Origin of the sequence: Sphingobium fuliginis (genome assembly GCF_004152845.1) — a bacterium.
Classification (GTDB): domain Bacteria; phylum Pseudomonadota; class Alphaproteobacteria; order Sphingomonadales; family Sphingomonadaceae; genus Sphingobium; species Sphingobium fuliginis.
Map to the genome: position 1 here is coordinate 1 of NZ_SEON01000010.1, position 56,262 is coordinate 56,262.

At 65.1% G+C, this 56,262-nt stretch carries 51 protein-coding genes (1 of these 51 only partly in view); 21 read left to right on the plus strand and 30 right to left on the minus strand.

The genetic code is table 11. The annotated features are described in order from the left end of the window. Together EWH10_RS21915 and EWH10_RS19445 are read left to right on the plus strand one after the other, a co-directional pair. On the plus strand, positions 1 to 305 hold a 305-nt coding region (locus EWH10_RS21915), incomplete at its 5' end, for a hypothetical protein (RefSeq protein WP_207212593.1). Positions 306 to 348: 43 nt separating this feature from the next. Next, the gene (locus tag EWH10_RS19445; protein WP_170825580.1) at positions 349 to 1,836 is read left to right on the plus strand and encodes a lipopolysaccharide biosynthesis protein; all 1,488 of its coding nucleotides are present in this window, start codon (positions 349 to 351) and stop codon (positions 1,834 to 1,836) included. 6 nt (positions 1,837 to 1,842) lie between these two features. On the opposite strand, the gene EWH10_RS19450 is transcribed toward EWH10_RS19445, so the two are convergent. Continuing rightward, positions 1,843 to 2,271 (minus strand): CBS domain-containing protein, encoded by a 429-nt coding sequence (locus EWH10_RS19450; protein ID WP_044660616.1) that lies wholly within the window; start codon positions 2,269 to 2,271, stop codon positions 1,843 to 1,845. A gap of 74 nt (positions 2,272 to 2,345) precedes the next feature. Between EWH10_RS19450 and EWH10_RS19455 the strand changes: the two genes are divergently transcribed. Both EWH10_RS19455 and EWH10_RS19460 read left to right on the plus strand, forming a co-directional pair. Next, the gene (locus tag EWH10_RS19455; RefSeq protein WP_044660615.1) at positions 2,346 to 2,645 is read left to right on the plus strand and encodes a hypothetical protein; all 300 of its coding nucleotides are present in this window, start codon (positions 2,346 to 2,348) and stop codon (positions 2,643 to 2,645) included. Continuing rightward, a complete protein-coding gene (locus EWH10_RS19460; protein ID WP_025550743.1) occupies positions 2,638 to 3,015 on the plus strand; it encodes an acyl-CoA thioesterase in 378 nt (125 codons plus the stop codon). Before EWH10_RS19455 ends, EWH10_RS19460 begins: the two co-directional genes overlap by 8 nt. A 101-nt stretch (positions 3,016 to 3,116) precedes the next feature. On the opposite strand, the gene EWH10_RS19465 is transcribed toward EWH10_RS19460, so the two are convergent. The 4 genes from EWH10_RS19465 to hisS all read right to left on the minus strand — a co-directional run bounded on the left by EWH10_RS19465 (position 3,117) and on the right by hisS (position 7,538). Then, complete coding sequence (locus tag EWH10_RS19465; protein ID WP_044660614.1) at positions 3,117 to 3,920, minus strand: DUF4167 domain-containing protein; 804 nt, start codon at positions 3,918 to 3,920, stop codon at positions 3,117 to 3,119. Between the two features lie 318 nt (positions 3,921 to 4,238). Then, positions 4,239 to 5,066, minus strand: coding sequence for a peptide chain release factor N(5)-glutamine methyltransferase (prmC, locus tag EWH10_RS19470; protein ID WP_044660613.1), 828 nt, complete (start codon positions 5,064 to 5,066; stop codon positions 4,239 to 4,241). A 118-nt stretch (positions 5,067 to 5,184) separates the two neighbouring features. Beyond that, positions 5,185 to 6,276: a peptide chain release factor 1 gene (gene prfA, locus EWH10_RS19475; protein ID WP_044660612.1), complete on the minus strand. Its 1,092-nt coding sequence runs from the start codon at positions 6,274 to 6,276 to the stop codon at positions 5,185 to 5,187. Beyond that, complete coding sequence (gene hisS / locus EWH10_RS19480; RefSeq protein WP_044660611.1) at positions 6,276 to 7,538, minus strand: histidine--tRNA ligase; 1,263 nt, start codon at positions 7,536 to 7,538, stop codon at positions 6,276 to 6,278. Before hisS ends, prfA begins: the two co-directional genes overlap by 1 nt. 152 nt (positions 7,539 to 7,690) lie before the next feature. On the opposite strand from hisS, the gene EWH10_RS19485 reads away from it, so the two are divergent. Both EWH10_RS19485 and ppa read left to right on the plus strand, forming a co-directional pair. Then, on the plus strand, positions 7,691 to 9,610 hold the full coding sequence (locus EWH10_RS19485) for a M61 family metallopeptidase (RefSeq protein WP_044662861.1): 1,920 nt from the start codon (positions 7,691 to 7,693) through the stop codon (positions 9,608 to 9,610). A 43-nt stretch (positions 9,611 to 9,653) separates the two neighbouring features. Beyond that, a complete protein-coding gene (gene ppa, locus EWH10_RS19490) occupies positions 9,654 to 10,196 on the plus strand; it encodes an inorganic diphosphatase (protein ID WP_025550754.1) in 543 nt (180 codons plus the stop codon). Positions 10,197 to 10,375: 179 nt separating this feature from the next. On the opposite strand, the gene EWH10_RS19495 is transcribed toward ppa, so the two are convergent. After that, positions 10,376 to 12,787, minus strand: a complete 2,412-nt coding sequence (locus tag EWH10_RS19495) for a ligase-associated DNA damage response DEXH box helicase (RefSeq protein WP_044660610.1) — start codon at positions 12,785 to 12,787, stop codon at positions 10,376 to 10,378. Positions 12,788 to 13,010: 223 nt separating this feature from the next. On the opposite strand from EWH10_RS19495, the gene EWH10_RS19500 reads away from it, so the two are divergent. Then, entirely contained in the window at positions 13,011 to 14,336 is a 1,326-nt protein-coding gene (locus EWH10_RS19500) for a cystathionine gamma-synthase family protein (RefSeq protein WP_044660609.1), read from the plus strand. Next, positions 14,333 to 15,265, plus strand: a complete 933-nt coding sequence (locus EWH10_RS19505; RefSeq protein ID WP_065846199.1) for a 2-hydroxyacid dehydrogenase — start codon at positions 14,333 to 14,335, stop codon at positions 15,263 to 15,265. The genes EWH10_RS19500 and EWH10_RS19505 overlap by 4 nt, the downstream gene beginning before the upstream one ends. A 57-nt stretch (positions 15,266 to 15,322) precedes the next feature. On the opposite strand, the gene EWH10_RS19510 is transcribed toward EWH10_RS19505, so the two are convergent. Then, positions 15,323 to 15,997 (minus strand): HAD family hydrolase, encoded by a 675-nt coding sequence (locus EWH10_RS19510; protein ID WP_025550761.1) that lies wholly within the window; start codon positions 15,995 to 15,997, stop codon positions 15,323 to 15,325. Between the two features lie 99 nt (positions 15,998 to 16,096). Between EWH10_RS19510 and EWH10_RS19515 the strand changes: the two genes are divergently transcribed. The 4 genes from EWH10_RS19515 to EWH10_RS19530 are packed head-to-tail and all read left to right on the plus strand — an operon-like array spanning position 16,097 to position 19,642. Continuing rightward, complete coding sequence (locus EWH10_RS19515) at positions 16,097 to 17,206, plus strand: ABC transporter permease (protein ID WP_044662860.1); 1,110 nt, start codon at positions 16,097 to 16,099, stop codon at positions 17,204 to 17,206. Beyond that, positions 17,206 to 18,054 (plus strand): ABC transporter ATP-binding protein, encoded by an 849-nt coding sequence (locus EWH10_RS19520; RefSeq protein WP_065846198.1) that lies wholly within the window; start codon positions 17,206 to 17,208, stop codon positions 18,052 to 18,054. Before EWH10_RS19515 ends, EWH10_RS19520 begins: the two co-directional genes overlap by 1 nt. Positions 18,055 to 18,057: 3 nt before the next feature. After that, positions 18,058 to 19,020, plus strand: a complete 963-nt coding sequence (locus tag EWH10_RS19525; RefSeq protein ID WP_044660606.1) for an MlaD family protein — start codon at positions 18,058 to 18,060, stop codon at positions 19,018 to 19,020. Between the two features lie 7 nt (positions 19,021 to 19,027). Continuing rightward, the gene (locus EWH10_RS19530; protein ID WP_083198959.1) at positions 19,028 to 19,642 is read left to right on the plus strand and encodes an ABC-type transport auxiliary lipoprotein family protein; all 615 of its coding nucleotides are present in this window, start codon (positions 19,028 to 19,030) and stop codon (positions 19,640 to 19,642) included. A 63-nt stretch (positions 19,643 to 19,705) separates the two neighbouring features. Here EWH10_RS19530 and pepN read toward each other — a convergent pair whose 3' ends face one another. From pepN to EWH10_RS19565, 7 genes are all read right to left on the minus strand, one after another. Continuing rightward, positions 19,706 to 22,303, minus strand: coding sequence for an aminopeptidase N (gene pepN, locus EWH10_RS19535; RefSeq protein ID WP_130030175.1), 2,598 nt, complete (start codon positions 22,301 to 22,303; stop codon positions 19,706 to 19,708). Between the two features lie 83 nt (positions 22,304 to 22,386). Further along, positions 22,387 to 23,289, minus strand: coding sequence for a ParB/RepB/Spo0J family partition protein (locus EWH10_RS19540; protein WP_170825582.1), 903 nt, complete (start codon positions 23,287 to 23,289; stop codon positions 22,387 to 22,389). A gap of 14 nt (positions 23,290 to 23,303) precedes the next feature. Next, a complete protein-coding gene (locus EWH10_RS19545) occupies positions 23,304 to 24,086 on the minus strand; it encodes a ParA family protein (RefSeq protein WP_025551164.1) in 783 nt (260 codons plus the stop codon). Further along, on the minus strand, positions 24,083 to 24,724 hold the full coding sequence (gene rsmG, locus EWH10_RS19550; protein ID WP_044660602.1) for a 16S rRNA (guanine(527)-N(7))-methyltransferase RsmG: 642 nt from the start codon (positions 24,722 to 24,724) through the stop codon (positions 24,083 to 24,085). The genes EWH10_RS19545 and rsmG overlap by 4 nt, the downstream gene beginning before the upstream one ends. Continuing rightward, positions 24,721 to 26,571, minus strand: a complete 1,851-nt coding sequence (mnmG, locus tag EWH10_RS19555; protein ID WP_065846197.1) for a tRNA uridine-5-carboxymethylaminomethyl(34) synthesis enzyme MnmG — start codon at positions 26,569 to 26,571, stop codon at positions 24,721 to 24,723. The genes rsmG and mnmG overlap by 4 nt, the downstream gene beginning before the upstream one ends. A 59-nt stretch (positions 26,572 to 26,630) precedes the next feature. Next, entirely contained in the window at positions 26,631 to 27,914 is a 1,284-nt protein-coding gene (gene mnmE / locus EWH10_RS19560; RefSeq protein ID WP_065846196.1) for a tRNA uridine-5-carboxymethylaminomethyl(34) synthesis GTPase MnmE, read from the minus strand. A gap of 21 nt (positions 27,915 to 27,935) precedes the next feature. Next, on the minus strand, positions 27,936 to 28,196 hold the full coding sequence (locus tag EWH10_RS19565) for a DUF6489 family protein (protein ID WP_025551156.1): 261 nt from the start codon (positions 28,194 to 28,196) through the stop codon (positions 27,936 to 27,938). A 158-nt stretch (positions 28,197 to 28,354) separates the two neighbouring features. Between EWH10_RS19565 and EWH10_RS19570 the strand changes: the two genes are divergently transcribed. The 3 genes from EWH10_RS19570 (at position 28,355) to EWH10_RS19580 (ending at position 31,200) form a co-directional block, all read left to right on the plus strand. Continuing rightward, positions 28,355 to 29,053 carry a dienelactone hydrolase family protein gene (locus EWH10_RS19570; RefSeq protein WP_044660599.1) on the plus strand — a complete coding sequence of 233 codons (699 nt, stop codon included), beginning with the start codon at positions 28,355 to 28,357 and terminating at the stop codon, positions 29,051 to 29,053. A gap of 15 nt (positions 29,054 to 29,068) precedes the next feature. Continuing rightward, entirely contained in the window at positions 29,069 to 30,037 is a 969-nt protein-coding gene (locus tag EWH10_RS19575) for a quinone oxidoreductase family protein (protein WP_197565235.1), read from the plus strand. A 143-nt stretch (positions 30,038 to 30,180) separates the two neighbouring features. After that, positions 30,181 to 31,200, plus strand: coding sequence for a phytanoyl-CoA dioxygenase family protein (locus EWH10_RS19580; RefSeq protein ID WP_170825581.1), 1,020 nt, complete (start codon positions 30,181 to 30,183; stop codon positions 31,198 to 31,200). A gap of 126 nt (positions 31,201 to 31,326) precedes the next feature. Here EWH10_RS19580 and EWH10_RS19585 read toward each other — a convergent pair whose 3' ends face one another. Together EWH10_RS19585 and rho are read right to left on the minus strand one after the other, a co-directional pair. Continuing rightward, positions 31,327 to 32,046: a YjbE family putative metal transport protein gene (locus tag EWH10_RS19585; RefSeq protein ID WP_025551148.1), complete on the minus strand. Its 720-nt coding sequence runs from the start codon at positions 32,044 to 32,046 to the stop codon at positions 31,327 to 31,329. A gap of 134 nt (positions 32,047 to 32,180) precedes the next feature. Next, the gene (gene rho / locus EWH10_RS19590; protein WP_007689303.1) at positions 32,181 to 33,437 is read right to left on the minus strand and encodes a transcription termination factor Rho; all 1,257 of its coding nucleotides are present in this window, start codon (positions 33,435 to 33,437) and stop codon (positions 32,181 to 32,183) included. Positions 33,438 to 33,693: 256 nt separating this feature from the next. Between rho and EWH10_RS19595 the strand changes: the two genes are divergently transcribed. After that, positions 33,694 to 34,650, plus strand: coding sequence for an aspartyl protease family protein (locus EWH10_RS19595; RefSeq protein WP_025551146.1), 957 nt, complete (start codon positions 33,694 to 33,696; stop codon positions 34,648 to 34,650). 212 nt (positions 34,651 to 34,862) lie between these two features. On the opposite strand, the gene EWH10_RS19600 is transcribed toward EWH10_RS19595, so the two are convergent. The 6 genes from EWH10_RS19600 to EWH10_RS19625 all read right to left on the minus strand — a co-directional run bounded on the left by EWH10_RS19600 (position 34,863) and on the right by EWH10_RS19625 (position 42,348). Next, the gene (locus EWH10_RS19600; protein ID WP_044660597.1) at positions 34,863 to 36,938 is read right to left on the minus strand and encodes a transglycosylase domain-containing protein; all 2,076 of its coding nucleotides are present in this window, start codon (positions 36,936 to 36,938) and stop codon (positions 34,863 to 34,865) included. A gap of 156 nt (positions 36,939 to 37,094) precedes the next feature. Beyond that, positions 37,095 to 37,499, minus strand: a complete 405-nt coding sequence (msrB, locus tag EWH10_RS19605) for a peptide-methionine (R)-S-oxide reductase MsrB (RefSeq protein WP_044662858.1) — start codon at positions 37,497 to 37,499, stop codon at positions 37,095 to 37,097. A gap of 98 nt (positions 37,500 to 37,597) precedes the next feature. Then, complete coding sequence (gene holA, locus EWH10_RS19610; RefSeq protein ID WP_044660596.1) at positions 37,598 to 38,623, minus strand: DNA polymerase III subunit delta; 1,026 nt, start codon at positions 38,621 to 38,623, stop codon at positions 37,598 to 37,600. Beyond that, on the minus strand, positions 38,620 to 39,114 hold the full coding sequence (lptE, locus tag EWH10_RS19615) for an LPS assembly lipoprotein LptE (RefSeq protein WP_025551884.1): 495 nt from the start codon (positions 39,112 to 39,114) through the stop codon (positions 38,620 to 38,622). The genes holA and lptE overlap by 4 nt, the downstream gene beginning before the upstream one ends. Positions 39,115 to 39,213: 99 nt before the next feature. Further along, positions 39,214 to 41,784, minus strand: coding sequence for a leucine--tRNA ligase (leuS, locus tag EWH10_RS19620; protein ID WP_044660595.1), 2,571 nt, complete (start codon positions 41,782 to 41,784; stop codon positions 39,214 to 39,216). Positions 41,785 to 41,898: 114 nt separating this feature from the next. Further along, complete coding sequence (locus EWH10_RS19625; RefSeq protein ID WP_025160613.1) at positions 41,899 to 42,348, minus strand: DUF3576 domain-containing protein; 450 nt, start codon at positions 42,346 to 42,348, stop codon at positions 41,899 to 41,901. Positions 42,349 to 42,577: 229 nt separating this feature from the next. Here EWH10_RS19625 and EWH10_RS19630 point away from each other — a divergent pair, with 229 nt between their 5' ends. Next, positions 42,578 to 43,309 (plus strand): hypothetical protein, encoded by a 732-nt coding sequence (locus tag EWH10_RS19630; RefSeq protein ID WP_025551889.1) that lies wholly within the window; start codon positions 42,578 to 42,580, stop codon positions 43,307 to 43,309. A gap of 328 nt (positions 43,310 to 43,637) precedes the next feature. Here the strand turns inward: EWH10_RS19630 and EWH10_RS19635 are convergent, their stop codons facing one another. The 3 genes from EWH10_RS19635 to gyrB are packed head-to-tail and all read right to left on the minus strand — an operon-like array spanning position 43,638 to position 47,228. Then, positions 43,638 to 44,144, minus strand: coding sequence for a COG3650 family protein (locus tag EWH10_RS19635; protein WP_044662857.1), 507 nt, complete (start codon positions 44,142 to 44,144; stop codon positions 43,638 to 43,640). A gap of 8 nt (positions 44,145 to 44,152) precedes the next feature. After that, positions 44,153 to 44,716: a DNA-3-methyladenine glycosylase I gene (locus EWH10_RS19640; protein WP_044660594.1), complete on the minus strand. Its 564-nt coding sequence runs from the start codon at positions 44,714 to 44,716 to the stop codon at positions 44,153 to 44,155. Between the two features lie 4 nt (positions 44,717 to 44,720). Continuing rightward, positions 44,721 to 47,228, minus strand: coding sequence for a DNA topoisomerase (ATP-hydrolyzing) subunit B (gyrB, locus tag EWH10_RS19645; RefSeq protein ID WP_044660593.1), 2,508 nt, complete (start codon positions 47,226 to 47,228; stop codon positions 44,721 to 44,723). Between the two features lie 86 nt (positions 47,229 to 47,314). Between gyrB and EWH10_RS19650 the strand changes: the two genes are divergently transcribed. Then, positions 47,315 to 47,797 carry a hypothetical protein gene (locus tag EWH10_RS19650; RefSeq protein WP_025549637.1) on the plus strand — a complete coding sequence of 161 codons (483 nt, stop codon included), beginning with the start codon at positions 47,315 to 47,317 and terminating at the stop codon, positions 47,795 to 47,797. Positions 47,798 to 47,944: 147 nt separating this feature from the next. Here EWH10_RS19650 and EWH10_RS19655 read toward each other — a convergent pair whose 3' ends face one another. Beyond that, positions 47,945 to 48,451 carry a DUF1993 domain-containing protein gene (locus tag EWH10_RS19655; protein WP_065846195.1) on the minus strand — a complete coding sequence of 169 codons (507 nt, stop codon included), beginning with the start codon at positions 48,449 to 48,451 and terminating at the stop codon, positions 47,945 to 47,947. 120 nt (positions 48,452 to 48,571) lie between these two features. Next, entirely contained in the window at positions 48,572 to 49,174 is a 603-nt protein-coding gene (gene yczE / locus EWH10_RS19660) for a membrane protein YczE (protein ID WP_065846194.1), read from the minus strand. An 89-nt stretch (positions 49,175 to 49,263) separates the two neighbouring features. Between yczE and yczR the strand changes: the two genes are divergently transcribed. Beyond that, positions 49,264 to 50,727: a MocR-like transcription factor YczR gene (yczR, locus tag EWH10_RS19665; protein ID WP_044662856.1), complete on the plus strand. Its 1,464-nt coding sequence runs from the start codon at positions 49,264 to 49,266 to the stop codon at positions 50,725 to 50,727. Between the two features lie 122 nt (positions 50,728 to 50,849). On the opposite strand, the gene EWH10_RS19670 is transcribed toward yczR, so the two are convergent. Next, positions 50,850 to 51,413, minus strand: a complete 564-nt coding sequence (locus tag EWH10_RS19670; protein WP_044660591.1) for a thiamine phosphate synthase — start codon at positions 51,411 to 51,413, stop codon at positions 50,850 to 50,852. Positions 51,414 to 51,430: 17 nt separating this feature from the next. On the opposite strand from EWH10_RS19670, the gene EWH10_RS19675 reads away from it, so the two are divergent. Next, entirely contained in the window at positions 51,431 to 52,177 is a 747-nt protein-coding gene (locus EWH10_RS19675; protein ID WP_044660590.1) for a YggS family pyridoxal phosphate-dependent enzyme, read from the plus strand. On the opposite strand, the gene EWH10_RS19680 is transcribed toward EWH10_RS19675, so the two are convergent. Both EWH10_RS19680 and pdeM read right to left on the minus strand, forming a co-directional pair. Beyond that, positions 52,155 to 54,920 carry a TonB-dependent receptor gene (locus EWH10_RS19680; RefSeq protein ID WP_044660589.1) on the minus strand — a complete coding sequence of 922 codons (2,766 nt, stop codon included), beginning with the start codon at positions 54,918 to 54,920 and terminating at the stop codon, positions 52,155 to 52,157. The genes EWH10_RS19675 and EWH10_RS19680 overlap by 23 nt on opposite strands. A 188-nt stretch (positions 54,921 to 55,108) precedes the next feature. Continuing rightward, entirely contained in the window at positions 55,109 to 55,768 is a 660-nt protein-coding gene (gene pdeM / locus EWH10_RS19685) for a ligase-associated DNA damage response endonuclease PdeM (protein WP_025549630.1), read from the minus strand. A gap of 65 nt (positions 55,769 to 55,833) precedes the next feature. Between pdeM and trhO the strand changes: the two genes are divergently transcribed. Further along, a protein-coding gene (gene trhO, locus EWH10_RS19690; protein ID WP_443096434.1) for an oxygen-dependent tRNA uridine(34) hydroxylase TrhO crosses the window boundary here: on the plus strand, positions 55,834 to 56,262 show its 5' portion. The gene runs 408 nt beyond the window's last position; the window shows 429 of its 837 coding nt (coding positions 1–429); the start codon lies at positions 55,834 to 55,836; its stop codon lies beyond the right edge, outside the window.

Genomic DNA, 56,262 nt, shown 5'->3' on the forward strand with positions numbered 1-56,262 from the left:
ACATTGTGAGGATGGCTAATTTAACCGAGTATCCTGCGCCTAGAAGCCACAAGAACCCGGAGCCGCCGCCCACATGTCCCTTCATCAATCAACAATGTCAAAGAGCCGACAACCATACCGGACAGCTGTCCTACCCCGTTCCTTGCGTTCCGGGAGACCAGCGTCCGTTCCTGTTGGCGACCGTCGTTTCCGCCGTCCCTGTGGGGCAGCGCCGCGTCGGTGAAGGGGCATATATGGAGGGCTTCCCGAACCGTCAAACCCTTTTTGCAATTTTATTTCAGAATTTTTTGGGACTTGCCGGATAGAAGGACCCCGCGGCCATGAACGGTCCGGAAAACAGGAATGAAGATGGGTTTGCAGGACGCCGACGCAAGCGACGCCGGTTTTGGCTCGAAGATAAGAAGCGCGATCCTCTGGCGGTCGGGCAGCCAGATCGTGGCGCAGATGCTGAGTTGGGTCGTGACATTGGCCGTGATTCGAATGCTCGATCCCGCCGATTACGGTCTGTTCGCAATGACGCAGGTGATCCTGAACTTCGCGACCTTCCTCAACGGCTATGGGCTGGTGAGCGCGCTGGTGCAGTCCGAAACCGTCGAGACGCACAAATTGCGGCAGGCCTTCGGCATCATGCTGTTGCTGAACGGCGGACTTGCCCTGGCCCAGCTTGCGGTCGCTCCGCTGGCAGCTGCCTATTATGAGCAGCCCATGGTTGCGGATCTGCTGCGGGTGCAGGCGCTGCTCTATCTGTCGACGCCCTTCATCTCGATTCCCGAGGCGATCATGGGCCGGGCGATGGATTTCCGGCGGCCCGCGCTGGTCAACCTGATCGCGGCCATCGCGTCGGCGGCGGTGGCGCTGACCGGGGCGCTGTCGGGCTGGGGCGTCTGGACATTGGTGTTCGCGCCGATTGCGGGATTCTGGGTCAAGGGCATAGGCTATGTGCTGGCGACCGGGTTCATGCCGATTCCCAGCTTCGATTTCCGCGGGACCGGAGCGATGGTGGCCTATGGCGCGTCGCTGCTGGGGGGGCAGCTTTTCTGGATCGTGCAGAGTCAGGCCGACATCTTCATCGGCGGGCGGGTGCTGGAACCGCATCAACTGGGCCTTTATGCCGAAGCGCTGTTCCTGACGCAGATCTTCGTCAGCAAATTCATCCCGCCGCTCAACGACGTGGCCTTTCCTGCCTATGCGCGGATGCAGAAGGACCCGTCGCGAATCGCATGGTCCTTCTGCAAGGCGGTGCGGCTGCTGCTGCTGATTAGCTGCCCGGTCTATCTGGGCATGGCGGCGACGGCGGGGCCTTTGGTCGAGACGCTGTTCGGCGCGAAGTGGCGGGACATGGCGCCTTTCGTCGCGATTCTGGCGCTCGCCATGCCGTTCATGACGTTGCAGGTGATGTTCGCGCCGGTCAGCAATGCGCTGGGCCGGCCGGGGACGACGGCGCGGGTGTCGGCGGTGGGCGCGGTGCTGATGCCGGCGGCCTTCTTCATCGGGATTCGATTCGGGGCGATGGGGCTGGCCTGGGCATGGTTGTGCGCTTTCCCGATTCTGACGCTGATCACCGCCCAGCTGGCGGGCGCGCCGATGGGGTTGCGGCTGATCGACCTGATGCGGGCGACCGCACCGGGGCTTGGCTGCTCGCTGTTGATGGCTGCGGCGGTGATGGCGGTCGACCGGTTGCTGCCGCCCCTCGCCGCACCAATCCGGCTGGGGATATTGGTGCCGGCAGGCGGGCTTGCCTTTCTGGCCGCCCTGATGCTGTGCGCGCGGGGGACGCTGATGGAGCTGGTCGCGCTGGTCGTTCGGCGGGCCCCGCCGGTCGAGGCGCCCGCCTGAAACGGGTCAGGCGGTCTGGATATAGTCGCGCAGGGCGGCCGCTTCCGATTCGATCGAATCGATGCGGAACTTCACCAGATCGCCTATCGACACCAGCCCGACCAGCGCGCCGTCGACCACGACGGGCAGATGCCGGATGCGCCGCTTCGTCATTAGCGACAGGCAGTGGATGACGGGCGTCCGCTCGTCCGTGGTGATCGCCGGAGCCGTCATGATCTCCCCCACCGGACGCTCCAGAACCCCTGCCCCCTCCTGCGCCACGCGATAGACCAGGTCGCGTTCGGAGAAGATGCCGACCACCTTGCCGTCATCCACCACCGGGACGCAGCCGATCCGCCGCTCGGCCAGCAATTGCACCACCGACAGGACCGTGTCGCCCGATTGCACCTGGACGACATCCTGTCCCTTGCGTTGCAGAATCGCCGCGATCGTCATGGTCCGTCTCCCTGCCTGCCGGCTAAATGCCTCAGTCCCTTGATGATCCCACTTTCACACTCCAAAGGAAAGGGATGACGCACAGACAAGGACTTGATGACCCGCAGGTCGCGCAGGTCGCATGGCGGCGGTTCCGCCGCATCATGGGATGGATGGCGCTGGGCGGCGCATTGTGCGTCGGGGCGGCGCTGCTCTTCCTGCACTGGTGGGCGGGCCCCATGCCGATCCATATGGTCATCGCCACCATATTGGGCGTCTGGTTGACGTTCATGTTGGGGACGGGTCTGATGGCGCTGGCATTTCTGTCGAGCGGAACGGGACATGACGAACAGGTCATCGACCGGATGAAGGATGAGGTTTCCAGTGATGACTGACGAAAAGGGCGAAGTGGTGTTGCGCGTGGTGCCGCACATAACGGACATCAACGCCAATGGGCATATTTTCGGCGGCTGGGTGTTGAGCCAGATGGACATTGCCGGCGGCATCATCGCCGCCCGGATCGCCCGGGGCGCCGTAGCGACCGTCGCGATAGAGGGCATGACGTTCATTGCCCCGATCCTGCTGGGCGACATCGTGTCGGTCTATGCCCATGAGGAAAGGCGGGGACGGACATCGGTCGCCATCCGGATCGATGTCGTCGCGACGCGGGGACCGCAGGAGACGAAGGTTGAACTGACCAGCGGACTGTTCACCTTCGTCGCTTTGGATGAAAATCACCGGCCGCGTCCGCTGCCCACTGCCTGATCCCGTCAAGGCCGCGCCGGAAGCATGAAAAAGGGGACAGCGCAGCGGCACTGTCCCCTTTTCTTGACGCTCGTCCCCACCCATCCGGGCGGAACCGGCGCCTATTCGGCGGCTTCAGCAGCAGGCCGGGCCCGGCGGGTGCGCTTGCGCGGGGCTTCAGCGGCAGGTTCCGCATCATTGTCGGCGCGCGCGATCGAGGGCGGCAGCACCGCCAAGTCCAGACCGCCCTGGCCTTCCTCCTGCGCGGCCGCCGCCTTGCGCGGACGTCCGCGACGGGCGCGGGGAGCCTCAGCCTCGGGCTGCGATTCCGGAGCGGCCTGCGCGGGGGCCGACGGCTGAGGCGCGGTTTCGGGCTGCCGCTGTTCCACGGCTTCCTCGATGGCCACTTCCTCTACCGGCGAGCGTTCCCGACGCCGTTCGTTACGATCGTTGCGGTCGTTCCGGTCATTGCGATCGCGCCGATTGCGGTCGTTCCGGCCTTCGCGATAATCGCGCTGCTCGTCCCGACGGCGATCGAAGTCCTGCCCGCGGTCGCTCGCCTGATCGGCGCGCCCGTCCTCGCCCGCTTCGTCCCCGGCATCGAAATCGTCGAAATTCTCGTCGAAGCTTTCGTCGCGCGGGCGGAAGCGTTGCTGCTGCTCCTCCTGACGGGCGCGATTGTCGGCCAGCACGCGGAAATAATGGTCGGCAAACTGCAGATAATATTCCGCATTCACCCGATCGCCCGCCATCTGGGCATCGCGCGCCATATTCTTGTATTTTTCAAGAAGCTGGGCCGCATTGCCGCGCGCGCGGCTGTCGATCCGGTTGCCATTGTCACCGCCGCCCCGATTGCCACCGTTGGGCCGGCCATTATTGTTGTTCCGGCCGCGATTCCGGCGACCGGCCTGCCTGTTGTTGATCAAGAGCTGATCCTTGCGTTCACTTTGCCATCATTCACGGAAAAACACTGTTCAGTCGCCATCCTTCAGCACGGCCTGACCATCAGGCCGGATAAGGCTCCGCCAGGCAGGGGCCGAGCGATCGGCCTATGCCCTTGACCTGCCAGAGGCGCCTGCGCAGCAGCGCCGTCGTGACTTTGAAGGAGCGGGAAAACGGCCTTTTCTTGTCGCGGCCCCACAGGGCAGATCCTCAGGATAGTGCCGTCCCTAAGCTCCATGTAGTGGCTTCCCGGCCATAAACCAAGCAATTTTAGCTTGTGCCGGCGCAAATCCTTCGCCGGGTCAGACGGATGGAGCCAGGGTTGCGATCAGGCAGCGGTCATGACCGGCGAGATCGTGGCGGACCGCGACGCTAAGTCCTTGATCGGCAAGCAGGGTGGAGACGCTGAGCCGTTGGTCGTAGCCGATCTCGATGGCGGCCATCCCGTCCGGCGCCAGCAGCCGGGGCAGCATCGGCGCGATCCGGCGATAGTCGTCCAGCCCGTCCGCGCCTGCGAAAAGGGCGCTTTCGGGCTCATGGAGGACGTCGCCCGCCAACGCAACGTCGCGGGCGATATAGGGTGGATTGATCAGGATCAGGTCGAAGGAGCCGTCCATTCCCTCCGCCCAGTCGCCCATCCGGAAATCGGCGCGTTCGCTGAGATCCAGCCGATCGGCATTGCCCCGGGCGACCGCCAGCGCCGCCGGGGAAATATCGACGCCCACCCCGCTTGCCTGCGGCCATTGGCTGAGCGCCGCGAGCAGCAGCGCGCCGGAACCGGTGCCGAGGTCGAGGATGCGGGCGGGACTCCGCACGCCGAAATGGTCGAGAGCCGCCTCGATCAGCGTTTCGCTGTCAGGACGGGGAATGAGGACATCTGGCGTGACGCGCAGGCTGATCGTCCAGAAATCGCGCGCGCCGGTGATATAGGCGATGGGTTCGCCGGTCAGGCGGCGTTGGAGCAGCGTTTCGAAGCCGGGCGGGACGCTGAGGTCGCGCTGGCGCATCAGCAGCTCGTTGCGGTCGATCTCCAGCGCGTGGGCCAGGAGCAGTTCGGCGTCGAGGCGCGGGGTGGCGCTGATGAGGGCGAGGCGCTCGGTTGCCTGACGCAAGGCTGGAGCGACCCCCATATTTGTCATTCCCGCGAAAGCGGGAACCCATCTCCAGACGCTGCACCAAGTCGCAACTTATGGGAGATGGATTCCCGCCTACGCGGGAATGACGGATGGTGCTGAGAGGGCGACGGCATCACGCCACGCCGTCCAGTTGGGCGAGGCGGGCGGCTTCGTCCTCCGCCACCAGCGCGTCGATGACTTCGGACAGGCCCGGCCCTTCCAATATTTCCGGCAGGCGGTGCAGGGTCAGGTTGATGCGATGGTCCGTCACCCGCCCTTGCGGGAAATTATAGGTGCGGATGCGTTCGGACCGATCGCCGGAGCCCACCATCGCCTTGCGCGCACCGGCCTGTTCGCTCTGGGCGCGCTCGCGTTCCATCTCATACAGGCGGGCGCGCAGCACCTGCATCGCCTTGGCCTTGTTCTTATGCTGGGATCGCTCGTCCTGCTGCGTCACCACGATGCCGGAGGGCAAGTGGGTGATGCGCACGGCGGAATCGGTGGTGTTGACGTGCTGGCCGCCCGCGCCGGACGCCCGGTAGATGTCGATCTTGAGGTCGCTGTCCGCGATCTGGACGTCGACCTCCTCCGGTTCCGGCAGCACCGCGACGGTGGCGGCGGAGGTGTGGATGCGTCCTCCGCTTTCCGTGACCGGAACGCGCTGGACACGGTGGACGCCGCTTTCGAACTTCAGCTTGGCGAAGACGCCGGTGCCGGTGACGCTGGCGACGACCTCCTTATAACCCCCGACTTCGGAGGCGTTGGCGGAAATGAGTTCCATCTTCCAGCCCTGCGCGTCGGCATAGCGCTGGTACATGCGGAACAGGTCGCCCGCGAACAGCGCGGCTTCGTCGCCGCCGGTGCCTGCGCGGATTTCCAGCATGGCCGGGCGGGCATCGGCGGCATCCTTCGGCAGCAATTGCAGCGCGAGGGCGCGTTCGGCGTCAGGCAACCGACTCTTGATCAGTTGCATCTCTTCCTGCGCCATTTCGCGCATCAGCGGATCGGAATCCGCATCCTCGCCGCCCGCCATATATTCCAGCGCGCTCAGTTCCTGGCGCAAGCGGCGGACCTCATGGGCGGCCTTCGCCACCGGCTCGATCTCCGCATATTCCTTGGACAGCCGCACGAACTCCTCCGGCGCGAGGTCGGCACGCGTCATCGACGCCTGCACCTCGTCCCGGCGCGCCTCGATCTGCGCGATGCGTTCGGCGGAGATATGCATCAGCGCGTTGCCAGTTTCCCGATCAGCGCATCTAGGGCGACGGCTTCCTGTTCGCCCGTGCCGAGATTGCGGACGGCCGCCTCGCCCCGCGCCAGTTCGTCGTCCCCTAGGATCACCGCCCAGGCCGCGCCCGAAGCATTGGCCCGCTGCATCCGCTTCTTCATGTTGCCGCGATAGCCCATGTCGCAGGCAATGCCCGCGCGGCGCAGGTCGGCGATGATGCCGGTGGCCCTGACTTCGGCGGCTTCGCCCATGGGTATGACGGCGACGGTCGGGCCGGCAATCTCCGGCATATCCACCAGCATCGCCAGCCGCTCGATCCCCGCCGCCCAGCCGACCGCCGGAGTCGAGGGGCCGCCGAGATTCTCGATCAGCCCGTCATAGCGCCCCCCGCCCAGCACCGTGCCCTGCGCGCCGAGCCGGTCGGTGATGAACTCGAACGCCGTGTGGCGGTAATAATCGAGGCCGCGCACCAGCCGGGCGTTGCGCTCCCACGCCACACCCGCCGCGTCGAGGCCCGCCGTCACCTTTTCGAAGAAGCTGCGCGCTTCATCGGTCAGATAGGCGTCGATGTCCGGCGCGCTGTCCGCCACCGGACGGTCGCGTGGGTCCTTGCTGTCGAGGATGCGCAGCGGATTGCGGTGCAGGCGATCAAGGCTCTCTTCCGAAAGCTGATCCCGATGCGCCTCGAAATGCGCGATCAGCGCGGCGCGCCACGCTTCGCGGCTCGGGCCGTCGCCCAGCGTGTTGAGGTTGAGCGTCACGCCTTCCGATACGCCCAGTTCCCGCAGCAACTGGTCGGCCAGCACCAGCAGTTCCACGTCCGCGCCCGGCTCGCCCGCGCCGATGACCTCGGCGTCGAGTTGGTGGAACTGGCGGAAGCGGCCCTTTTGCGGACGCTCGTAGCGGAACAGTGGGCCGTGGGTCGCGACCTTCAGCGGCGCATATTGCTGCCAACCCTCGGTGATATAGGCGCGGGAAATGCCCGCGGTGAATTCCGGGCGCAGGGTGATGCTGTCGCCGCCGCGATCCTCGAACGTGTACATTTCCTTGGAAACGACGTCCGTGCTTTCGCCCAGCGAGCGGGCGAACACCGCCGTCGATTCGAACACCGGCACTTCCACCCGCTGGAATCCGTAGAGCCTGCGCACCCGGTCGAAGGTCGCGACCACATGGGCGAAACGTTCCTGAAACGCTTCGCTCGTGCCGCCCAGCATGTCCTGCGTGCCGCGCACCGGGCGCGGGGTTTCGATCTTCGCCATGGGGGAGCGCCTTTAACGATAAAGACGGCTCAAGGAAACGCGCTTTTTTGTCGTAAAATATGCCAAGAAGAGTTGGGGGTGGACGAGAGCGGAATGGCTCGCCATGCTGTTGTTATACGGTCGTTCGACCGCACGCTTTTTCGGAGATGTTCATGATCCGCAGCCTTGCTGCCGCCCTTTTCCTTTCCACGGCGATCGCAACCCCGCTGATCGCGCAGGATGCGATCCGCTCCAAACCTACGGCGCTGCCGGTCGACTATGCCGCGCCGGCGCCCAAGGATGCGCCCTATCCCGGCGGCACGATCAGGCTGGAGGTCGACGCCACCGATACGGTGCAGCGCATCTTCCGGGTGAAGGAAACCATCCCCGTCGCCGCCGCCGGGCCGATGACGCTGCTGATGCCGCAATGGCTGCCGGGCAACCATGCGCCGCGCGGACAGATCGAGAAGCTGACCGGCCTCAGCTTCACGGCCGACGGCAAGCCGCTGGCGTGGAAGCGCGATCCGCTCAACGTCTATGGCTTTGTGATCGACGTGCCGCAGGGGACGAAACAGGTCGTCGCATCCTTTCAGTTCCTGTCCGCCACCCAGCCCAATCAGGGCCGCGTCGTCGTCACGCCCAAGATGCTCAATATCCAGTGGGAGTCGGTGTCGCTCTATCCGGCAGGCTATTATACGCGGCAGATTCCGATCCAGGCGACCGTCACCTATCCCGACGGCTGGCAGGCCGCGACAGCCTTGCGGGGCAAGAAGACCGGATCGACCGTCGCCTATGAGACGATCGACTATGAAGCCTTGCAGGATTCGCCGGTGTTCGCGGGCCTTCATTTCAAGCCCGTGGACCTCGGCCATAATGTGACGCTCAACATCGTCGCGGACGATGCCGACGAACTGGACGCCAAACCCGACCAGATCGCCAGGCACAAGAAGCTGGTCGATGAAGCGGGCGCGCTGTTCGGCACCTATCATTTCGACCATTATGACTTCCTGTTCGCCATTACCGACGAGATGGGCGGCATCGGGCTGGAGCATCACCGGTCGTCGGAGAATCAGGTCGAGCCGGGCTATTTCAAGAAATGGGGCGACGGCGATGCGCTGCTGGACCGCAACCTCTTGCCGCATGAATTCACCCATAGCTGGGACGGCAAGTTCCGCCGTCCGGACCTGCTGTGGACACCCGATTTCAACGTGCCGATGCAGGACAATCTGCTGTGGGTCTATGAAGGGCAGACGCAGTTCTGGGGCTATGTGCTGGGGGCGCGGTCCGGGCTGTTCTCCAAGCAGGAAACGCTGGACGCCTATGCCCATATCGCGGCCAAGCTGGATACGGCGCGGGGCCGCGAGTGGCGCCCGATGGAGGACACCACCCATGATCCCATCATCTCCGCCCGCCGTCCCAAGGGCTGGTCGAGCTGGCAGCGGTCGGAGGATTATTACAATGAAGGCCTGATGATCTGGCTGGAAGCGGATGCGATCATCCGCCAGCAGACCAGGGGCGCCAAGGGCCTGGACGATTTCGCCAGGGCCTTTTTCGGCATCAATCCGGGCGATTGGGGACAGGTCGTCTATAATCGCGGCGACGTCATCAAGACGCTCAACGCAGTCGCGCCCTATGACTGGGCGGGCTTCTTCCAGAAATATGTCGACAGCACGACCAGGGAGACACCCAAGGGCGGCTTCACGCTGGGCGGCTACAGGCTGGTCTATGGCGACACGCCGGGGGCCATCACCAAGGCGGCCGAAGGATCGGGCAAGTTCACCGACCAGAGCTTCGGCATCGGCATGATCGTCAAGAATGACGGCGAGATCAGCAACGTCGTCTGGGACAGTCCGGCCTTCAAGGCTGGCCTGGCGACCGGATCGAAGATCCTCGCGATCAATGGCGATGAATATTCGGGCGATGTGTTCAAGGCGGCGATCAAGTCCGGAAAGCCGCTCCAGATCATAGTGAAGCAGGACAAATATTATCGCACTTTGACCCTCGCATATTCCGGCGGCCTGCGCTATCCGCGCCTCGAAAAGACAGGAGAGGGTGAAGGCAGCCTGGACCGGCTGCTGAAACCGAAAACATAATCACCCGTAGCGCCAACGCGTATCGAAAAAGGCTTGAAGTCCCATGAATATCGAACTGATCCCGGTGGGCGACGATCCGCCCAACAGCCTGAATGTCATCATCGAGGTTCCGGTCGGTGGCGAGCCCGTCAAATATGAGTTCGACAAGGCGTCGGGCGCGCTGTTCGTGGACCGCATCCTGCATACGCCGATGCGCTATCCGGCCAATTACGGCTTTGTGCCGCACACGCTGTCGCCCGATGGCGATCCGCTGGACGCGCTGGTCATCGCCCGCTCGCCCTTCATTCCCGGCGCCGTGGTCGCGGCCCGCCCGATCGCCGTGCTGAATCTGGAGGATGAAGCGGGCGGCGACGAAAAGCTGGTCTGCGTGCCGGCGGATTCGGTCTTCCCCTATTATTCGAACGTTGGTGAGAAGGACGACCTGCCCGGCATCGTCATGGAGCAGATCGAGCATTTCTTCACCCACTATAAGGATCTGGAAAAGAAGAAGTGGGTGCGCATCGGCACCTGGGGCGGCGCGGAAGACGCCAAGCGCATCACCCTGGAAGCGATCGAACGCTACAAGGCTGAGAAGCAGGCCGCCTGAAGCGCTGCGAAATACTGAACGAAAGAGGGGCCGCGTAGCTTATCTGCGCGGCCCCTCTTCATTTTGTCTGATCGATGAAGCGCCGCGCGTTGGAATCGGTGAAGATGGCCGTCCGCTGCGCCACTCCCCAAAGACAGAGGCGATGAATGCCGTAATGACCGGCTGCCTCCACCACCCATTCAATCCGGGCGCATGGCTTCCGCAACCAGGGCTTCGGCCTCGATGAGCAGGGCATCCTCCACCTCATGCTGGGCGACCTGCTCGCGTCCGATGAGGATCAGCACGGGGACGGCGAGCGGGCTCACCCGGTCGAGATCGACATGCAGCATGGTGGCCGAGGCGCGGTCGATCAGGTCGCCCAACCGTCCCACGTCGGTCATCCGTGCGCGGGCGTCGGCCCAGGCCGCCTTCAGCAGCAGATGATCGGGCTGATATTTGCGCAGCACGTCGTAGATGAGGTCGGTCGAGAAAGTGACCTGCCGACCCGTCTTGCGCTTGCCGGGATGCTGGCGCTCTATCAGGCCGGAAATGACGGCCACGTCGCGAAAGGCGCGCTTGAGCAGGCTCGACTGTTCGACCCATTCGATGAATTCATGATCCAATATGTCGGCCGAAAAGAGGCTCTGCGGGTCGGTGATCGGCTTCAGCCCATAAACGGCCAGCGCATAGTCGTTGGAAACGAAGCCCATCGGCATCAGCCCCTGCGCATCCATGCGGCGGGTCAGCAGCATGCCCAGCGACTGATGCGCGTTCCAGCCTTCGAAACTGTAGCAGACCAGATAGTGCCGTCCCTCATGCGGGAATGTCTCGATCAGCAATTGCCCCGGTTCGGGCAGGGCCGAGCGATATTTCTGCACCTCCAGCCATTCGCGCACATCGTCGGGAAAGCGGGACCATTGCTCCGGTTCGGCCAGGAAGTGGCGGACGCGGTCGGCCAGCCGCGTGGACATGGCCATGCGCGTGCCGCCCCAGCTGGGGATGCGTGCCTGTCTGGAAGTCGCGCGGACGATGAGGTCGGTGCTGTCCATACGGACCACTTCCAATGCGGTGCCGGAAAAGAAGAAGCAGTCGCCGGGGCTCAAGGTGGCGGCGAAGCCCTCCTCCACCGTGCCGAGCTTGCGCCCATTGGCGAAGCGGACGGCGAGCGCCGGCTGGTCGACGATGATGCCGGCGTTGAGGCGATGCTGCTGGATGAAGCGCGGATGGGAGACGCGCCATAGACCGTCAGGTCCAAGCGTCAGCCGCTTGAAGCGGTCATAGGCGCGCAGGGCATAGCCGCCGCCCTCGATGAAATGGAGGACATTGGCAAAGGCTTCCTCCGTCAACGCGCCATAGGGGGTGGCCGACCGGACTTCCGCCAGCAGATCTTCCGCCCGAAAGGGCGCTGCGCAGGCGAGGCCCATGACATGCTGGGCAAGGACGTCCAGGCTGCCCGGACGGAAATCGTCGGTGTCGCGCTCGCCCGCCTCCACCGCGTCCAGCGCCGCGCGGGCTTCGAGATATTCGAAACGGTTGCCGGGGATGAGGATCGCCTCGGACGCCATGTCGAGGCGGTGATTGGCCCGCCCGATGCGCTGGAGCAGGCGCGAACTGCCCTTGGGGGCGCCCATCTGGATCACGCAGTCCACATTGCCCCAGTCGACGCCGAGATCGAGCGAGGCGGTGGCGACCAGCGCGCGCAACCTGCCGGCCGCCATCGCCGCCTCCACCTTCCTTCGGGCTTCGATGGAAAGGCTGCCATGATGGATGGCGATGGGCAGGTTCGCCTCGTTCACCGACCAGAGTTCCTGGAAGATCAGTTCCGCCAGGCCGCGCGTGTTGCAGAAGACCAATGTCGTGGCGCGGCGCTCGATCTCCTCCATCACCTGCCGGGCGGCATATTTGCCGGAGTGGCCGGACCAGGGAATGCGCCCTTCGGGGATGAGGATGGCGACATGGGGATCGGCGCCCGCCTCTCCCAAGACCGGAGTGACGGCGCCGATGTCCCCGTCCGGGGCCAGCCAGGCCCGATAGGCATCGACATCGGCGACGGTCGCCGACAGCGCCACGCGGCGAAGGCCCGGATTGATGCTCTGGAGGCGGGACAGGGAAAGGTTGAGGATGTCGCCGCGCTTTTGCGTGGCGAAGGCGTGGACCTCATCGATGATGACCGTCTTCAGGCCTGGGAACATCAGGAAGCTGTCGGGATAACTCAGCAGCAACGACAGCGATTCCGGCGTGGTGAGCAGGATTTGCGGCGGGCGGGCGCGCTGGCGCGCCTTGCGGTCGGAAGGGGTGTCGCCGGTGCGGGTTTCCACCCGGATCGGCAGGCCCATTTCCTCGATGGGCGTCAGAAGGTTGCGCCGCACGTCGACGGCGAGCGCCTTGAGGGGCGAGACATAGAGGGTGTGGAGACCCTCACCGGGATTTTCGATGAGGTCGGCCAGGGTCGGCAGGAAGCCGGCGAGCGTCTTGCCCGCGCCGGTGGGCGCGACGAGCAGCGCGTGGTCGCCGGATCGGGCAGCGCTCAGCATGTCGATCTGGTGGCGGCGGGGCGTCCAGCCGCGTGAGGTGAACCATTGCTCCAGCGGTTCGGGTAGGCGTTGGTTCATGGGGAGGATGTAGGATGAGAAGACATAAACGTCATCCTGTTCAACGCTACCTCGCCTCAAAACGCTCCGCGCTCCTGCGCAGGAATATGGAGCGCATAGTAATTTAACTTTGGTTTCATGAAATAATCTAACAATCCGCTCTGGCTCCTTCCCCCCCGAAAGCGTTACACTCCCTGCCATCGCAGCGGCGCAACAGACGCCGCAAACATGCAGGAGATCATCGATGAACGGCGAAACCGAAGCCGACCTCACGGGCGCGGAACCCACGCGCAACCGCCGCCGCCCCAAGCAACCGATCATGGAAATCGAAGGCCGCAAGCTGAAGCCCGCGACGTTGATGATGGGCCATGGCTATGATCCCACTCTGTCCGAAGGCTCGCTGAAGCCGCCGATCTTCCTCACCTCCACCTTCGCCTTCGAAAGCGCCGCAGCGGGCAAGCGGCATTTCGAGGGGGTGACCGGCATCCGTCCGGGCGGCGCCGAAGGCCTCGTCTATTCGCGCTTCAATGGGCCGAATCAGGAGATTGCGGAGGACCGGCTGTCGGTCTGGGAAGAGGCGGAGGACGCCCTGCTCTTTTCCAGCGGCATGTCCGCCATTGCAACGACCTTGCTGGCTTTGGTGCAGCCGGGCGACGTGATCGTCCATTCGGCGCCGCTCTATGCCGCGACCGAATCGCTGATCGGACGCATCCTCGGCAAGTTCGGCGTGCAGTGGCTGGATTTCCCCGCGGGCGCGAGCGAGGAGGAGATCGGCGCGGTGATCGACCGGGCCAAGGCGCTGGGCCGCGTGGCGCTGATCTATCTGGAAAGCCCGGCCAATCCGACCAATGTCCTCGTCGATCTGGAGGCGGTAGTTGCGCGGCGCGACTTTTCCTTCGCAGGCGAAGAATATCGACCGCCCATCGCCATCGACAATACTTTCCTGGGGCCGCTCTGGCTGCATCCGCTGAGCCATGGGGCGGATCTCGTCATCTACAGCCTCACCAAATATGCGGGCGGGCACAGCGATCTGGTCGCGGGCGGGGTGCTGGGGTCCAATGCGCTGATCAACACCATCCGGCTGATGCGGAACACCATCGGCACGATCCTGGACCCGCATTCCGCCTGGATGCTGCTGCGGTCGCTGGAGACGCTGGAACTGCGCATGAGCCGCGCGGGCGAGAATGCGGCCAGGGTCTGCGCCTGGCTGAAGGACCAGCCGCAGGTGGAGAAGGTCGTCTATCTCGGCTTTCCGGAGACCGAACGACAGGCGGACATCTACCGCCGGCATTGCACGGGCGCAGGATCGACCTTCTCGCTTTACCTGAAGGGCGGCGAGGCGGAGGCCTTCGCCTTTCTGGACGCGCTGAAGATCGCCAAGCTGGCCGTCAGCCTGGGCGGGACAGAGACGCTGGCGAGCCATCCGGCGGCGATGACGCATCTGTCCGTCCCCGCCGAACGCAAGAAGGCGCTGGCGATCAGCGACAATATGGTGCGCATCTCCATCGGCTGCGAGGATGCGGAAGATCTGATCGCGGACTTCGCCCAGGCCTTGCGGGCGGTGGGATGAGGGAAGCGCGCCCCGTGATACTGGTGGCGCAGCCGCATCTGGCGCCGCTGCTGGACGTGCTGGCCCCCCATTATGACGTCATGGCCTTGTGGGAGGAGAGCGGGCAGGCGCGGCTGGCGGAGGCCGAAGCGCTGGTGACGGCGGGCGAGTTCCGGCTCGACCCGGCGATGCTGGAGCGGATGGCGGCGCTGCGGCTGATCGCCTGTTTCACCGTGGGCTATGACGGGGTGGACCTCGACTGGGCACGGGCGCGCGGCGTGGCCGTGACCCATGCGGGGGACGCGAATGCGGCGGATGTCGCGGATCATGCCCTGGGGCTGATCCTCGCGCACCGGCGGCAGATCGTGCTGGGCGACCGGCAGGTGCGGTCGGGTGAATGGAGCGCGGGCGCGAAGATGCTCACCCGATCCATGGCGGGCGCGGGGATCGGGATCGTCGGCATGGGGAGCATCGGGGTCGCCTTGGCCGAACGGGCCGGGGCGATGCGGATGCGGGTCGGATGGTGGGGGCCACGAGACAAGCCGGAACTGCGCTGGCCACGGGCGCAAAGTCTGGCGGCGCTGGCGCGGGACAGTGACGTCATGGTGGTGGCGGCCAGGGCGACCGAGGAGAATCGCGGGATGATCGATGCGTCCGTGATGGACGCGCTGGGGGCACAAGGGCTGCTGGTGAATGTCGCGCGGGGGCAATTGGTGGATGAGGATGCACTGATCGCGGCTCTGCGCGAGGGACGGCTGGGCGGAGCGGCGCTGGACGTGTTCGAGAGCGAGCCTACGCCCGCGGCGCGCTGGGCCGATGTGCCGAATATCGTGCTGACCCCGCATACAGGCGGCGCGACCTATGAGGCGGTCGGGCGGATGCGGGACATGCTGTTGGCGAATCTCGCCGCGCATTTTGCCGGGGAGGCGCTGGTTTCGCCGGTGATTTAACCGCGCATCATGCTCCTGCGAAGGCAGGAGGACCTCATCCTATGCCGCCATCGAGCCTTACGCCCAGTCCACCCGTTTCCATCCCCGTTCCGCCGCCAGCTTCGCCAGCGGCTTGTGCGGATTGGACGCGAAGGGAATATCCGCGAACTCCAGCATGGGCGCGTCGGACACATGGTCGGAATAGGCGCGGATATGCGCCTGCGTGCGGTCGATCGCCTCGGCCGCCATCCACGCCTTGATCATGCGCAGCTTGCCGGTGTCGTAGCAGTTCTCGCCCGCGATCCTGGCGCGGACATAGCGCAGATCCTGCGAGAGATGATCGGTCGCGATCACTGCATCGAAGCCCAGCCGCCGGGCAATCGGCTCGACATAAAGGCGGTAGGAGGCGGTGGCGAGAACCAGCCGGTAGCCGTCCGCCCTGTCCTTCGCGATCTGCGCCAACGCGCCCGCACGGACATTATGGGCCACCACCTTCGCCGCATAGCTTTCCACATGCGGCATCAGCCGGGCACGCTCGACATTATGGCCGATCATCAGCGCCTGGTTCATTTCCTTCAGCCGCTGCCGGCTGATCAGCTTCAGCACATAGGCCAGCATCAGCAGGACGACGCCGGGAAACAGCGCCAGACGCCACGGCGCCATGCGTTTCGCGACATGAACCAGAAAGCCGGTATAGGTGCCGCTGAAGGTGACCGTGCGGTCCATATCGTAGATTGCGAGCCTGTGCGTCATGCCATGTCCGAAACTTTTTGCGGTGCCCCTTCGTTTGATCGTGCGGATGGGCCGTTTCGGCTTGCCGTGCAACCGATAATGGACCACACCACCGCCTTGATGAACAAAGCCGCTGATCTTGCTCAGGAAGTCCGCGACGGCGAGACGGTCATTCGGCTTTCGGGCAATATGTCCATCGCTTGCCTCAACCATCTGCCCGACCGGCTGGACGCGATAGAGGGTCCGGTCGACACCATCGACCTGTCGGGCGTGGAACATATGGACACGATCGGCGCGTGGGTGCTGCACCGCACGATCAAGCGCTGGAACTGCAAGATCACGGGCGACAAATGCGATGCGGAACGGCTGATCGCGGCGGTCGGCCGCGTCGATGAACCGGTCAACATCCGCCCCGACTATGTGCCGCCCTGGCAGCGCGTCGTCGGCCAGATCGGGGAAGCGGTGGTCAATGCGGGCAGCACCATGCTGGGCCTGCTCGGCTTTTTCGGCGGAACGCTGGTGGCGACGTGGAACGTCATCCGTCATCCCAGCCGGTTCCGCATCAATGCGGTGGTCCAGCGGTTCGAGGTGGTGGGCGTCTCGGCGCTCGGCATCATCGGCCTGATGAGCTTCCTGATCGGCATCGTCATCGCCCAGCAGGGTTCGGTGCAGCTCCGCCAGTTCGGCATGGAGATGCTGACGATCAACCTGGTCGGGCGCCTGACCTTCCGTGAACTCGGCGTGCTGATGACGGCGATCATGGTCGCGGGCCGGTCCGGTTCCGCCTTCGCCGCGCAACTGGGGACGATGAAGCTGACCGAGGAGGTCGACGCCATGCGCACCATCGGCGTGTCGCCCATGGAGGCGCTGGTGCTGCCGCGCACGCTGGCCGTCGTCGTGATGATGCCGCTGCTCGGCTTTTATTCCTCCATCGTCGCGATCGTCGGCGGCGGGTTCCTTTGCGCCGTATCGCTCGACATTCCGCCGATCACCTTCGTCCAGCGGCTGCGGGAGGTGGTGCCGATCCACGACCTGTGGGTGGGGCTGATCAAGGCCCCGGTCTTCGGCGTCATCATCGCGCTCGCCGGCTGTTTCCAGGGCATGCAGGTCAAGGCCAATGCCGAGGAAGTGGGCCTGCGCACGACATCGGCGGTGGTGCAGGCGATCTTCCTCGTCATCGTGCTCGACGCCTTTTTCGCCGTCTTCTTCACCTGGGTGGGCTGGAACTGATGACGCCCGAAGAAGCGATGAGCGCGGAGGAAGAGCGGGTCGAAAAGGCGCTGGAGCGCGATGATGTCGCCATATCGGTCCGCAACCTGCGCAACAGCTTCGGCGACCAGGTCGTGCATGAGGGGTTGAACCTCGACGTGCGCAAGGGCGAGATATTGGGCGTGGTCGGCGGGTCGGGGACGGGCAAGTCGGTGCTGATGCGCTCCATCATCGGCCTCCAGACGCCCGATGAGGGCGAGGTCCACGTCTTCGGGGAATCGATGATCGGCCGGCTGGACGATGAGGCGCTGGCGATCCGCAAGCGCTGGGGCGTGCTGTTCCAGGGCGGCGCGCTGTTCTCCACGCTGACGGTCGCGGAGAATGTCGAGGTGCCGATCCGCGAATATTATCCGAACATCGGCCCCAAGCTGCGCGACGAGATTGCCGCCTACAAGATCCGCATGACCGGCCTGCCCGCCGAGGCGGGTCCCAAATATCCCGCCGAACTGTCAGGCGGGATGAAGAAGCGCGCGGGGTTGGCGCGGGCGCTGGCGCTTGATCCCGACCTGCTGTTCCTCGATGAACCCACGGCCGGGCTTGATCCCATCGGCGCGGCCGCCTTCGACGACCAGACGCGCAAATTGCAGAAGACGCTGGGCCTCACCGTCTTCCTCATCACCCATGATCTCGACACGCTCTATTCGATCTGCGACCGGGTGGCGGTGCTGGCGGACAGAAAGGTGACGGCGGTCGGCACCATCGATGAGCTGCTGGCGACCGATCATCCGTGGATTCAGGAATATTTCAACGGCCCGCGCGGGCGCGCCGCGACGGCGGCGGTCGCTCGCGAAAAGGACAAGAGGCGATAGGATATGGAAACCCGCTCCAACCATGTGCTGGTGGGCACGGTCACGCTGCTGCTGCTGGCGGCGATCATGATCGCGGCTTTCTGGTTCTCGCGCCTCTCCCAGGGCGACAATATGGAATATGACATCTTCTTCAAACAGTCGGTCAACGGCCTCGCCAAGGGATCGAGCGTCAACTATTCCGGCGTCCCGTCCGGTCAGGTCGAGAAGATCGAGCTGTGGAAGCGCGATCCCAGCTTCGTGAAGGTGCGCATTTCGGTGAAGGAAGGGACGCCGATCCTGCAAGGGACCACCGCGACCATTGCCGGGGTGGGCTTTACCGGCGTGTCGGAAATCGTGCTGGACGGCGCGGTCAAGGGCGCGCCACCGATCACGTGCCCGGCGGAAAACCCCCTCGCCTCCTGCCCCGATGGCGTACCGGTGATCCCGACCAAGCCGGGGGCGCTGGGCGAGCTGCTCAACAACGCCCCGCAGTTGCTGGAGCGGCTGTCGACGCTGACCGAGCGGCTGACGGAGTTGCTGAACGACAAGAATCAGCAGTCCATCGCCGGCATATTGGCCAATGTGGAGCGGATTTCCGGCTCGCTGGCCGACCGCAGCCCCGAAATCGCGGCAACGCTGGCCGAGGCGCGCATCGCCGTGCAGCGCACTGGCATCGCCGCCGAACAGATCGGCAAGCTGGCCGCGTCCACCGACGCCATGGTCAATGATGAGGGCCGTCCGCTGCTGGCCGACCTGCGCAAGAGCATCCAGTCGGCCACGCGCAGCATCGACACGCTCGACAAGACCATTGCGGAGGCGCAGCCGGGCGTCCACGCCTTCAGCAACCAGACCATGCCGGAGGTGAACCAGTTGGTCCGCGACCTGCGCGAAATGTCGCGCTCCTTCCGCGGCGTGGCGGAAAAACTGGATCAGCAGGGTGCGGGATCGATCGTCGGATCGCCCAAATTGCCTGATTACAAGCGATAAGAGGGACATGATGATGTTTCACAGGAAACTTGGCCTGATGCCCGTGGCCCTCGGCGCATCGATGCTGGCCGGCTGCGTGTCCTTCGGCGGCAAGCCGCCCGAACGGCTGCTGTCGCTCAACGCCGCGCAGAAGGTCGCCCCGGGCACGCTGCGCAGCGCATCGGCGGGCGCATCCATCACGGTAGCCGATCCCGAAGCGCCCAAGATGCTGGATACGGTGCGGGTGCCGGTGATCACCTCCCCCACGTCGGTCGCCTATGTGACGAAGGTGCAATGGGCGGACACGCCGCGCCACCTGTTCCAGAAGCTGCTGGGCGAAACCATCGCCGCCACCAGCAACCGCATCGTGCTCGACCCCGGTCAATATTCCGCCGACGCCGGGCAGCGGCTGATGGGCGAGCTGGTCGATTTCGGCGTGGATGAGGCGAGCAACAGCGCGATCGTGACCTATGACGCGATGCTCACCGGGCCGGGCGGCACGGCCATCGCCAAGCAGCGCTTCACCGCCAGCGCGCCGATCGGGGGCAAGATCGACGCCAGCAGCGTGGGCGCTCCGCTCAATGCCGCCGCGAACAAGGTGGCGGCGGATGTGGCCGCCTGGCTGGCGACTTCGGGAAGGTAGGGCGCCGTTCCTGGCCGTCATCCCAGCTTTCGCTGGGGTGGCGCGCAGGGTGGAAGGACGTCTTTACTCCAAACTCTTGCTTACCTGCTCCGTCACATCCTTCGACAGTCCCGGCTCAAGCAGGATGCGCTGCAATTCCGCCCGCATCAGCGCAGCGCGTGGTTCATCGAACCGTTTCCAGCGGCCGAGCGGCGGCACCAGCCGGGCGGCGGTCTGGGGGTTCAGCTTGTCGAGCGCGATGATGCAGTCCGCCACCAGACGATAGCCCTTGCCCGACGGGTGATGGAACGCCCATTGATTGCCTGCGAAGGCGCCATAGAGCGCGCGCACCCGGTTGGGATTGGTCAGGGTGAAATCCTTGTGCCTGCCCAGTTCCTCGACCAGATCGACCGTATCGGGATGGAAGGCGAAGGCCTGGGTCTGGAACCATTTGTCCAGCGTCAGCGCATCGTCACGATAGCGGTTGTAGAAGATGTCGAGCGCCGCTTCCCGTTCCGCGCTGGTGCCGTTCGCCAATGTCGCGAGCGCTGCCTGCCGCTCGGTCATATTGTCGGCCTCGCTGAACTGGCCGAAGGCGACGGTCGGACCATCGACCGCGCCGGAAGCTGCAAGATAGAGCAGCGCCGTGTTGCGCAGCTTCCTGGCGCCCTTGGCGACTGACGACAGGGCGAAGGCATTGGCCCTGGTCCGGGCGTGAATATCGCGCCAGAGCGGCTCCAGTTCGGCGCCGATGCGCCGTTGCAGCGCATCCCGGGCCGCGTGGATCGCGTCGGGATCGACCACCGCCATCTGATCGCCCAGATAGGCTTCGCTCGGCAGGCGGATCGCCTCCGCGACGAAGGCGGGATCTAGCAGCGGATCGGTGGCGGCGTTGCGGATCGCGGCGATCACCGCATCCTCATCGACCGCCTGCCCGCCGATCCGGCCGACCAGCACATTGACCATGAGTTGCTGCATCGCCTCATAACGGGCGAAGGGATCGTCGTCATGGGCCGAGAGGAAGGCAAGATCGGCCTGGCTGCGATTGGTTTCGACAATGACCGGGGCGGAAAAGCCGCGATTGATCGAAAGGATGGGCGCGGCCGTCCAGCCCTGGAAGGTGAAGCTCTGCCGCGCTTCGGTCAGCATCAGAAGTTCATCGCCCCTGTTCTCACCCGTTTCCGGATCGAACAGAGCCGTGCGCAACGGGATGGCCATGGGCCGTTTTTCGGGCTGGCCCGGCGTCGGCGGGACCGTCTGCTCCAGCAGCAATGTCACGCTGCGCGCAACCGGGTCGTGGGTCAGCAGGGCGCGGACATGAGGCGTGCCGGCCTGCTCGTACCAGAGGCGGAACTGGCCGAGGTCGATCTCTCCCCCCTCCTCCATCGCCCGCACGAAATCCTCGCAGGTCGCTGCCTCGCCATCATGTCGGTCGAAATAGAGGTCCGTTCCGGCACGGAAGCGCTCCGGACCCAGCATCAGCGCCATCATGCGGATCAGCTCCGCGCCTTTATTGTAGATGGTCGCGGTGTAGAAGTTGCTGATTTCCATATAGGATTCCGGACGAACCGGATGGGCGAGCGGTCCGCTGTCCTCCTGGAACTGCGCCGCGCGAAGGATGCGGACGTCCTCGATCCGCTTGACCGCGTGCGATCCCATGTCGGCGGAGAAATTCTGGTCGCGGAAGACGGTGAAGCCTTCCTTCAGGCTGAGTTGGAACCAGTCGCGGCAGGTGACGCGGTTGCCCGACCAGTTGTGGAAATATTCGTGCGCCACCACCCCCTCGACGCCGTCATAGTCGATGTCGGTCGCGGTTTCCGGATCGGCCAATATGTAGCGTGAATTGAAGATGTTGAGGCCCTTGTTCTCCATCGCCCCGAAGTTGAAATCGGCAACGGCGACGATGTTGAACACGTCCAGATCATATTCACGGCCATAGACGCGCTCGTCCCAGGCCATGCTGTTCCTGAGCGCCTGCATCGCATGGGCGGTGCGAGGCAGATCCGCTTCCCTGACCCATATGCCCAGTTGCACCTCCCGCCCGCTCATCGTGACGAAGCGGTCGGCATTGCAGGCAAGGTCGCCGGCGACCAGCGCGAACAGATAGCAGGGCTTGGGAAAGGGATCGTTCCAGCGCGCCCAGTGGCGGCCGCCGGGCAACTCTCCCTGCTCGACGGGATCGCCATTGGCGAGCAGCACCGGGTAGAGCGCCTTGTCCGCCGCCATGCGCACCGAATAGCGCGACAGCACATCGGGCCGGTCGGGGAAGAAGGTGATGCGCCGGAAACCCTCCGCCTCGCATTGCGTACAGAGGAGGCCGCCGCTGGCATAAAGCCCCATCAGTTTGCTGTTGTCCTGAGGCGCGATCTCCACGAGCGTTTCAACTATATGAACGGCGTCGGGAAGCGCGATGACCAGCGCGCCGCTGTCCATCGACCATAGGTCCGCGGCGACGGGGTTGCCATCGACCCTGATCTCCAGCGGCAGGAGGCCGTCGCCATCCAGTTTCAGCGGCCGGTCATGATCGCCATTTCGCGTGACCGACAAGGTTGCATGGACGCGCGTTGCAGCGGCGTCGAGATCGAAATCCAGCGCGATGTCGGGAACAAGCCAGTCCGGCGGCCGATAGTCCTCGCGACGGACGACATGGGGCACGGTGAGGGAGGAGGAATTGTCTGCCATGCGTGCAGGCTAGGCAGTTGAGGGGGAAAAGACCAGTGGCCGCCGCGCCTAAATGCGTTGGCCACCAGTCCTTTGGCGAAGCTTCAGATACGCTCGCCCGAGAGGCGCTGGCACAGCATGTCCAGTTGGTCGAGCGTCGAATAATGCAGCGAAAGCGTGCCGTTGCCGCCTTGCATATAGTCGATGTCGACCTTCACCCCCAATATGTCGGCAAGATGCTGCTCCAGAGCCGCGATGTCGGGATCGTTTTCCTTCGGGACAGCCGCCCGTCTGCGGCCGGGCGCGTCATCGCCCTTCTTCGCGCGGCGCACCAGTTGTTCCGTATCGCGAACCGACAGGCCCCTGGCTTCCACGGTGCGGGCCAGATTTTCGCAGTCCGGCGCGCCGATCAGCGCACGGGCATGGCCCATGCTGAGCTTTTGTTCGATCACCTGCTGCTGAACGGGCGCGGGCAGATCGAGAAGGCGCATCAAGTTCGCGACATGGCTGCGCGACTTGCCGACCAGACGGCCCAGCGCTTCCTGGCTGTGCTGGAACTCCGCGATCAACTTGCGATAGGCTTCCGCTTCTTCGATCGGGTTGAGGTCTTCGCGCTGGATATTTTCGATAAGGGCGATTTCCAGCGTTTCCGCCTCATCGAAATCGCGCACGATGGCAGGGATGCGGTGAAGCTGGGCGCGCTGGGCCGCGCGCCAGCGACGCTCGCCCGCGACGATCTGGAAACCGCCGCCATGGGGCCGAACGATGATCGGCTGGATGACGCCCCGCTTGCCGATGCTGTCCGCCAGTTCCTGCAACGCGCCCTCATCGAAATGGCGGCGCGGCTGTTCCGGATGGGGCTGGATCAGCGCGACTTCGATGCTCTGGATCGCCTTGGTGGACGGCGGCGTGGCCGCTGTCGGCGCGACGGGTTCTTCCCGCGCCACGTCTCCCAACAGTGCCGACAGCCCCCGGCCAAGGCCGTGGGGGCGCTTCACCGACTTCATGGCATTTTCGTTATTCAAGCAGCAACCTCCTGCCGGGGCAGGCGCGCGATCAACTCACGCGCCAGACGCATATAGGCTTCCGATCCCGAGCAGCGGAAATCGTAGATCAGGGCCGGCACGCCGTGGCTGGGCGCTTCCGACAGGCGGACATTGCGCGGGATGACCGTGGAAAAGACAAGATCGCCCAGACAGGCCCGCACATCGTCCGCAACCTGATCCGTCAGGCGATTGCGGCGGTCGTACATGGTGAGCGCCACGCCCATGATCGACAGGCCGGGATTGAAGCGGCCACGAATCCGTTCCACTGTCTGGAGCAGTTGCGAGAGCCCTTCCAACGCAAAAAATTCACATTGCAGCGGCACGAGCAGCGACTGCGCCGCGACCATGGCGTTTATCGTCAGCAGGCCAAGCGAGGGCGGGCAGTCGATAAGGCAGATGTCCCAACGGCCGGGCTGGGCTTCGGCGAGGACCCTTTCCAGCCGATGGGTCCGTTCCTCATATTCGATCAGTTCGATCTCCGCGCCCGACAGATCCTGTGTCGCGGGAACGATGTCGAGCTTGGGAACCCGCGTGCCGAGAACCGCATCCTCAAGCGCGCAATTGCCGAGAAGCAGGTCGTAGCTCGACTGGACGCGATCCGATTGGTTGACGCCGAGTCCGGTGGACGCATTGCCCTGAGGATCGAGATCGACCAGCAGCACGCGAAGACCAGTGGCCGCCAGACCTGTGGCCAGATTGATGGCGGTCGTGGTTTTTCCGACGCCGCCCTTCTGATTGGCAATGGCAATACGGATCATCCTCGGGCTTTCCTCCTGACGGATCGGACCGCCTCCGCGACGATGATGGCGCTGTCGGCATCGGTCACGCTGCGTTCCACGTGGAACGCACCTTGCCATGATCGAGTCGCCGCCTCCAGTTCATTCTGCGCATTTCGTCCTTTTGGAAGCACCCAAATGGTTTTTTCATCGGCCAGATGATGCGCGGATTCGAGTAGCCGGGGCAGAGGCGCATAGGCGCGGGCGCTGATGATGGCTGCCGCCGAAGCGGGAACGGTCTCTACCCGACCGCCAAAGACCTGGGCATGGGAGAGGCCCAGCTCTGCGATGACGTCGTTCAGAAAGTCGATCCGCTTGCGCCGGGACTCCACCAGTTGGATGGGGCGTTCATGGAGGATCGCGATGACTATGGCCGGCAAGCCGGCACCCGAGCCCAGGTCGACCCACCTGCCCTGCCCGGCCTTCGCGGCCAAAGGCAGGAGCTGCGCGGAATCGACAATGTGCCGTGCCCATATATGGGCGCGGGTCGATTCAGCGATCAGGTTCTGCTGCTCCATCTCCCTCAGAAGGATCGCAACATAGCTCTCCAGCCGCTCCCATGTTCCACGTGAAACATCGAAACGGGACTGCAACCATTGCCGTGCTTCTTCTTCCGTCACGCGGCGCGCCGCCTGATGTGAACAAGAAGGGCCGCCAGTGCCGCGGGCGTTATGCCGCGAATGCGCCCCGCCGCCGCAAGCGTATCCGGCCGCGCCCGATCCAGCCGCTCGATCATTTCCGTCGAGAGCCCGCCGATAGAAGCGAAGTCGAAATCGGCCGGAATGGCGACACGTTCATTGCGGCGCATCTCCGCGATCTCCGCCTCCTGCCTCTCCAGATAGGGCGCATAATGCGCATCTTCCAGAATCTCGTCGCGCAGGTCGGCGGATGTTCGGGCCAATGCCGGCGCGAGTGCGAAGAGCAGATCCTGCCCCACCTCCGGAAATCGCGCCCATTCGAACAGGGTGCGGCGCGCGCCATCCTGCCGGACGGATGCGCCCGATCTGGCCATTTCGGTGGCCGAGAAGGAACGGCCCAATTCTTCCTCCACGAGCGAGCGCTGATGGGCGCGTTCCGCATAATAGGCGGTCCGCTCTTTGCCGAGCACCCCATGATAGATGCCGAGCGGGGCCAATCGGGTGCCCGCATTATCGGCGCGCAGCCGCAACCGATATTCGGCGCGGGCAGTGAGCATGCGATAGGGCTCGGTCACGCCCTGCAGGACCAGATCGTCGATCATCACGCCGATATAGCTGCTGGCCCGATCCAGAATGAGCGGTTCCTCCGCCTTGGCCCTGGCGGCGGCATTGATTCCGGCGATCAGGCCTTGAGCCGCCGCCTCTTCATATCCGGTGGTGCCGTTGATCTGCCCCGCGCAGAAAAGACCGGGGATCGTGCGCACTTCCAACGTCGCATCCAAGGCGCGGGGATCGATATGGTCATATTCCACGGCATAGCCGGGCACGACGATTTCGGCCTTTTCCAGACCCGCCATCGACCGCACCATCGACAGTTGCACATCGGCGGGAAGCGAAGTGCTAATCCCGTTGGGATAGACCAGATGGTCGTCCAACCCCTCCGGCTCCAGGAATATCTGATGCCCGTCGCGATCGCCGAAGCGGATCACCTTGTCCTCGATCGATGGGCAGTAACGCGGCCCCCTGCCCTCGATCGCGCCGCTGAACAAAGGCGAGCGGCCTAGCCCTTCCCGGATGATCGCATGCGTGCATTCATTGGTGCGCGTAATGGCGCAGCTCAATTGCGGTAGCGGTCGCCCCGGCGACATGGCGGACATGGTCCATGCCGACCCATCGGAAGGCTGCGCCTCAAGCCGCGCCCAATCGATGGTGCGGCCATCGATTCTGGGAGGGGTTCCGGTCTTGAGCCTTCCAACCGGCAGGTCCAGCGCGCGAAGCTGAACCCCCAAAGCCATCGCCGCCCGCTCTCCGGTACGGCCGCCCGCCTGCGTCTCTTCCCCCCGGAAGAGCTTGCCACCCAGAAATGTTCCCGTCGCGAGCACCACGGCGGGCGCCTTGAGCATCCGTCCGTCGGCCAGGGACAATCCGGCGATGGTTCCGCCCGTCAGGATCAATCCGATGGCTTCTCCCTCCACGATCTCCAGTCCAGGCTGGCGGTCGAGGAGGCGGTGAATCTCGGCACGATAGCGTTTGCGATCCGCCTGGATGCGCGGACCCTGAACCGCTGCGCCCTTGCTGCTGTTGAGCATGCGGTAGTGAATGGCAGCGGCGTCGGCAGCACGGGCTATCAAGCCGTCCAGTGCGTCGACCTCCCGTACCAGATGGCCTTTGCCCAGACCGCCTATGGCCGGATTGCAGGACATGGCGCCCACCGTCGCTCTGTCGAAGGTCAATAGCGCAACCGAGGCCCCTTTGCGCGCCGCTGCGCCCGCCGCTTCGCAGCCTGCATGGCCGCCGCCGACCACGATCACATCATAGCTTGTTCGCATGCGCGCCCCCTTAACAGAAGTCGGGCGCCCCGGTCAAAACTGTTCCACGTGGAACATGGCTATTTACCGATGCAGAATCCGGCAAACAGGCGGTCGAGCATGTCCTCCGTACCGGCTCGTCCGGTCAACAGGTCTATGGCCTGACGGGCCTGTCGCAACTCCTCCGCTACGATCAGCAGATCGTCCGATGCCTGCGCGGCGCTCAGATGCCCGTGCAATTGCGCCCCGGCTTCCCGCTGCCGCCGGTGCAGGGCATAATCGCCCTCACCCGGCAGGAGAGCGGCGGCGCGTTCGAGCAGAATGGATGTCAGGCGATCCATCCCCTCGCCTGTGACGGCCGAAAGCCGAATACCGGGGCGGTCCGTAGCCATGTTCCGGTCGCATTGCGCGGCAACCAATAGGGCGTCCGCGCGAGGAACCTCCTCCGCCGGACCCAACCAGAGGATGATGTCCGCCGCGTCCAGCGCGCCCCGCGCCCTGTCCATGCCGATGGCTTCAATGGCATCGTCCGTCTCGGCGCGCAGGCCGGCGGTGTCCGTGAAAAGAAAGGCGGTGCCATGCAGCGCGGCCGGTACTTCTATCCGGTCGCGGGTCGTCCCGGCTATGTCCGACACAATCGCCGCCTCCCGCCCGACAAGCCGGTTGAGCAGCGTCGACTTCCCCGCATTGGGCGGGCCTGCCAGAACCACGCGAACGCCGTCGCGCAACCGCTCGGCCGATGGCGCGGCGAGCATGGCTTCGACTTCCCCTGCCAGTCCATGGACGCCCTGGTCGATCCGCGCCTCCATTCCCTGATCGGGCACATCATCCTCATCGGAGAAATCCAGCGCCGCTTCCGTCATGGCGGAAAGATCGAGCAATGTTCGGCGCCATCCCTCCACCCGCCGTGAAAAATGGCCTTCCGCCATCAACAAAGCCGCGCGCCGCTGCTGCTGTGTCTCGGCAGCGAGCAGATCGGACAGCCCCTCCACCGCGTTCAGATCCATGCGGCCATTGGCGAAGGCGCGGCGTGTGAACTCTCCCGCTTCGGCCCGGCGCAATCCTTCGAGCGTGCCCAGCGCCTGCTCGACCGCGGCGATGACCGCCCGCCCGCCATGGCAATGCAGTTCGGCCAGGTCCTCGCCGGTCGCCGTATCCGGTCCGGGAAACCACAGGATCAGGGCCCGATCCAATAAGGCGCCGTCGCGGGGGTCGTGCAGCGACGCCAGCCGGGCCCGCCGGGGTGGTGGCAATTGCCCGGCCAGCGCAAGAAGCGCCCGGCCTGCCGCCGGTCCGCTGATCCGGATGACAGCAATGCCGGCAGGGGGCGCGCCGCTCGACAGGGCAAAGATGGTGTCCGTCACGGCGCGCCGTCCCTGGCAGGATCAGCCCGGATTCTTGTCGCCATTCTTGCCCGGCATTCCGGCCAGGCCGATGTCCATCATCTGCTTGAACAGGCGCATTCCGGCATCGCCCAAGGGCGAGAAGCTCTTGAACAGGGTCTCCATCTGCTCGACATTGGCGACGCCGTCGAAGCTGTCGAGCATCGTCTTCACATATTTGTCGTGAATGGGGGTGACATCCGGCAGCCCCAGGAAAGCCCGGGCCTCCGCAGGAGTGCAGTCGACGTCCACGCTTACCTTCATATCCTGCTACCCTTTGCTGCAGCCACCCTTTACAACGCCTCATGCCGCAACAAGGGCGCGCAAGGCAAATTTTTTGACGGCAAGCATGGTTGCACTCCGCCCCGCAACCGCCATTATGCCGGCCATCGACAATGTCAGGAAAAAGGAAAGGATTTCCCATGGCAGCATTCACATCCATCCCCACGCTGGAGGGCGATGCCCGGTTCGATGTCTATGTTGCCCGGCCGCAGGGAACGCCCAAGGCCGCGATCGTGGTGATCCAGGAAATCTTTGGCGTGAACGAGGGGATTCGGCGCAAATGCGATGGCTGGGCGGCGGCCGGCTATCTGGCCCTTTCTCCCGATCTTTTCTGGCGCGAGAAGCCGCATGTCGAGCTGGATGCCGACATAGCGGAGGATTTTCAGGCGGCCATCGGCCATATGCAGAAATTCAACCAGGATCAGGGCATTCGCGACATAGAGGCGACGATCAAGGCCGCGCGGGAGGAACTGGGGCAAGGCGGCAAGGTCGGGCTGGTCGGATATTGCCTGGGCGGGCGGCTGGTGTTCATGTCGGCTTGCCGGACCGATGGCGATGCGTTCGTGGCCTATTATGGCGTCGGCATCGACGGCCTGCTGAAGGAACAGCACGCCATCGGCAAGCCGGTGCTGCTGCATGTTCCCACCGCCGACGGCTTCGTTCCGCCCGAGGTGCAGCAGAAGATGCATGACGGGCTGAAGGACAATCGTCATGTCACCCTGCATGATTATGAGGGGCTGGATCACGGCTTTGCCGCCGAGATGGGCGCGCGCCGCAACGAGGCGGCGGCGCAGCTTGCCGATGGCCGGACCGCGGATTTCTTCGCGGCCCATCTCTGACCGGGAGGCAAAGGCATGACGCAGGCATGGCGGATGGTGGCACGCACGCATGGCGGGCCGGAGGTGATCGCGCGGGAAGAGTTCGACCCCGGCCTGCCCGGTGAAGGCGAATTGCTGATCGCGCAGGATGCCGTCGGGTTGAATTTCATCGACACCTATTTTCGCAGCGGCCTTTATCCCGCGCCGTTGCCCACGCCGATCGGCGCGGAAGGTGCGGGCCATGTCGCCGCCGTCGGTCCGGGCGTCACCGGCTTTGCCGTGGGCGACAAGGTGGGCTGTGCGGTCGGACTGGGCGCCTATGCCACGCATCGGATGGTGCGCGCCGACCAGACGGTGAGGATTCCGGATGCCGTCACCACGCAGGATGCGGCGGCGATGATGCTGAAGGGCATGACCGCCTGCTATCTGGCGGAGGACATCGTCACCCTGGATGCGGGGCAGTTCGCGCTGGTCCATGCCGCCGCCGGCGGTGTCGGTTCCGTGCTGGTGCCGTGGCTGCGCGACAAGGGCGTGCTGGTGATCGCCCATTGCGGATCGGCGGAAAAGGCGGCGAAGGTGGATGCCGAACATAGCCTTTATGGGAGCTTCGACAGCCTGGCATTCGCCGTGCGGGAGATCACCGGCGGGCGTGGAGTGGATGTCGTCTATGACGGCGTGGGCAAGGATAGCTGGAGCGCGTCGCTGGCGTCGCTCAAGCGGCGCGGCCTGATGGTGAGCTACGGCAATGCGTCCGGCGCGGTGCCGCCGATCAGCCTGCTCGAACTCAGCCGGGGTGGGTCGCTTTATGTCACCCGCCCGACCCTGTTCGACTATATCGCTACTCCCGAAGAGTTGGCGCGGACGGCCGAAAGGCTGTTCGACCGCATGGCGCGGGGCGTGGTAAGGACCGTCGTCGGCCAGCGCTTTGCCCTGGCGGATGCCGCCGACGCGCACCGCGCGCTGGAGGCGCGGCAAACCACGGGAAGCACGCTCCTGATCCCCTGACTGCCGCAGGCAGGGCTGGAAGCGGTTTGCGTCGGTATCGGTCGGATGACAGTGCACGTCACATCATTGGAAACGCATTGTTTTTCAAGGCGGGCGGCATATTCCGCTCGACCGGGGCCCACCGGAATGGCAAGGCGCGGTCGATGAACGCCTTTGCGCCCCTGCTCGCGCCGCTCTGGTTCGCCCAGCTTTTCACCGGCGCCAAATCCTTTGTCGACAATCCGCTGATCGGTTCGACGCGGCTCAATTCGCTGGGGCTGCACGCGGCGCGCGTGCAGGCGGCGCAGGCCATGACGGCCCGGCGCCGCAAACGATTGGCCAATGCCGTCGATCCGGAGCATCGGACGACTTTCGACCGGGACGGTGTCGTTGAAATCCGGGATTTCCTGTCGACAGAAACCTTCCGCGCCCTCCAGGAACAACTCTTTTCCTACCGCGGACCGGCGCGGGAAATGGTTCAGGGCGACACGATCACGCGGCGGCTGGCGCTGGACCCCGCCGCCCGGCGCGCCATTCCGGCCTTCGAAGCCTTCCGCCGGGATGGCCGCTGGCAGGCGCTGTCGCGCTATGTCTCCGGCTTCGACATAGAGCCGCTGCTCTACGTCCAGTCCATCCTGCCGCAGCGGCGCGACGCCGCGCCTGATCCGCAGCTCGCTTTCCATGCCGATACCTTCTATCCGGCGATGAAGGCATGGCTGTTCCTGGAGGACGTGCCGGTCGAAACCGGTCCCTTCGCCTATGTGAAGGGGTCGCACCGGTTGACGCCGCAGCGGCTGGCCTGGGAAAAGCAGCGCAGCCTGAGCGCGCGCGATGGCGATTGCCGTCTTTCCGCCCGAGGATCGCTGCGCATCGATGTCAGCGAACTGGCGGCCTTGGGCCTGCCGCAGCCCAGCATCTATGCAGTGCCCGCCAACACCCTGCTGATCGCCGACACATTCGGCTTTCATGCGCGCAGCCCGGCCAGCACCCCCGCGACGCGGGTCGAGATTTGGGCCTATGGCCGTCGCAACCCGTTCCGGCCGGCCAGGGGATGGGATGTCTGGAGCCTGCCCGGCATTGCCGAGCGCCGGATTCCGCTGCGCTGGTGGCTGGGCGATAAGGCCGCCGGCCTGATCAGGCAGCCATGGCGGCCGGTGGGCATCAAGGGCGCGGCGGACGGTTGATCGGTGCGCTGAAGGGCGCATGGAGCCCTTCTGCCATAACCCGCCGTGTTCCTGCGCAGGCAGGAACCCAGTTCAAACGGCGGGACTGGGTTCCTGCCTGCGCAGGAACACAGATGCCCAATCTCTCTAGACGAAGAGCGTCAATATGCCGACCTGATGGTCGACGATGCCGTCGTAGATCATCTTGATCGCGACATAGATGATGACCGCCAGGCCCAGATAGGCGATCCAGCGGAAGCGCTCGATATATTTGGCGATGATGTTCGCGGCGATGCCCATCAGCGCCACGGACAGAATCAGCCCGATGATCAGGATGCCGGGATGATCGCGCGCCGCGCCCGCCACCGCCAGCACATTGTCGAGGCTCATCGAAACGTCAGCGACCGCCACCGCCCAGGCCGCGCCCGCGAAGCTCTTGGCCGGACGCAGGCCGGATATGTCGTCGTCGCCGGTGTCGGGCGTGTCCCCGCCCCGCTTCGGGTGGAGTTCGCGCCACATCTTGAACGCCACCCACAGCAGCAGCAATCCGCCCGCCAGGATCAGCCCGACGATCTGCATCAGCTGCGTCACCACCAGCGCGAAGCCGATGCGCAGCACCAGCGCGGCGATGATGCCGATCAGGATCACCTTCTTGCGCTGTTCCGCAGGCAGGCCCGCCGCCAAGGCGCCGACGACGATCGCATTGTCCCCCGCCAGCAGAACGTCGATCATCAACACCTGGCCGAAGGCAGCCAGCGCGGCGGGCGAGCCGATATTGCTGAAATCATTGACGATATGCGCCCAGATGTCGGCGGGTGAGCCGATCCCCTGAGCCGCAGCGGCGGCGGTTGCGAGTAGGTCGATCATGACGGCCTGCTATCCCCTGAAAATATGGCCCAAAACAAAGGGGCCGCCAGACCGGAGTCCGACGGCCCGAAAAATCGCGGCGGCGCGATGGAATGGATGCGCGCCTCCGGCAGAAGCACAACCCATGCCGCGGCTTACTGGTTCATCGAATCGAAGAAATCCTCGTTGGTCTTGGAATCCTTCATCTTGTCGAGCAGGAATTCCATCGCGTCGACCGTGCCCATCTGCATCAGGATACGGCGCAGCACCCACATCTTGGAAAGCTTGGCCTTGTCGACCAGCAGTTCTTCCTTGCGGGTGCCGGACTTGCCGACGTCCAGCGCCGGGAAGATGCGCTTGTCCGCCACCTTGCGGTCCAGCACGATTTCCGAGTTGCCGGTGCCCTTGAACTCTTCGAAGATGACTTCGTCCATGCGGCTGCCGGTGTCGATCAGCGCGGTGGCGATGATCGAGAGCGAACCGCCTTCCTCGATATTGCGCGCCGCGCCGAAGAAGCGCTTCGGCCGCTGCAATGCATTGGCGTCGACGCCGCCGGTCAGCACCTTGCCCGAGGACGGCACCACCGTGTTGTAGGCGCGGCCGAGGCGGGTGATCGAGTCGAGCAGGATCACCACGTCCTTCTTGTGTTCCACGAGGCGCTTGGCCTTTTCGATCACCATTTCAGCGACCTGGACGTGGCGTTGCGCCGGTTCGTCGAAGGTCGAGGAAACCACCTCCCCCTTCACGCTGCGCTGCATGTCGGTGACTTCTTCCGGACGCTCGTCGATCAGCAGGACGATCAGGAAGACTTCGGGGTGATTGTCGGTGATCGCCTTGGCGATATTCTGGAGCAGCACCGTCTTGCCGGTGCGGGGCGGCGCGACGATCAGGGCGCGCTGGCCCTTGCCCTGCGGCGAGACGATGTCGATGACGCGGGCCGACTTGTCCTTGACGGTCGGGTCGGTCGCGTCGAGCGTCAGCTTCTGCGTCGGGTAGAGCGGCGTCAGATTGTCGAAATTGACGCGATGGCGGACGACTTCGGGATCGTCGAAATTGACCGAGATGAGCTTGGTCAGCGCGAAATAACGCTCGCCATCCTTGGGCGCGCGGATTTCGCCTTCCACCGTGTCGCCGGTGCGCAGGCCGAATTTGCGGACCTGGTTGGGCGAGACATAGATGTCGTCGGGACCGGCGAGGAAGTTCGCTTCGGGCGAGCGCAGGAAGCCGAAGCCGTCGGGCAGCACCTCTATCGTGCCCTCGCCCATGATCTGCTCGCCATTGTCGGCCTCGACCTTGAGGATCGCGAACATCAGGTCCTGCTTGCGCAGGGTCGATGCGCCTTCGACGCCCAGTTCCTCCGCCATGGTCACGAGTTCGGCGGGCGCTTTTTTCTTGAGATCCTTAAGGTGCATTCGCGTGAAGTCCGATGGAATGAGAGACGAGGAAGGAGAAATGGGGAAGGTCTGCCCGGCAATGACTCGGGGAAACCCGCGCCGGACGGGCGGGATAGAATGTCTGGCGTTTAGCGATCTGCCATAGGCCAAGTCAAGGTGGCTGAGCCGTTCAGTTGAACGGAAATTGCCGATATGCGCCCTGCCGCGAATGAAATGGGATGGGCGGAACCGGGGCGCTCATGCTATACAGGAATAAAATTAGGAGGAACGGGAGATGGGACGCTGGCGCGCCGCTCTGGGCATCGCGATCGCGATCGCCAGCCCTCCCCTTGCGGCGCAGGATCGCCCGGCGCTGGACCCCGAAGAGCCGCCGGCGGTGATCCGCACCATTGCCAGCGACGACGCCCGCATCACCATCCCCATCCAGATCGACGGCAGGGGGCCGTGGAATTTCGTGGTCGACACCGGATCGCAGCGCACCGTCATTTCCCGCGCCCTGGCCGAACGGCTTGCGCTGCCGCTGCGGGATCGGGTGACGGTGATCAGCATGACCGGCCGAGCGGAGGTGGACACGGTGGCCGTCCCGCGCCTGGGCTTCGGCAAGACCGTGGTGGACGACATAGAGGCGCCGGTGCTGGAAGGCGAGCATATCGGCGCGCCGGGACTGTTGGGATTGGACGGCCTGCACGCCAAGCGGCTGCTGCTGAATTTCCGCACGGGCCAGATGGAGATCAGCAACAGCAAGCGGAGCTGGCGCGACCCCAATGTCATCGTCGTCGAGGCGCGGCGGCGCCAGGGGCAGCTGATCCTGCTCGATTCCGACGTGAACGGGATGCAGGTCAGCATCATCCTGGACACCGGCACTTCGGTCAGCGTCGGCAATATGGCGCTGATGAACAAGCTGGTGCGCAAGAAGAAAGCGCCCGCGATGAAGCTGGTGACGCTGACCAGCGTGACGGGAGAGACGCTGTCGGGCCAGGCGGGCCTGATCGACCGGGTGCGCATGGGGCAGGTCACGCTGAACGAGATGCCGGTGATGTTCGCGGATGCCCAGCCCTTCGCGGAACTGGAGCTTCAGGACAAGCCCGCGCTGCTGCTCGGCATCGACGCGCTCAAGCTGTTCGACCGGGTGGCGATCGACTTCGGGCGGGGGAAGGTCGACTTCCTGCTGCCGGATACGGGGCTGCTCGACCGGAAACGCTTCGCGACGGCGCGGAGAGCGGCGGGTTAGGCATGGTTTAAGCGGAAAACCGGTGGCCCCCTTCGACAGGCTCAGGGCAGCCTTTTCCGCACCATGCCCTAGAGCCAATCGACATTCAGCCCTGACGGCCTGCAAATGACGCTTTTCCGTGCTTCCGGTGCTCACCTACTTTGAGTAGGCTGCGCGCCGGGTCACGGAAAACCACCATTTTCGGCTCGTCATCATCTGAATGTCGATTGGCTCTAATGTGGCGCCGGCTGCTGCCGATTGCGGCCCAGCACATTGTCGATCCATTGCTGGTCCAGACGCGGCGGCTGCGGCCGGTCGGCGGGATTGGGCGCCGCCTGCCCGCTATCGTCCGGCTGTTCCTCATCCTCCGGCGGCTGCTGCGCCCGTTCTATGGGAAGGCCGTTTTCATCGACCATCATGCCGCTGTCCGTGCCGCCGTCGGGCTGACCATAATAGGCCTCCTCATCCGGTTCGAGCTGCCATTCGGGCAGCGTCACCTGCGTTTCGAACTGTTCGACCGGGCGTTTCGCGACGGCGACCTTCATATAGTCGGCAAAGGCATGGGCCGGCGCCCGGCCGCCCTGGAGGACGCCCACGGCGCGGGCGTCGTCGCGGCCCATCCAGACGCCGGTGGTGATGCCGCTGGAAAAGCCCAGGAACCAGCCGTCCTTGTTGCTGCTGGTGGTGCCGGTCTTGCCGGCGACGGGGCGGCCGATCTGCGCGGCCCTGCCGGTGCCGGTGCTGACGGCGGTCTGCATCAGGTCGGTCATCCCCGCCGCGACCCAGGGGGCGACCAGCACCCGGCTGGTGTCGTCCTGATGTTCGTAGAGCAGGCGGCCTTCGGCGGTCGTCACCCGGGTGATGCCATAGGGAGTCACGGCCACGCCCTTGCGCGCGATGGAGGCGAAGGCGCGCGTCATGTCGATCAGGCGCACATCGGACGTGCCCAGCACCATCGAGGGATGGGTGTTGATCGGCGTGGTGATGCCGAAGCGGCGCGCCATGTCCGCCACGGTGGGGAAGCCGACCTCCACGCCCAGCTTCGCCGCCACGGTGTTGACCGAATAGGCGAAGGCGGTGCGGATATCGATGTCGCCGGAAAAGCGGCCATTGCTGTTGCGCGGCTTCCACCCGTTGATGTCGACCGGACTGTCGGTGACGCCGGTGTCGGGCGTATAGCCCGCCTCCAGCGCCGCCATGTAGACGAAGATCTTCCAGGCCGAACCCGGCTGCCGCGTCGCGGTCGTCGCGCGATTATAGTTGGAGCTCACATAGTCCAGCCCGCCGACCATCGCCCGCACCGCGCCGTCGCGGTCGAGCGAAACCAGCGCGCCCTGCGTGCCGCTGGGCACATTGGCCTGGATCGCCGCGGTGGCCGCCTTCTGCATGTTGAGGTCGATGGTGGTGTAGACCTCCAGCGGCTCATTGGGCTCATCGATCAGCGTGTCGAGCTGCGGCAGCGCCCAGTCGGTGAAGTAGCGGACGCTGTTCTGCGGCGGTTCGGGCGCCATCCTTACATTCTGGAGACCGGCCGAAGCGCGTTCCGCCGCGCTGATCTTGCCATTTTCCTCCATCAGTTCCAGCACCACGCCCGCGCGGCCGATGGCGGCATCGGCGTCGGCGGTCGGGGAATAGCTGGAGGGCGCCTTCACCAGGCCGGCGACGATCGCCGCTTCGGGCAGATCCAGGCTGGTGGCCGGGTGGCCGAAGAATTTGCGGCTGGCCGCGTCGATGCCATAGGCGCCGCCGCCGAAATAGACCTTGTTGAGATAAAGCTCCAGGATCTGCCGCTTGGAGAATTTGCGCTCCAGCGCGAGGGCCAGCACCATTTCGCGCACCTTGCGGCCCCAGCTGTAGCTGTTGTTGAGGAAGATGTTGCGCGTCACCTGCTGGGTGATGGTGGACGCGCCCTGCCAGCGGCGGCCGCTGCCGCGCCGCTCCAGCGCCACCCAGGCGGCGCGCGCCATGCCGATGGGATCGACGCCGGGGTGCAGATAGTAACGCTTGTCCTCGGTCGAAACCATCGCATCGACCATCACGGTCGGAATCTGGTCGTAGCTCAGCCAGCGGCCGAAGCTGGGGCCCAGCGATACGATGACGCTGCCGTCGGCGGCATGGACGCGGATCATCTGGCCGTTGGGCGAGGACTTCAGCGATTCATAGTCGGGCAGAGACTGATAGGCGATCACCACCGCCACGACGATCGCGACAAGCGCGCTGAGGCCGCCGACGAGGCCGATCTTCAGGCCCCGCACCAGCCATGTCTTCAATTTGCCCCGCGGTTCGCTGCTCTTGCCTGATCGTGCCATGGTTCGCCCGGATATGCGCTAAACGAAAAGGCGGCCAGTGGAAAAGCCGTGCAGGCCGCGCAAAAAAGCCGGAATTTCTCCGTCATGCGCGATTTCGCCTCTGCCGAAATCGCCCGTCATCCTCAAGGGAAGCGCCGCTTTACCGGCGATGAACGATCATTCGCCTTCGTCGCGCGGCTTGAAATCGAGCGACGCGCTGTTCATGCAATAGCGCAGGCCGTTGACGCCCGGACCGTCGGGGAAGACATGGCCCAGATGCCCGCCGCAATTCGAACAGCGGACTTCGGTGCGGATCATGCCATGGCTGGTGTCGCGGATTTCATCGACCGCATCGATGTCGACCGGCGCGGTGAAGCTGGGCCAGCCCGATCCGCTGTCATATTTTTCGTCCGCATCGAACAGTTCGGCGCCGCAGCCCGCGCAGAAATAGCGGCCATCGGCCTTGTTGCTGTTATATTTGCCGGTGAAGGCCCGTTCCGTGCCGCCCTCCCGCAGAATATGATATTGTTCGGGGGAAAGGCGCTCGCGCCATTCGGCGTCGGTCAGGTTGAGCTTGTCCATGCCCGGCAATATGGCGGTGGGCGGGCGTGCGATCAAGCGGTTAGCATGATCTGGGTAACGGCGCTCCCGCGGCCGGCGGCAGCGCCCGGGAGAAACCTCTATCGCTCCCGCGCCGCCTGGCGGGCGATGGCGAGCAGTTCGTGCCGGACCATCAGGTCGCCCAGCCCCCTGCCCGACCGGCTGGCGCGCTCCGCCTGGGCGAGCCTGTGGATGACGCGCGCGATGCCGGGCGCGTCCCAGATGCGGACCTGCCGGGTGACGATGCCCTTTTCCTTCCAGAAGACCTGCTTGCCCGCCGCCTCGACCGCGCCTTCCAGCCGGCCGCTGTCATCGAAATCGGTGCGGATATTGGCGAGCAGCATGGCGCGGGCCAGCAGCGGGCGCAGCACCGCCGCCATCGCCGTTCCCGCCTCCGCCAGCCGCCCCAGTTCCCGGTGCATGCCGCGCAGGTCGCCGCCCAGCACGGCATTCACCAGCGGCGCGGCGTCGCTGTCGGGATTGTCGGCGGAAAGGGCGTCCAGCGCCTCCTCCGTCGCTTCGCGCGGGCGGTCCGGCGCGGCGTCGAGATAGAGGACCAGCTTTTCCACCTCCCCGGCCATCAGCGTGCGGTCGCCATTGGCAAGATCGGCGATGCGGCGGCCCAGTTCGGGCGAAAGGCGCAGCCCCCCTTCCCGCGCGATGGCGATGGCGATCTGCTCCGCCTCCCGCGCGTCGGGCTGGTAGGATATGAAGGCCATGGTCTGCTTGTGGTCGAGCGCGAGCTTGAGCAGCTTCGACGTGCCCTTGAGCGCGCCCGCTATGGCGATGACGGGATTGCCCGCCGCCTCCGCCTCCAGCAGGGCGTTGAGGGCGGGCAGCGATTCCTCCCCCATGCCGGTGACGCGAATCCAGCGCTTGTCCCCGAACATGGAGAAGGACGCCGCTTCATCCGCCAGCCGCGCCGGATCGTCGCGCAGAGTCGGTCCGTCCAGGTCGACCCGCTCCGCTTCCGGCCCCATGGCGCGCTCCAGCCGCTTGGCGAGCGCCGTGCTGCCCGCTTCGTCGGGTCCGTAGAGCAGGAAGAAGCGGCAGTCGGCAGGCGGCGCGTCGAGCGCCTTTTCGATCTGGCCGCGATTGGCCTTCAACGGGATTTGTCCCGCGCCGCGAAACGGGCGAGCCGCGCGACGATCTGGTCGGCAATGGTCTGCGACAGGCGTTCCAGGGCGGTGTCTTCCGCCGCGATGGTCGCATATTCGCTGGAGACCACGTCGATGCCGACATCCGATCCGGCGGTATCGTCCAGAATTTGCGCGCCGGTTGCGCCGTCGATAAGCTGATAGCGCGCCCGCAGGGTCCGCCGCTCGCGCGTGACGGCGGCGTCGGAGCGCAGACCGAAGCCGCTGATATTGTCGTCCAGCTTCACCACCAGCTTGTAACCGGGTCCGGTGCCGCTCATCGCCGCCAGCCGGTCGTTCAGCGCATTGCGCACCAGCCAGCCGCCCTTGCCCTCTATCGGCTGCACCTCGACATTGCCCAGCGCCTGCGCGACCGGGCCGTGGCCGCCCCCGCCATAGACCGGGCGCAGGCCGCAGGCGGAGAGGGACAGGGCGACGAAGAGCAATGGCCAGAGCTTCATAAGACCTACCCTTAACCGTTCGCCCTGAGCTTGTCGAAGGGCCGTTCTTCCCCAAAGAGAAGTAAAGAGCTTCGACAGGCTCAGCCCGAACGGATGTTGTCAGATAACCAAATTCACCAGACGATCCGGCACCACGATCACCTTCCTGGGCGTCGCGCCGTCCAGCGTCCGCACCACATTGGGCGCGGCGAGCGCCAGACGTTCCAGCTCGTCCTTGGGGGTGCCCTTGGGAACGGTGATGGTGTCGCGCAGCTTGCCCATCACCTGGCAGGCGATGGTGACTTCATCCTCGACCAGCAATGCCGGATCGACCGCCGGCCAGGCCGCGTCCGCGATCAGACCTTCCTCACCCATGTCGGCCCATGCCTCTTCGGCCAGATGGGGGGTCATGGGCGCGACCAGCAAAGCCAGCGCCCGGATCGCCGCGCTGCGGCTGGCCGAGGGCGTGGCCTTTTCGACTGCATTGGTGAGTTCGTAGATCTTCGCCACCGCCTTGTTGAAGGACAGCGCCTCAATGTCCTTCGCCACGCCGTCGATGGTCTGGTGCAGCTTGCGGTCGAGCGTCTTGTCCTTCCCCTCTGCCGCTTTGTCGGCTTCTCCGAACAGCCGCCACAGGCGGTTGACGAAGCGCCAGGAGCCTTCGATGCCCGCCTCGGTCCAGGGCAGGTCGCGCTCCGGCGGGCTGTCGGACAGCATGAACCAGCGCACCGCGTCCGCGCCATATTGGGCGATGATGTCGTCCGGATCGACGACATTCTTCTTGGACTTGGACATTTTCTCGACGCGGCCGACGGTGACTTCACTGTCGGTCCCGACAAGGAAGCATTTGCCGTCCCGGCGTTCGACCTCAGCGGGCGAAACCCAAATCTCGGCAGCATGCATTTCCGGCTGCGAGCCATCATAATCGGCAGGAACCGGGAGAGGGACAGCCGCCTTGTAGGTCTCATGCGTCACCATGCCCTGGGTGAAGAGGCCGGTGAACGGTTCGGCAAAGCCGATCTGGCCCATATGCCGGAGCGCGCGGGTCCAGAAACGGGCGTAGAGCAGGTGCAGGATCGCATGTTCCACGCCGCCGATATATTGGCCGACGGGCAGCCATTTCTCGACGGTTTCCCGGTCGAACGGCCTGTCCTTGGGCTGGCTGGCGAAGCGGATGAAATACCAGCTTGAATCCGCGAAGGTGTCCAGCGTGTCGGTCTCGCGCCGCGCCGCCTTGCCGCATTTCGGGCAGTCGACATGCTTCCAGGTCGGATGCCGGTCCAGCGGATTGCCGGGAATGTCGAAGCTGACGTCTTCGGGCAGGACCACGGGAAGCTGGTCCTTGGGCACGCCCACGGGGCCGCAATCCTCGCAATGGATGACGGGGATCGGCGTGCCCCAATAGCGCTGGCGCGAGACGCCCCAGTCGCGCAGGCGGAAGACGGTGGTGCCGGTGCCCCAGCCGCCCTCTTCGGCGCGGCGGATGACTTGCGCCTTCGCCTCCTCGACGCCCAGGCCATTGAGGAAGTCGGAATTCACCAGCCTGCCGGGGCCGACATAGGCCTCGTCGCCAATGCCCTTGGCTTCGTCGCCTTCGGCGGCGACGACGCGCTCGACCGGCAGCATATATTTGCGCGCGAAGTCGAGGTCGCGCTGGTCATGGCCCGGAACCGCCATGACGGCGCCGGTGCCATAGTCCATCAGCACGAAGTTCGCGACGAACAAGGGCAGCTTGCGACCGGTGAAGGGGTGGATCACCGACCGGCCGGTGTCATAGCCCTTCTTTTCCTGGGTCTCGATCTCGGCGGCGGCGGTGCCGGTCTGGCGGCATTCCTCCGCGAAGGCGGCGAGCGCCGCATCCTTTTCCGCCAGGGCGAGCGCAATCGGATGATCGGCGGCGACGGCCGCGAAGCTGGCGCCGAAAATCGTGTCGGGGCGGGTGGAGAAGACCTCCAGCTCACCGATTCCGCCGACCGGCGCGTCCAGCCTGAAGCGGAATTGCAGGCCGACCGACTTGCCGATCCAGTTTTCCTGCATCAGCTTCACCTTGTCCGGCCACTGGTCGAGCGTCTTCAGGCCCGCCAGCAGATCGTCCGCGAACTGGGTGATCTTGAGGAACCACTGGGACAGCTTGCGCTTTTCGACCGGTGCGCCGGATCGCCAGCCCCTGCCGTCGATCACCTGCTCGTTCGCCAGCACGGTCATGTCGACAGGGTCCCAGTTGACCGCCGATTCCTTGCGATAGACCAGGCCCGCTTCCAGCATGTCCAGGAACAGCGCCTGTTCATGGCCGTAATAGTCCGGCTCGCAGGTCGCCAGTTCCCGGCTCCAGTCCAGCGCGAAGCCCAGCTTCTTGAGTTGCGCGCGCATCGTCGCGATGTTGGAGCGGGTCCAGGCGCCGGGATGCACCTTCTTCTCCATCGCGGCGTTTTCGGCGGGCATGCCGAATGCGTCCCAGCCCATCGGGTGCAGCACCTCATGCCCGGTCATCCGGCGGAAGCGGGCCAGCACGTCGCCCATCGAATAGTTGCGGACATGGCCGATATGGATGCGCCCGGAGGGATAGGGAAACATCTCCAGCACATAGCTGCGCGGCTTGTCGCTGCTGTCGGACGCCTTGAACGTCTGCTTCTCGTCCCAGACGGCCTGCCAGCGGGCATCGGCCTCAAGCGGGTTGAAGCGCCTTTGCATGGATAATCCTTAACTCAAGTGCCGTTCGGGCCGAGCCTGTCGAAGCCCTGCACTACTCTTCAAGAACATATGGCCCTTCGACAGGCTCAGGGCGAACGGAAATCGACGCCGCGATCAGCCCGCAATCGCCATGCGGCGCAGGTCGCGGGCCTTGGTCAGGATGATCTCTTCCAGTTTCTGCACGGTCGCGGCCTGCACCGGCACGTCGACCCACTGGCCGCCCTGGCTGACCTGGCGGCTGGCGGCGACGCGCAGCGCATCGGCGCGCAGATCCTGGTCGAGGATCGATACGGTCAGCTTCATCCGCTCATTGGGGCTGTTCGGATTGGCGTACCAGTCGGTGACGATCACGCCGCCGTTCGAATCCGTCTGGACCATCGGCATGAAGGACAGGGTGTCGAGGCTGGCGCGCCACAGATAGGCGTTGACGCCGATGGTCGTCACCTTCGATGCGGCGAGGTCCGCCTTCGGGCGGTCCTTGGCGCCGCCCCCGCAGGCGGCGAGCGGCAGAAGTGCAGCCAGCAGCAGACCGGCGGAAAGGCGCGAAGAAAGGCGGCGGACCATCATTATTGTCCCATCAAACGAGTAAACGCCCCGCTTCTATAGAGGACCGGCGGCAATGGGCAAGGGGGACTCCGGGACGGCGCGACGACGACCCGCCGTGCAACCGGGGCGAGTCCTGTGTGTTCCGTGCAACAGCTCCGACAAAAAACCGGTGGCGCTCTACCAATTCCAGAGCCTTGCGTATATGAAGGACCATAGAAAAGTAGTCGGCGGGGAAGAGATTCGGAACATGCGCCTGAAAAGGGGACATATAGCGTTGGCAGGCTCGGCGGTCGCCGTGGCCGGCTTCATGCTGTCCCCTGCCATCGGGGCGGCCACCGACCTTGTCCGCATGCGCGCCGAAACGCCGGTTTCGCTGGGTGCGCTGGGCAGCATCTCCTCCTTCACGCCGACGACCAAGGACCCGCGCCTGGCGGCGGCCTATGCGAAGATCGCCGCGTCCGCGAGTCGCCAGAATTTCCGCTTCACCCCCACCAGCGGGTCGCTGAGCGGTCAGCGCTCGGTCACCGTCATGGTGCGCGCCGCCGACCTGAACGATCGCGTCGCGATCAGCCGGACGCTGGACCCGGTGAGCATCGCGCCCGTCGCCTTCAGCCTGAACAGCGCGCATAACTGGCGCAAGTTCGCCCTGCCCGAAGCGGTGGGCCGCAAGGAACTGGACCCGGTCGCCGTCGAGCCGATGGCGGGCGCCAGGAATTTCTCGCTGGATCAGGGCCGCAAGGACCGTTTCAGCACCAAGGTGCTGATCGAGAGCCGCCGCGAACCGGCCGCGACGATCCGCAACCCCAGCGCGGACAAGGATTATTCGCTGGATCTGGCCAGTTCCTATTCGCTGACGCGCAATCTGAACGTCACCGCGGGCATTCGCTATAATAACAGCTTTGCCGGACGCCTGACGCCGATGACCGACGACCGGCAGGATGCGCAGGCCGTCTATCTGGGCACGATCTTCAAATTCTAAAACGGCTTGAGGAAAGAGGTTGAGCGGCATCATGCCTGCCTCGGCTTCTGTCTTGTCCAGCGTTGGTCCCGTCCAGGCCGAACCATGGTCCGGGGCGGGAGCATGTCCCGCTTCCATCCGGCAGAAAGACCTGAGCGCCCTGTGTCGCCCGGCAACCGGGGGCTTTAGAGCCAATCGACATTCAGCCCTGACGGCCTGCAAATGGCGCTTTTCCGTGCTTCCGGTGCTCACCTACTTTGAGTAGGCTGCGCTCCGGGTCACGGAAAACCACCATTTTACCTTCGGTGGCCTTCGGCTCGGCTCGTCATCTTCTGAATGTCGATTGGCTCTACGGTTCGCCTTGATCGTCCCGCAAGCCGCCGCAGCCGTTCAGCGTTCCCTCGCCAAAGGCCACCGCCACGCGGTCGGACCAGACCGCATCGCTCATGCCGTCGCTGCATGGCCCTTCGGTTACGGTCATTGAAAAGCCCTCGCCCAGGAAACGGACAGCCCGCGGGTCGTCGTTCCGGGATATGGCGTAGCGGACGGGCGCCCTGTCCGGACGCTCCAGCACGGCGGTTGATCCCTTTACCGTCACGGCCCAGAAAGGCTCGGTCCCGATCGCCCGATAACCATCGTCCACAGCATGCTTAACGCCGGGAGAGCTGACCGGCGGGCTCTCCTCCGTCCCACGTGCCTCTGTTCCACGTGGAACCAGTTTCGAAATATTTTCAGGGCCTTGGCCTGGCGCTGGGTCCGGCGTCCCGATCGGTGCGGAGGCGTGAGGCTGCGCGCTATTGGCCGTGGGCATCCCGTCGCCGCCACACCCCGCCAGCGCACACAGGACCAGCGGCAGGAATCGTCTCACGCCTTGCCGACCTCATCCCGCCGGAAGCAATCCACCGCATGATCGTTCACCATCCCGATCGCCTGCATCCATGCATAGACGATGGTGGGGCCCACAAATTTGAAGCCGCGCTTCTTGAGGTCTCGGGAAATCTCTTCCGAAAGGTCGGTTCTGGCCGGGAAGGTCAGGCCATCGTTCCGGATCGGCTCGCCCCCGACGAAATTCCAGACATAGGCGGAGAAATCCTCGCCCCGTTCCCGCATATCGCAGAAAATCCGAGCGCCCCCGATCGTCGCTTCGATCTTCGCCCGCGCCCGGATGATGCCGGGGTCGCCCATCAACCGTTCGACATCGGCCCCGTCGAAGCGCGCAACCTTGTCCGGATCGAACCCCGCAAAGGCGGCGCGGAACGTCTCCCGCTTGCGCAATATGGTGATCCAGCTGAGGCCCGCCTGGAAGCCCTCCAGCATCAGCGTTTCCCAGAGCATCCGCGGATCGCGTTCCGGAACGCCCCATTCGCTGTCATGATAGGCGCAATAAAGCGGGTCCGATCCAGCCCAACCGCAACGGACCCGCTCCATCGGATCAGACGTCCAGATTGGCGACGTTCAGCGCATTGTCCTGGATGAACTCGCGCCGCGGTTCGACCACATCGCCCATCAGCCGCGTGAAAATCTCGTCGGCAACGTCCGCCTGCTCGACCTCCACCCGCAGCATCGAGCGATTATCGGGGTCCAGCGTGGTTTCCCAAAGCTGTTCCGCATTCATCTCGCCAAGGCCCTTGTACCGCTGGATCGCCAGCCCCTTGCGCCCGGCAGCGAGGATCGCCTCCAGCAATTCGCTGGGCCGCGTGACCGCCGTCGAACCCTTGGTCGCGACCGGCAGATCGTCATCCCCCGCCTCCTCGGCGGCGGCCGCCGCCTTGGCCGTGACCAGACGGCTGGCGGTGCGATAGCTGTCCGCCTCCTCGGTTGCGATGGCGTGCAGCTTGCGCGCTTCGGCCGACCCGATGAAGCCCGCCTCGATCATGTGATGGTCGGTGACGCCGCGCCACAGCCGCTCGAAATGGAAGCCGCCCTCCTCCGCGATCCGGCCGGTCCACCTGCCCTCTTCGTCCTGCGCATCCATCCAGCGGACGGTGTTCGTCAACCGCTCGGCCTGCGCCTCATGGCTGAGTTCCGGATCGAGCGCGCCGTTGATCGCCAGCGCTTCGATGATCGCGGGATTGTAGCGGCGCGGCACATAGCGCATCACCGCGCGCATCCGCCGGCCATGCTCGATCAGGTGGCGCAGGTCTTCGCCAGACCGCATGCCCCCGGTCGTTTCCAGCGCCATGGATTCGACGCCATTGTCGACCAGATACTGCTCCAGCGCGGCTTCGTTCTTGAGATAGACCTCCGACCGGCCGCGCGTCGCCTTGTAGAGCGGCGGCTGGGCGATAAAGAGATGCCCCGCCTCGATGATCTGCGGCATCTGGCGGTAGAAGAAGGTCAGCAGCAGCGTGCGGATATGCGCGCCGTCGACGTCGGCGTCGGTCATGATGACGATCTTGTGGTAGCGCAGCTTTTCCAGGTTGAAATCGTCGCGGATGCCGGTGCCCATCGCCTGGATCAGCGTGCCGACTTCCTTGGACGAGAGCATCCGGTCGAAACGGGCGCGCTCTACGTTCAAAATCTTGCCCTTCAGCGGCAGGATCGCCTGATTATGCCGGTTGCGCCCCTGCTTGGCCGAACCGCCGGCCGAATCGCCCTCCACCAGGAAGAGTTCGGATTTGGCGGGATCGCGTTCCTGACAGTCGGCCAGCTTGCCGGGCAGCGAGGCGATGTCCATCACCCCCTTGCGCCGGGTGAGTTCGCGCGCCTTCTTCGCGGCTTCGCGGGCGGCGGCGGCGTCGATCACCTTCTGCACGATCATGCGGCCATGCTGGGGATTTTCCTCCAGCCATTCCGCCATCTTGTCGGCCATCAGGCTTTCCAGCGGCTGACGCACTTCGGAACTGACCAACTTGTCCTTGGTCTGCGAGGAGAATTTGGGATCGGGCAGCTTGACCGACACGATGGCGGTCAGGCCTTCGCGCATATCCTCGCCGGTCAGCGAGACCTTTTCCTTCTTCAACAGGCCGGACTTGTCGGCATAATTGTTGAGCGTCCGGGTCAGCGCAGCGCGGAAGGCGGCAAGGTGGGTGCCGCCGTCCCGCTGCGGGATGTTGTTCGTGAAACAGAGGACATTTTCATAATAGCTGTCGTTCCATTCCAGCGCGACGTCGATGGTGACATCGTCGCGGCTGCCCGAAATCGCGATCGGATCGGGCATCAGCGGCTGCTTGTTGCGGTCCAGCCACTTCACGAAGGCCGCGATGCCGCCTTCGTAAAACAGCTCGATCTCCTTCTTCTCCTCATGCCGCGCATCGATCAGGAACAGCCGCACGCCGGAATTGAGGAAGGCGAGTTCGCGATAGCGATGCTCCAGCTTCTCGAAATCGAATTCGGTGTGGTTCTTGAACGTGCCGCCGTCGCCGGGCACTTTCTCGGTCGAGGGGAGGAAAGTGACCTTCGTCCCTTTCTTGCCCGCGGGCGCGTCCCCGATCACCTTGAGCGGCGCCACGGCGTCGCCATAGGCAAAGCGCATATAATGCTCCTTGCCGTCGCGCCAGATGTTGAGGTCGAGATATTCGCTGAGCGCGTTCACCACGCTGACGCCCACGCCGTGCAGGCCGCCCGACACCTTATAGGCGTTGTCGTCCGACGTGTTCTCGAACTTGCCGCCCGCGTGGAGCTGGGTCATGATGACCTCGGCCGCTGAGACGCCCTCTTCCTTGTGGATGTCGGTGGGGATGCCGCGGCCATTATCCTCCACGCTGACCGATCCGTCGGGATTGAGCGTGATCAGGATGCGGTCGCAATGGCCGGCCAGCGCCTCGTCTATGGCATTGTCGCTGACCTCGAACACCATATGATGCAGGCCGGAACCGTCGTCGGTGTCGCCGATATACATGCCGGGCCGCTTCCGCACGGCATCCAGCCCTTTCAGGACCTTGATGCTGTCGGCGCCATAGGCATTGCTGTTGGGGTTGTTCTGACTTTCCTCGCTCATATCCGAGCATATAGGGAAAAGGGGCAGCAAACTAAAGCGAAACATGGCGGCTATCGCCTGCGCCGGGCAGGGTCTATCAGGCGGCTATGCGCATGATCCTGACCCTGGTCCTGATGCTTGCCGCCTGCTCCAAGAGCAGCGACGTGCTGGAGGAACTGCCCAACAGTTCGCTTGCCGGCGCACCGCGGGAGGAGGTGCCGGAAACCCGCCTGGAATCGCGCCTCGTCCGCCCGGTGACCATTGGGGAGGACGGTCCGCGCCTCGACGCCTGCGGCGCGATGGGCCAGGCGGTGCGCGTAGGCGCCGGAGGAGCGGCGGTCCGGGCCGCGCCCTTTTCGGACGCCGGAGAAGTCGCCCGCATGGCGGAGGGCAGCCGCGCATGGGTCTGCACCCGCAGCCTCGACCAGAAATGGCTGGGCGTCGTTCTGGTCCCCGATCCTCCTGCCGACAATGCCGCGGCCCCGGTGGATTGCGGCGTGTCCGGACCGGTGGATCGCAAGCAGCCCTATGACGGCCCCTGCCCCAGCGGCTGGGTGTCGAGCGCCGCCATCCGGTTGATCGCGGGTTAGGGGGTGCGCCGCCCGCAGGCGGGAGCGGGCGGGCGCGACATCGGCGGTGGTTTGCTGACGGCAAGGCTGGAGGCTGGCTGCGCTCGCCCCTAACCCCTCCCGCAGGCGGGAGGGGAATGCCTTATGACGACCGTCGCCACCCGGCCGCTAAATCCCACCCAGATAATCGATCTTGCTCAGCGGCACCCCCGCCTGCCGCAGCAGCGCATAGGCGGTCGAAACATGAAAATAGAAATTGGGCAGCGCAAAGCCCAGCGCATGGCTGCGTCCGGTAAAGCGGAATTCGCCGCGAGGGCCCTTGAGGATCACTTCCGCATCCTCCCGCCCGTCGATCCGCTCGCGAGGCACGGATTCCAGGAAGGCGATGGTCTTGCCGATCCGTTCTTGCAGGTCGGCAAAGCTCTGCTCCGTATCGGGCATGGCAACCGGATCGAGCCCACCGATGCGTGTCACCGCCCCCTTGGCGCTGTCGCTGGCATATTGCACCTGTCCGGTGAGCGGAGCCATGTCCCCGATCAGGCGCGCCTGCGTCAGCGTCAGTGGATCGATGCCCCTTTCTTCCGCATGGGCGGCGCCCTTCTCCAGAATGGCGGAAAGGTTGCGCAGCCCGCGGATGAAGACGGAAACGGTCAGGTCGTACAGGTCGGTCGCCACCAGGCTCTCCTCATGATCGTGAGGCGCCTAGATATGGCGTGGATCACCACAGTCGATACCCGCGCGAAATAAAAGGACCGGCCGGCGGACTCCATGCCGGCCGGTCAGGGGGCAACCGGATCAGCCAAGCGCGGGGCGTTCGCGCGGGACAATGGTGAAGAAGGGCAAGGCATGGTGCACGATCCACCCGATCGTCGCCGCATAGAGCAGGGTGCCGAGGCCCACCGTGCCGCCCAGCAGCCAGCCGACCGCCAGCACGCCGATCTCGATACCGGTGCGGACCCATTTGACCGGCAATCCGGTCCGGCGGCAGAAGCCCGTCATCACCCCGTCGCGCGGGCCCGGGCCCAACCCCGCGCCGATATAAGCGCCGCCCGCAATGCCGTTGAGGACGATCCCCGCCGCCAACCAGGCGAAGCGCATGGCATAACCCTCCGGCGTGGGCAGGATCATCAGGCTGAGGTCCACCGCCGTGCCGATCACCGCAATGTTGCAGACCGTGCCGATACCGGGCCGCTGACGCAGCGGCCACCAGAGCAACAGCACGATCGCCCCGACCAGATTGACCGTCATGCCGAAACTCAGACCCAGGCGCGGCGCCAATCCCTGGTGCAGCACGTCCCAGGGATCGAGCCCCAGATCGGCGCGCAGCATCAGGGCCATGGAGAAGCCATAAAGGCCAAGACCCCAGAAAAGCTGGAAAAGGCGGCGGTGCATCATCATGGCGGTTGAAATCACCCGAAATGGCCTTTTACAAAATGGCCATTATTGGGTAAGTGGCCTCCTCCCTTTCCGGATTGGAACCTATGGTCATGTCCACTTCCCTGTTGCGGCCGCCTTCCCTGCTTCGCCTGCTGGGCGCCTGGCGCGCCGAAGACAGCGCGGAGCCCGCCTATCGCCAATTGGCGCAGGCGCTGCGGATGCTGGTGCTGGATGGGCGCGTCGGCCTGAACGTCCGCCTGCCCGGGGAACGGGAACTGGCCGCCGCGCTGGGCCTCAGCCGCACGACCATCGCCGCCGCCTTCGACCGGCTGCGCGACGAAGGCTTTCTGGAAAGCCGGCAGGGATCGGGCAGCGTCACCCGCCTGCCGCCCGGCCGGATGGAACAGGCCCTGCCGGAAATCGACATGATCGACGGCGGCAATATCCTGAACTGGACCCATGCCGCATTGCCGGCCGCGCCGGGCGTGGGCCGCGCCTATCAGGTCGCGGTGGAGGCCCTGCCCGCCTTTCTGGGCGAGCTGGGGTACGATCCTTTGGGCCTGCCGCCGCTGCGCCGGGCGATCGCCGCCTATTATGAGCGGCGGGGATGTCCCACCAGTCCGGACCAGATCATCGTCACCAACGGCGCGCAGCAGGGATTTTCGCTGTTGCTCCACTGGCTGGCGGGACCGGGCGACCGGGCGGTGATCGACCATCCCACCTATCACAATGCGATCCAGGCCTTGCAGCGCGCCCATGTCGTGCCGGTGCCTGTCGGCCTGCCCGCGCAGGGATGGGACATCGACGCGATGGAAGCGGCCTTCCGCCAGACCAGTCCGCGCTTCGCCTATATCATCGCGGATTTCCACAATCCGACGGGGCGCAGCATGGACCCGGGCACCCGCCGCGCACTGGTGGCCGCGGCGACGCGCAGCCATATGCCGCTGATCATCGACGAGACCATGGCGGCGATGGGTCTGGACAATATGCCGCCGCCGCCAGTCGCGGTGCATGATCCTTCCGGGCGGCAGGTCATCACCCTGGGTTCGGCCAGCAAGATCTTCTGGGGTGGGCTGCGCGTCGGCTGGATTCGCGCCGATCCGCAGACCGTCGCGGCGCTGGGACGACTGCGCACGACGATGGACATGGCGAGCCCGGTGGTGGAGCAGCTTGCCGTCGCGCATCTGATCGATAGCGACGAAGGGCTTGGCCCGCGGGCGGCGATCCTGCGGGGGCGTCGCGATCATCTGCTGGGGCTGATCGAACGACACCTGCCGCACTGGCGTGCCGAATCCCCTGCCGGCGGCCTGTCGCTCTGGGCGGAACTGCCGCGCGGCGAGGCGACGGCGCTGGCCGCCATTGCCGAGAGTCATGGCGTGCGTGTCGCGCCTGGGCCGCGCTTCGGCGTGAGCGGGGCGTTCGAGCGCTTCCTCCGCCTGCCCTTCACCTTATCGGAGGAGCAACTGACCGCTGGCGTCGAGCGGTTGGCGGAAGCCGATGCGCGGCTTCACGCCCGCATGCCGCGCGGCCGCGATTCCCTGGCGGCGGCGTTGGAGGCGGATCGGTTGATCTGAGCGCTGGCGGATATGGGTCATGAACTGCCATCGGCGCGGCATGCTCCTGCGGAGGAATCCGCAGGAGACAAGCGGCTCGCGAGAATAAGGTGCGGCCTTTGGATCGCCCGCCCTTACCGCCGTCACCGGCCCGACAGGCCGTCGATGGCGGCCCAGCCGGAAGCGCCGATTGCCTTCAGCATATGCCGATGCGCCGCGTTCACCCCGCCCAGGGCGATTACCGGCATCGGGGCGAGCCGGGCCAGGGCGGCGAAGCCCGCTCGCCCCAATAGGGGTGAACCGGGGTGCGAGCGCGTCGGGAAGAGTGGCGAGAGCAGGACGATATTTGCCCCATAGCGCACGGCTTCCGCCATCTCCCGCCCATCATGCACCGGCCTGCTGTGGAGCAGCGCCTTTCCTGCCCGCCGCCGGTCACGTCCGTGCCAGCCATCGGCACGCCAGGCCTGCGCCTGCGCCGCCGTGCCGCCCAGCATCAGCACCAGCCGCCGCCTTCGGGCAATCCGGGCGATCCGATCGAACAGGGCGCGCCGCTCCGCCGCGGCCGTGCGATAGTGCCGGAATATGACTCCCGCCTTCCCCTTGGGCAGACGGGCGACAGCAGCCAGCAGGGCGGGCTCCCCGATGCGTTCGTCGGTCATCAACCAGATCGTCGGCAATTTTTTGCGGTGGCGGCGTTGCATGGCCATCGCCTATAGCAGCCGCCATGACGACCGACAGCATCGAAGCCGCAGACCGGCTGGCCGCGAACCGATTGGCCGAGATACACGACGCCATGGGCCGCGCCGCCCGCCTTACCGGCCGCACCGCCGACGACATCACCCTGATCGCCGTGTCGAAGACGCAGGCGGCGGACGCCATCCGCCCGTTGATCGCGGCAGGCCAGCGGGTCTTCGGGGAAAATCGCGTGCAGGAAGCGGAAAGCAAATGGCCTGCCCTGCGGGAGGAGCATGAGGGCCTTAAACTGCACCTCGTCGGTCAGCTCCAGTCGAACAAGGCGGCCGACGCGGTCGCCCTTTTCGATGTCATCCATTCGCTCGACCGGCCGTCGATGCTGACGGCGCTGGCCAAGGCCATGGACGCGGCGGACAGGCGGGTGCCCTGCTTCGTGCAGGTCAATATCGGTGCGGAAGCGCAAAAGGGCGGTTGTCCGATTGCCGACGTGCCCGCGTTGATCCGATCGGCCCGGGACGCGGATATTCCGCTGCTGGGCCTGATGTGCGTGCCGCCGGCCGACATCGAACCCGCGCCCTTCTTCGCGCTGCTCGCCAAGATGGCGCGGGAGGAGGGGATGGAACAGCTCTCCATGGGCATGTCGGGGGATTATGAAACCGCGATCATGCTGGGCGCCACGCACATCCGCGTCGGCACGGCCCTGTTCGGGGAGCGCCCTGCCGCTCGCCCGGCACCGGGGAGCGGCAGGGGCATGATCAGAAACTCCCGCGAAGGGTGATGCCGTAGGTGCGGGGATCGCCCAGATAGGCGGAGATCAACTGGTTCGCCATTGGTGCGCCCAGGGCGAACTGGCCGGTGGTCGAGGTGGACGGGCTGCTCGACTGTAGCGGGCTGCTGAAGGCGACCTGGCTATAGTCCTGGTTGAAGATGTTCTGGCCCCAGAATTCAACCGCCCAACGCTGCTGCGGCCCGCGAATGCCGACACGGGCATTGAACACCGCATAGCCGTCCTGCCGCTTTTCGGGGAACAGGTCCGATCCGGTGTTGAAGTCGCTGCTCATGCGCCCGTCGATATAGAAAAGCGCCGACAGGCCGTTGGAGCCGAGCGAAGGCGTCCAGGACGCGCTGACCGTCGTCACGACTTCCGGCGCCTGGGAGTTGATCGAACCCGGCAGCAGGAACAGCGCCGGATCGAGCGGCACCGTTCCGTCGCCGCTGCCGACCAGGCGGTTGGCGAATTTGGCGCGGGCATAGGTGAAGCCCCCCGCGACGCGCACGTTCCGCACCGGGGTTGCCGACAGTTCCAGTTCCACGCCCTGGCTGATCAGGCCGGGTCCCACATCGCCGCCCGCGCAGGTCCGCGCCGCCGTCAGCGCGCCGTCGCAGCCATTGATGTTCTGGACGACGAAGCTGGTGCCGTTGAAGGTGTTCAACTGGAAATTCTTGAACTCCTGCCGGAAGGCGGCGATGTTGGCGCTCCATTTGGGCTGGGTATATTTCAGGCCCACTTCGAACGCATCGACCTTTTCAGCGGCGAAGCGCAGACTGGTGACGTCGGCATTCGTGCGCGGCGCGAACACGGCCGGCACCGCGTTCAGGCCCGTCGATCCGAGCTGGAAGCGGTCGAGATTGTAGCCGCCCGCCTTATAGCCCTTCGAATAGCTGCCATAGACCAGCAGTTCGTCGATCGGCTTCCATGACAGGACGGCGGTGCCGGAAAACTCCCCGTCGCTGATCTTGTCATTGAGGTCGAGCGCGTTCAGCCCGGTCGATCCGTTGCCGAGACAGCCCAGGGTCAGGATGCCGCCCGCCAGGGCCGCCGCGCTGCCGAGCTGCGCATTGGTCGCGATGGCGGGCAGGCTGGAGGCCTGCAAGGCCGCGCAGGTGGCGTTGTTATTGTTGAGGTCCGCCGAGAAACGTTTGCTCTCATGGGTGTAGCGAAGACCCAGCGTCAGATCGAGCTGCTTTGCGATATGGATGATATTATGGGTGAACAACGCCCAATTCTCGCTCTTCTGATGGTAGAGCGAGGCAATGTCGCCGGTGCCCGAAGGGATCGCCGCCAGCGCGCGGAGACCATTGCCCAGGCCGGTCGAAATCGCCCCGGCCTGCAAGGCTGGAACGCCGGCAAGGACGAGGCCGCCGTTGAGCTGCGCCTGCGTGCCGGCGATCAGCGCCTGCGTCGCAAGCCCGCTGCCGCAAGCGGCAAGCTGCGCCGCCGTCAAATTGCTGTTGACGCCTGCCCCCGCCATCAGGCGGCAGGCGGCAAAGCGGCCATAGTCCGCGCCGAAGACGATATTATCCTCCAGCGTCAGCTTTTCATGCGCATAATAGCCGCCGACCAGCCAGTCGAGCACATCGTTGAAGGCCGATCCCTGCGCCCTGAGTTCCTGGGTGAAGGTCCTGAACTGGCGATAGGTGTTGGGATCGCGGTAGAGCAGGTCGGCCCCGCTATAGTCGTAATCGCCATAGTCCTGGCTCTTGTAATCGCGATAGGCGGTTATGCTAGTCAGCTTGGCGCCGCCCAGATCATAATTGATCTCGCCCGAAACGCCCCAATCCTTGAGCTTGCTCACATAATTCCGGCCAGCCGTGATGGTGAGGTCGCGGTCATAGGGATCGGCGGCAAAGACGCTGCCCTGCCCCGCCAGAATGGCGGCGATCCGGTTGAAGGGCGCCGTGCTGTAGCCCCCGCCGGCGACCGGACGGCGTTCCCGCGTCTCCATATAGGCGGCGCCGCAGCAGCTTTCGTCGCGATGGGTATAATCCCCGATGAGGCGGATGGAGAGCGCGTCGTTCGGCTCGAACAACGCCTGCCCGCGCAGGAAATAGCGGTCGCGGTCATTGGTTTCCCCGACCTTGGCCCCGCTGGCGTTCACCAGATCGTAGAAGCCGTCGCGCCTGGACCAGACGCCGTCCAGGCTCAGCGCCAGCTGATCGCTGATCGGCCCGGTGATGCGGCCGGCAAGGCGCCAATAATCATAATTGCCGTAAGTGATCTCCGCCTTGCCCGCGAGCTTGAACTCCGGCGCCTTGCTGATGATGTTGATGAGGCCGGCGGAGGCGTTGCGCCCGAACAGCGTGCCCTGGGGACCGCGCAGCACCTCGACCCGCTCGATCTCACCCAGTTCGTTGAGGCCGGCGCCGGTGCGCGAGCGATAGACGCCGTCGATGAACACCGCGACCGAGCTTTCCAGCCCCGGATTGTCGCCCACCGTGCCGATGCCGCGGATGCGGGCAGAGGCATTGGCCTCTGTCCCCGTGGAGGACAGCAGCAGCGAAGGGGCGAGCTGGTTGAGCGCGCGAATATCCGTCGCGCCGCTATTTTGCATCGCCTGCGCCGTCACGGCGGACACGGCGATCGGCACGTCCGACAGCGGGCTGGCGCGCCGGGTGGCGGTGACGATGATGTTGACGCTTTCCGGATCGACCGCGGTTCCGCCGTCCTGCGCCCATGCGACCGGAACGCTGCTGCCCAATGCAACGGCACCGACAGAAATCAGCCAAAGGCTCTTCTTCATGATGATGCTCCCTCTCCTTATCCGCGCGGCTTTGCGTCGCGTCGAATTATTGTCGAACTATGCTGCCACAGCAGGATGAAGGCAAGATATGCCTGCTTTTCAGAGGCTTTGATCCCCCATGGTGACCGGATTCTCATGCACTGTCACCTAAAGGAGACAGCTTAAATTCCGGTTTCCGTTACGTCCGCCTAAGCAATGGGAAAACGCAGCAGCCGGCCGGCGACCGGCACCAGGGCGGCCGCACCCGATCCCATCACCCGGCGAATCTCGCCATGACCGGCATCGAGGCCGCCCGTCAGGGCGCCAAGGGCAGGCAGAATCAATTTGGTCCGCGATCCGACGAAGCAGCGCCGCGACACATGGCGTCCGCGCACGGACAGGCGGAACTTGGGGTGGAAATGCCCTGATATTTCCGGCCGGGGGTCGGCAGGGTCCGCCTCATGCCGCAGCCAGATGCCGTCCACCTGCATGTCCGTGCGACGCGTGCCGCCGGGCGTCCGCGCCATGCCGGCATCGTGATTGCCGGTGATCCAGACCCAGTCGAGCCTGTCCGTCAACACGGCCAGTCTTGCCCGCGCCGCCGGATCGAGCCGGGCCGCGCCATCGGCATCGTGAAAACTGTCGCCCAGCGACCAGACGGCCCGCGCGCCCGTCCGTTCCACCAGCATCTCGATCATGTCCAGCGTCGCCAGGCTGTCATGGGGCGGCAGGAACTGCCCGGATCGGGCGAACCAGCTTGCCTTTTCGAAATGCAGGTCGGCCACCAGCAGGGCGGAGCGCGCCGGCCAGAACAGCGCAGCCTCCGCCAACGCCAGAAAATCATGACCCGCGAACGAAAGGGGAACCATGGCCTGCCTATGCCCCCTTGCCCCGCCGCTTTCAAGAGGGCAGCGAAGCGGCTATGGGCGCTGCCATGGAATCCGCTTTCACCATTGCCGCGCTTTACCGTTTCGCGAGCTTCGCCGATCCGGAGGCGATTGCCCGCGATTTGCGCCTGCTCTGCGCCGACCTTGGCACCTGCGGCACGCTGATCGTCGCCGGGGAGGGGATCAACGGCACGGTCGCGGGGAGCGAGAGGGCGATTGCGGCGCTGGTCTCGCATATCCGGGCATATCCGGGCTGCGCCGATCTCGACGTCAAATATGCCCATGGCGACAGCCCGCCCTTCGCCCGGATGAAGGTGAAGGTGAAGGCGGAGATCGTGACGCTGGGCGCGGGCGATCTCGACCCGGCGCATCAGGCGGGCACGCATCTCGATCCGGTGGAATGGAACGCCCTGATAGCCGATCCGGACACGGTCGTGATCGATACGCGCAACGCCTATGAAGTGTCGGTGGGCAGC

What these genes read in the sequence shown, in the direction of transcription:
- EWH10_RS19530 (WP_083198959.1), top strand. Translation starts at nt 19,028, where the DNA reads ATGATGATGTTTCACAGGAAACTTGGCCTGATGCCCGTGGCCCTCGGC.
- msrB (WP_044662858.1), bottom strand. Translation starts at nt 37,499, where the DNA reads ATGGACAAGCTCAACCTGACCGACGCCGAATGGCGCGAGCGCCTTTCC.
- EWH10_RS19460 (WP_025550743.1), top strand. Translation starts at nt 2,638, where the DNA reads ATGACTGACGAAAAGGGCGAAGTGGTGTTGCGCGTGGTGCCGCACATA.
- leuS (WP_044660595.1), bottom strand. Translation starts at nt 41,784, where the DNA reads ATGCAAAGGCGCTTCAACCCGCTTGAGGCCGATGCCCGCTGGCAGGCC.
- yczR (WP_044662856.1), top strand. Translation starts at nt 49,264, where the DNA reads ATGTCCACTTCCCTGTTGCGGCCGCCTTCCCTGCTTCGCCTGCTGGGC.
- EWH10_RS19625 (WP_025160613.1), bottom strand. Translation starts at nt 42,348, where the DNA reads ATGGTCCGCCGCCTTTCTTCGCGCCTTTCCGCCGGTCTGCTGCTGGCT.
- yczE (WP_065846194.1), bottom strand. Translation starts at nt 49,174, where the DNA reads ATGATGATGCACCGCCGCCTTTTCCAGCTTTTCTGGGGTCTTGGCCTT.
- EWH10_RS19585 (WP_025551148.1), bottom strand. Translation starts at nt 32,046, where the DNA reads ATGATCGACCTACTCGCAACCGCCGCCGCTGCGGCTCAGGGGATCGGC.
- EWH10_RS19575 (WP_197565235.1), top strand. Translation starts at nt 29,069, where the DNA reads ATGACGCAGGCATGGCGGATGGTGGCACGCACGCATGGCGGGCCGGAG.
- EWH10_RS19495 (WP_044660610.1), bottom strand. Translation starts at nt 12,787, where the DNA reads ATGAACCAACGCCTACCCGAACCGCTGGAGCAATGGTTCACCTCACGC.
- EWH10_RS19540 (WP_170825582.1), bottom strand. Translation starts at nt 23,289, where the DNA reads ATGAAGTCGGTGAAGCGCCCCCACGGCCTTGGCCGGGGGCTGTCGGCA.
- EWH10_RS19505 (WP_065846199.1), top strand. Translation starts at nt 14,333, where the DNA reads ATGAGGGAAGCGCGCCCCGTGATACTGGTGGCGCAGCCGCATCTGGCG.
- EWH10_RS19515 (WP_044662860.1), top strand. Translation starts at nt 16,097, where the DNA reads ATGAACAAAGCCGCTGATCTTGCTCAGGAAGTCCGCGACGGCGAGACG.
- EWH10_RS19680 (WP_044660589.1), bottom strand. Translation starts at nt 54,920, where the DNA reads ATGAAGAAGAGCCTTTGGCTGATTTCTGTCGGTGCCGTTGCATTGGGC.
- EWH10_RS19545 (WP_025551164.1), bottom strand. Translation starts at nt 24,086, where the DNA reads ATGATCCGTATTGCCATTGCCAATCAGAAGGGCGGCGTCGGAAAAACC.
- EWH10_RS19650 (WP_025549637.1), top strand. Translation starts at nt 47,315, where the DNA reads ATGCGCATGATCCTGACCCTGGTCCTGATGCTTGCCGCCTGCTCCAAG.
- ppa (WP_025550754.1), top strand. Translation starts at nt 9,654, where the DNA reads ATGAATATCGAACTGATCCCGGTGGGCGACGATCCGCCCAACAGCCTG.
- EWH10_RS19565 (WP_025551156.1), bottom strand. Translation starts at nt 28,196, where the DNA reads ATGAAGGTAAGCGTGGACGTCGACTGCACTCCTGCGGAGGCCCGGGCT.
- EWH10_RS19520 (WP_065846198.1), top strand. Translation starts at nt 17,206, where the DNA reads ATGACGCCCGAAGAAGCGATGAGCGCGGAGGAAGAGCGGGTCGAAAAG.
- EWH10_RS19445 (WP_170825580.1), top strand. Translation starts at nt 349, where the DNA reads ATGGGTTTGCAGGACGCCGACGCAAGCGACGCCGGTTTTGGCTCGAAG.
- hisS (WP_044660611.1), bottom strand. Translation starts at nt 7,538, where the DNA reads ATGGCGAAGATCGAAACCCCGCGCCCGGTGCGCGGCACGCAGGACATG.
- EWH10_RS19570 (WP_044660599.1), top strand. Translation starts at nt 28,355, where the DNA reads ATGGCAGCATTCACATCCATCCCCACGCTGGAGGGCGATGCCCGGTTC.
- pepN (WP_130030175.1), bottom strand. Translation starts at nt 22,303, where the DNA reads ATGGCAGACAATTCCTCCTCCCTCACCGTGCCCCATGTCGTCCGTCGC.
- gyrB (WP_044660593.1), bottom strand. Translation starts at nt 47,228, where the DNA reads ATGAGCGAGGAAAGTCAGAACAACCCCAACAGCAATGCCTATGGCGCC.
- EWH10_RS19675 (WP_044660590.1), top strand. Translation starts at nt 51,431, where the DNA reads ATGACGACCGACAGCATCGAAGCCGCAGACCGGCTGGCCGCGAACCGA.
- EWH10_RS19450 (WP_044660616.1), bottom strand. Translation starts at nt 2,271, where the DNA reads ATGACGATCGCGGCGATTCTGCAACGCAAGGGACAGGATGTCGTCCAG.
- EWH10_RS19640 (WP_044660594.1), bottom strand. Translation starts at nt 44,716, where the DNA reads ATGGAGCGGGTCCGTTGCGGTTGGGCTGGATCGGACCCGCTTTATTGC.
- EWH10_RS19455 (WP_044660615.1), top strand. Translation starts at nt 2,346, where the DNA reads ATGACGCACAGACAAGGACTTGATGACCCGCAGGTCGCGCAGGTCGCA.
- prfA (WP_044660612.1), bottom strand. Translation starts at nt 6,276, where the DNA reads ATGCATATCTCCGCCGAACGCATCGCGCAGATCGAGGCGCGCCGGGAC.
- EWH10_RS19600 (WP_044660597.1), bottom strand. Translation starts at nt 36,938, where the DNA reads ATGGCACGATCAGGCAAGAGCAGCGAACCGCGGGGCAAATTGAAGACA.
- prmC (WP_044660613.1), bottom strand. Translation starts at nt 5,066, where the DNA reads ATGGGGGTCGCTCCAGCCTTGCGTCAGGCAACCGAGCGCCTCGCCCTC.
- EWH10_RS19595 (WP_025551146.1), top strand. Translation starts at nt 33,694, where the DNA reads ATGGGACGCTGGCGCGCCGCTCTGGGCATCGCGATCGCGATCGCCAGC.
- EWH10_RS19510 (WP_025550761.1), bottom strand. Translation starts at nt 15,997, where the DNA reads ATGACGCACAGGCTCGCAATCTACGATATGGACCGCACGGTCACCTTC.
- EWH10_RS19580 (WP_170825581.1), top strand. Translation starts at nt 30,181, where the DNA reads ATGAACGCCTTTGCGCCCCTGCTCGCGCCGCTCTGGTTCGCCCAGCTT.
- mnmG (WP_065846197.1), bottom strand. Translation starts at nt 26,571, where the DNA reads ATGCGAACAAGCTATGATGTGATCGTGGTCGGCGGCGGCCATGCAGGC.
- EWH10_RS19630 (WP_025551889.1), top strand. Translation starts at nt 42,578, where the DNA reads ATGCGCCTGAAAAGGGGACATATAGCGTTGGCAGGCTCGGCGGTCGCC.
- EWH10_RS19485 (WP_044662861.1), top strand. Translation starts at nt 7,691, where the DNA reads ATGATCCGCAGCCTTGCTGCCGCCCTTTTCCTTTCCACGGCGATCGCA.
- pdeM (WP_025549630.1), bottom strand. Translation starts at nt 55,768, where the DNA reads ATGGTTCCCCTTTCGTTCGCGGGTCATGATTTTCTGGCGTTGGCGGAG.
- lptE (WP_025551884.1), bottom strand. Translation starts at nt 39,114, where the DNA reads ATGAAGCTCTGGCCATTGCTCTTCGTCGCCCTGTCCCTCTCCGCCTGC.
- EWH10_RS19670 (WP_044660591.1), bottom strand. Translation starts at nt 51,413, where the DNA reads ATGGCCATGCAACGCCGCCACCGCAAAAAATTGCCGACGATCTGGTTG.
- rho (WP_007689303.1), bottom strand. Translation starts at nt 33,437, where the DNA reads ATGCACCTTAAGGATCTCAAGAAAAAAGCGCCCGCCGAACTCGTGACC.
- EWH10_RS19500 (WP_044660609.1), top strand. Translation starts at nt 13,011, where the DNA reads ATGAACGGCGAAACCGAAGCCGACCTCACGGGCGCGGAACCCACGCGC.
- EWH10_RS19525 (WP_044660606.1), top strand. Translation starts at nt 18,058, where the DNA reads ATGGAAACCCGCTCCAACCATGTGCTGGTGGGCACGGTCACGCTGCTG.